Here is a 45,724-nt window from a genome sequence, read left to right on the forward strand (position 1 = left end):
AAATGAGAACATGAAAATTGGGTCCTTGTATGTTTCTTTAGATAGGTTTTATGAAATTGATTCACATATTTAAAAAAGGTAAAATGCATATTAAACAGTCACAACTTTATACCTAACTAATATAACAGAAAATACTCTATTTTTTTACTTTTCATCATAAAGATTACTGATTCAAAAATAGGGAATAAAATTGATATACGTTTTTTATTATTACATATGGACATTCATTATAGATTGAGGTTTTAAAGGAGTGCTTTATAGATGACAGTTGAACAAATACCTTGCAGTGTATCAAGAGTTGTAAAATCACAGCATATCTTCCCTAATGATTTAAATAATCACTATACGTTATTTGGAGGGAAAATTGTAGCCGATATGGACATGATTGCATCATTATCTGCTACAAAACATTCAAGAAAACCGTGTGTTACAGCATCGATTGATCACGTCGATTTTATTGAACCTGTGACGGAAGAAGATTTCATATCATATGAGTCTTTTGTTGTACTAACTGGCAAAAGCTCAATGATTATCTTTGTAAAAGTAATCGCTGAGAATTTAATTACAGGTGTTAAACGAATTGCAGCGACTTCTTTCTTAACGTTTGTTGCTTTAGAAGATGGAAAGCCTGCTACTGTACCAAAGGTTGTAGCGCAAACAGAAGAAGAAAAAAGCCTACAAGCGATTGCATTAGAACGCAAAAATAATAAACGTACACAAATTGAACAAAGTAAATCCGTAGCAAAAATTCTATCAAAAACATTGCGCAGTAGTAATTGAAAAGAGTCCCCATTTGGATGGGGACTCTTTTCAATTACTATGTTCAAAATCATGAATAACTTCTCTTATTGCTTTTCCTCGTTTAACAAACTATCAGCGAATACCCCCATAGCTTCTTTTAAAAATTCAGCTAAACCTTCTCCGAATTGGTCAATGTTCTTTTGAAAGCGTTCATCTTGAATATATAATTCTCCTAACCCTTTAAATGCTTCTGGGGAATACGTCGTAAAATTACGATTCAAGAAGTGAAACCATTCTTGTATAGCTTTTTGAACCGATTCTGATGATGGTGATTGATTCATCAGCTTAGCTATCTTTTTATAAATCTCATTTGCTTCTGCTGCTAAATCCGCTTGTTCGCCTTTCGTCATACCTCTAACTTTTTTATTCGCTTCGTTTACTTTTTCGTTTCCCCATCGCTTTTTAGCTTCTTCTTCATAAGGATTTTCACTAAAATCAAACCCTTCGAATCTTTGCTTATTAGTCATTGATTTTTCTCCTTTCATTGACTTAATCGTTTGTTCAGTCATGGCAATCATACGATTAAGTCGATTCCTTTTTTCAATTAGAAGCTGTTGATGCAACTCTAACGCTTCTTGTTTATTAAAGGAAGGATCATAAATGACTGCTTTAATTTCTTTTAACGAAAGCCCTAGTTCTTTAAATAATAAAATTTGTTGCAGCATCTCTAAATCATCTTCAACATATAGCCGGTATCCTGATTCAGTTACCTCAGTAGGCTTCAATAAATCAATATCATCATAATGATGAAGGGTGCGTATACTAATACCCGCTAAGCTAGCTACTTCCTTTACCTGCATAGCCATTTTCAATCCCTCCTCTTAATTAGTAACGATAAAGTATGACGTAGCGTGAGAGTCAATATTTTTCATCATTACTATTCATTGCCTTCCCCTTTTTATGACTGAATTCAAAATAAAAAGCACTTTTATCAAGTGCTTCTACTTCTTATTATAATAGATTTTTAAATTCTCTAGCTCGTTAGCAGATTTAAATTTTTTATTCGTCGAAATTTGATGGTTTGAAAACAGCTTTTTTATTTCTTCACTATTTTTCCCAAGTAGTGTTGTCAGATTAGTCATCATTTGAAGATATTGTTCATCGGTTATTTGCTGAGTTGCATGGAGGCAGCTTCCTACTAAATAAGCTAGAGCTGAATTATCTATATTAATGGTAATATCTACTTTTGCGTTTCCACTATCACTTACTAAGCTTTTCATGATAAACCTCCCCGTACTAACCGCTATTCACTCTTCATTAACCTAAGCGAATTTTCACTAAATTCGCTTACTAAAGAGTCCCCCTTAGATTAAAAGATTAGGCCGCTATCAGACTGATCTAGGCTCTGCGACTGTTTTGATCTTTTTCCTTGCCCTAGGTTAATATTAACGTTGGAGTTTCCACTGTTGCTAATGATATTTTTGTTTCCATCCTCATTATTTGTGCCCCCACTTGGACGAAAATTTGGATTTATTTGTGGCCTTCTGCGCTGGTTATTCATCATAACATCCCCTTCCTAATTATGTTTAATACTTATGTTCTACTATATGTAATGGGAATTTATCATGTATAGGTGTTTGTCTTAGGACAATCGTGGAGTTTTGTCCTAAAGTTTCTAGATACAAGCCTGTTTTCTATCAAGAAAAAGAGACAGCCCTACCTGGCTGCCTCTTTATACTACCGTTCGACGCTCTAAATTAAATACGTTCACTCGCTCATCGTCGAATCGGCTTAGCAGAGAGTCCACTCCATATTCTAATGCAAAAGCTCGCTCATTTTCAGAGATTGGGACTGCTTGTAAAAACGCAACCTTTTTATCTGATAGCTCAATCGTAGAAAATGTATCCCATAAAAATGGCGGAATCAATAAAATATGCTGCATATGAAGGCTATGATCGAAAGAAGTAATAATATCTTTATAAATTGCCCCTGGAAAGATTGAAACATGTGACTTCATCATATGAAATACACACTTGCTTAAAATTTGTGGGAAGGGTGCAAATGAAGAATGACATGCTCCTACAATTTCAATGCGAAGTGGAATACCGCCCACCGTGTATCCTGTTGGACAATGATACCCTCCCAACGTTGCATATGCTGTTAAGTCTGAACGGGGGTGATTGCCTGTTGCTAAAACATGTACGCTGTGTTTTTTTCTCTCATCCTCAAATTCGTCAATACGATCTTTCCCTCCAAAAACTTCAACTGCTTTATGTATAATTTGTTCATCATCTTTTGAGTAATTAGTCATCAAAAAGCCTCCTTGCTATCAAGCTTACAAAGCCTCTACTGTACAGGATATACTACCAAACGAAAAATCGATAGCGATGCGATAATTTGTGAACAAAATGTTATCTGTTCGTAATATATCTCTTGGAAATGATTTTCACAATCGCTATTTCATACTCCTTCTAAACTATAGGCAAGTTCCCAATCAAAAGAAACTGAATATACTGTGCTAGATAAATCGAGAATTGAACATGTGATATTATTTCCCGTTGCCTTTACACACTGGTCATGTCTCAGATATTTGTGGAATATAGATAAAAACTCACTCTTATTCTTTCAGGAGGATTATTTCATGACTGAACATTTATTACTAGCCTTTGGTTTAACATTAATGGCAGGTCTCGCAACAGGAATAGGAAGTATTTTAGCTTTTTTTGTATCTACAACGAATACAAAATTTCTATCAATTGCACTCGGTTTTTCAGCTGGCGTTATGATCTACGTATCCATGATTGAAATTTTTGTAAAAGCACAGGATTCCCTTGTAGGAGCACTTGGTAAAGTATCTGGAAATTGGGTAACGGTTGGTGGTTTTTTTGCTGGAATGCTCTTGATTGCAATGATTGATAAATTTGTCCCAAAACAAGGAAACCCACATGAATTAAAGACCGTAGAAGACATGAAACAACCAAGAGTGAAAGACACTGCTCTTTTAAAAATGGGAACATTTACTGCTTTAGCAATTGCCATTCATAATTTCCCTGAAGGAATTGCTACGTTTACGTCGACTCTTCAAGATCCTTCTTTAGGAATTGCTATTGCAGTAGCAATTGCTATTCATAACATCCCTGAAGGAATTGCTGTTTCGGTACCCGTTTATTTTGCAACAGGTGATAAGAAGAAAGCATTTAAACTCTCTTTTTTATCAGGTCTTTCAGAGCCTCTAGGAGCTATTGCTGCATATTTTTTACTCATGCCTTTTTTAAATGACGTTATGTTCGGGGTTATCTTTGCCGCAGTGGCAGGAATTATGGTCTTTATTTCTTTGGATGAACTTTTACCTGCTGCTCAGCGATATGATGAGGCTCACCTTTCTATTTATGGACTTATCGGCGGAATGGCTATCATGGCCATTAGTCTTCTTCTATTCATATAGAAAAAGAGTTTGGGACATAACAAAATGATTGCTTCTAAAAGACGAACACTCGCTGTTCCCATCTCTTTAGTTTGTCTCAACACGTTCGTTCCATTGCGCTACGGCCACTCGCTTTCCGCGGGGAGGAACCTGAGCTTCCTCGCTGCGCTGCGGGATCTCCGTTTTCCCTCTCTTTCCCGCAGGAGTCGAGTGTCCTATGCTCCATTCCACCCTGTTTTCACAATCAACCAAAAAACCTGAACGATTAAAAGTGAGGAACTCTCAATCGTTCAGGTATAGTAGAGGCTGAACTACTTATGTCTCAGTCTCTTTTTCTTACGGTTGAATAATTTGTAACTTCTTAGGATACTTCGTTAACGTTTTATTTCCATCTTTCGTAATAACTACATCATCTTCAATACGTACTCCACCAATGTTAGGGATATAAACGCCTGGCTCAATGGTATAAACCATGCCTTCTTTTAGTATGTCATCATTCGTACGGTTCATAGAAGGAAATTCGTGTACACTAATTCCTAATCCGTGACCTAGTCGATGTGGAAAGTATTCTCCGTATCCCGCTTCCGAAATAAGGTTACGCGCAATCATGTCTAAGTCCCCAATTCTTGTACCGGGCTTTGATGCAGATAAAGCAGCTTCTAACGCCTTATTAACCGTCTCATACATATGCTGTTGTTTTTCAGTAATTTCGCCAAATGCCACTGTTCGCGTAATATCCGAACAATATCCATCTAACACAACGCCTAAGTCAAATAAGACCATGTCACCTTTTTTTAGTGTACGTAGCCCAGGATTACCATGAGGATCACCCGTTTTTTCTCCAAATAACACCATCGTAGAAAACGACATCTCGCGAATACCTTTTCGCTTTAATTCATATTCAATTTTAGCAAGAACGTCCATTTCCGTAACGCCTTCTTTTAAAGCAGATACACCTACTTCAACACCATAATCAGCGAGAGCTGCTGCTTCTTGTAAAATGTCAATTTCAGCTTGCGTTTTCACTACCCTTAATTCGTTCATTTTTTCTTCTACGCTTTCAAATACAACATCTTGATACAATGTTTTTAACTCTTCACTTCGCAGGAAAGATAGCTGCTCTTTTTCCACTGCTAAACGACCAATATTATTAATTTCTCTTTTATGTAATGCGGCACGAATTAGCTCCCAAGGGTTTTCATGATCTTCATATCCAACAACATCATATTTCCACCCTGCACTTTTTGCTTGATTAACTTCCATAAAAGGACAAACAAGTACAGGTTCAGTATTTGGAAATACAAATAGGCCTAAAAGTCGTTCATGCGGATCCGTATAAAAATTTGTTAAATAAAATACATTTTCTGTTGAAGAAATAAATGCAGCATCATAGCTTTTTTCAGAAAGCCAAGAAGCCACGTTGCTTAAGCGTTCATTCATCGCATATAACTTCCTTTCTTAATCTTTTAAAGTTATTATACCATAATTTCACTACTTTCTCGACTAGTGAAACAACGTCTTTAGGCACAAAAGAAATTCTAGTTTATATACTATTTTGTACTGATTCGCTAGGTTGAATAATTACTTTTTTAAGCCATTGATTATTATACTGATAAATAAGATGGTAATCCCCTCCGGTAAAATATTGCTCCTGGAACATCTCTTGGTTTTTTAAAAATCCAGGGTCACCAATAAAATAATGTCCTTCGTTTAACCTAAATGTTTGAATAAACGAACTTATTCCTTCTTCATCTACATCATCATCAATGACTATTTCAACCGAGTTGCCATTGCTATGAAAATCAAATTCACCTGTTTGATTAAGCCGTACGACTGGTACATTAAACTCGCCTACTGTCAAAAATTGTTTCATTCCCTTCAAAACTTCAGATTCATGATCATCAAATAACAGGTAGTAGTTAAACTTATCCCCATCTGCCTGAAGTATGTTTGCAATTAGCTCAAAATGCTCTTTGCTTTGCTCATCATCAAACATGACAACGAATGACTCGTGATAAGATACCATTTGAAAAGGCGTCATTATCTTCTCTTTAAATCGTAGCATCAATTGTTCACAGCGCTTTCCCGTCACTTTTGCTCCTTTAATTGTTCCCACTCCATATGTTTTCCAGTGTGAAACAGCTTTTTGTGGAATAACGACTATATTTGAAGATGATACGTATAAGCTCATTTCCCCATCTCCTTTGCCATTCTGCATTTTTTCACCTTTTACTAATTAGAGACTTTTGGCTCATTCACCTGCAAAAAACGTATAAATTCATTAAAACCTTTTTGTTTGCTTTAATCTTATAGAATAAATACCTAGATACACACCTAGCTTTTACGATTAAAATGGCTAATACTTGCTAATCATACAATGTGATGGTAATTTTATATAAGAATATAATTGCTATACTTTTCAATTACTTTAAAATGATAGGTGAGAATATTGGAACAACGTGAACATCGCAAACGACATAAACAGAGAAAGAAAAAGCGAATGAGAAGATTTTTTCTTTTTTGCTCTGTAGTACTGATTACTTTAGCTGGATATGTTTTTTATCAATATCAACAAGGGTTGGCTGAAGCAGACGGCGACTTTCAAAAAGATGGACAATTTGAATTTAACGGTAAAAGCGCCAATTTAGATACTATGAACGTTCTTCTTTTAGGGATTGATTCGCGCGGGGAAGAACATTCACGTGCTGATACAATTATGATTGCGCACTATGACAAGGATAATAACCAGCCAAAGATTGTATCTCTTATGCGAGATAGTTATGTAGATATCCCCGGGTATGGAAAAAATAAAATCAATGCAGCATATGCATTTGGGGGACCTGAGCTTTTGCGCAAAACAATAAAGGAAAATTTCGGTATCGATGTGAATTACTATGCGGTAGTAGATTTTAAAGGCTTCTCAAAAGTTGTAGATACAATTGCTCCAAATGGTATTGAAGTTGATATTAACCAAAGAATGTCCCATGGTATCGGGATGACCTTAGAACCGGGAAAGCAGACGCTTCACGGTGAAGAACTATTAGGCTATGTGCGATTTAGACATGATAGTCAAAGTGACTTTGGACGGGTTCAAAGGCAGCAAGAAGTTTTAGGTAAACTTACAGAAGAAGCATTATCGCTTCAAACAATAGCTAAAGCACCTAAGTTATGGGGAATTATTGATCCCTATGTGGATACAAATGTACCTCCAAAGACCTTCGTATCTATAGGAAAAGATTTCTTACTTGGAAGCTCAAATGAACTTGATTCGCTTCGCATCCCTGTTGACGGTGCATTTACCAATGAACGTGTTTCAGGAGCAGGCGCTGTACTACGATTAGATCTAGAAAAGAACAGGCAGGAAATTCAAACATTCTTAGATTAAAAAGACCCAAAAAGCAGACAGTTTTCTGCTTTTTGGGTCTTTTTTTTATGTTCATACATATATTAGTTACGCTACGGAAACACGACAACGAAATCCGTGTCTACTGGAGGGACCAATGTGAAACTATATCAATATGCTCAGCGTAAAACTGATTCTATGCTTTATCAGTCTTATCATTTCAACACCATTCTTTCTCAGACGGGAGATGTAAAAATAAATTACATTTCATTAGCACCTTATGATTACGCGCCTAAAACTGAAGCCACGATTCCCAAACTACTCTTAATTATAAGCGGAGAAGGATGGATTGCTAACAGTGAAGGTCGAATTTATGTTAATTTCGGAGAAGCTGTATTTTGGAAAGCCGGTGAATACGTTGAATTTGGTAGCGCGGATGGAATGACCTGTATTAGTATTGAAGGCTTTGAGCTTTCTCCAGACACGTGGCTACAAGTACTACATAAAGGTACGACCTCATCATAAAGAAAGCCGAGTCATTGCTCGGCTTTCAATTAATTTCAGTCTGATACTAACCCCTTTTTAACCAAGAACTTGCGGGCTACCTCTTCTGCTGTTTTCCCTTCAGCATTGACTTCATAATTCATTTTACGCATTTCTTCATCATTGATTTTCCCTGCTAGCTTATTGAGAATCTCCTTTAACTCAGGATGCTCTTTTAACGTTTCTGCTCTTAAGACAGGCGCACCTTGATAAGGGGGAAAGAACTTTTCATCATCTTCTAGAACTGCTAAATCATACTGTTCAATTTCTGGGTCTGTTGCATATGCATCCAATAAATTAATATCACCTGTTTGAACTGCATTATAGCGAAGCTTTGGTTCCATCGTTTTAACATTGTTTAACGCTAAGCCATACTCTTTTTGAAGACCTGCATATCCATCTTCTCGATCCTTAAATTCAAGGGTAAAGCCAGCCTTTACGCCGATAATAGGCTCAGCAATTCGCTCATGCCTGGTTAAGTACAGGCCAAGAGGTACGGAAATTAATACTGCAATTAATAGCGCTAGTACGGAAATTTGAACATGTTCAAGCAGTGCTTGAACATGCGCATCTCCCCTTTGTTCTAACAAAGTAGTTAAGCCATTCATTATACCACCGCTCCTTCTTTTGATCTATTAGTAGACAAGAAGGCAAGGATGTTTTTGCTCGTTACAATACCAATTTTTTTCGAACCTTTATAAACACCAACACAATCGTGCTTTTGTAAAAGCTCTACAGCTTCGCCAATAGATGCAGATGATTTTAAATGTACAGGAGCTTCAATCTTTTCAAAATCTTGCTGATTTGTTTCATTAACAAATACTTCTAATGGTTGAAGCAATACGCTTCCCTGATTACCGATAAATGATTTTACGAAATCATTTTTAGGGTTTTGAACAAACTCTTTTGGTGTGCCAATTTGAACTACTTCCCCATCTTTCATTAAACAGATACGATTTCCAAGAGTCATGGCTTCGCTAATATCATGCGTAACAAAGACGAATGTCTTTTTTATCTTTTCTTTTAAAGCTAAAACGTCCTGCTGCAGCTGATCACGACTTAGCGGGTCTAGTGCACTGAAAGGTTCGTCCATAAGAATAACAGGAGGATCGGCTGCGAGAGCTCTAGCTACACCAATGCGCTGCTGTTGCCCACCTGAGAGCTCAAAAGGCTTGCGGTTTCGGTATTGCTTCGGGTCCAGTCCAACCAGTTCCAAGAGTTCATCTACACGCTTTTTGATTTTATTCTTTTTCCACCCCTTCATCTCAGGTACTACCGCGATGTTTTCCGCAATGGTCATATGAGGAAATAAAGCAATTTGCTGGAGGACATACCCAATTTCCCAGCGCAGCTCATTAATGTTGTAATCCGTTACTTTTTTATCCGCTATGTATAAATCACCACTAGTCACATCATGAAGACGATTAATCATTTTAAGCGTCGTTGTTTTCCCACATCCACTAGGACCAATAAGAACAAAAAACTCCCCTTGCCTTATTTCTAAATTAATGTCTTTGACAGCTGTGGTGCCATCTTCATACTGCTTTGAAACATTTTTAAATGTGATCAAATTTAGATGCACTCCTCGTTCAGTTTTTATCGATAACCTCTTTTACCCTAGTTTTCTTCCCATTAAACATTTTTACATTTTATCTATTTTTAGGAAAATAAATACTTTGATGAGTACAAAAAAACGAGACCCTTAAAAGGTCCTCGTTTTACTACACGTATTATGCTAGCGACAGGGATTGAACCTGCGACCTCTTGCTTACCATGCAAGTGCTCTACCTACTGAGCTACGCCAGCGTCAATCGTAATTATATCATATTTTTCTATTCTTTGAAACATTTTATTTCATTTATTATCCAAAATGTATCTATCTGATTCACTATAATCTACAAAAATTCAAATGAATGTAAGAATATCTAACAATAAAAATGAGAATTTTCTAAAAATGAGTTACACTGGTAAAACATTCAAGAAACTAGAAAGGAAGAAGATAAATGGACCAACAACAAACGCTTAAAAAATCTCCCCCAAAAACACCTTATCCGCGTAACTGTACGTTTAGCAAGGAGGATTGGACGACTCTTTCGACCTATTGGTATCCCATCGCACAAGCAGCTGAGGTAAACGAAAAGCCGCTTAGCGTTAAGCTATTAGATGTCAATTTAGTTGTATATCGCACTAAAAAACAAGTTGTCGTAGCTCGAGACCTCTGCGTTCATCGTGGCACTCCCCTTAGTATGGGTTGGGTAGAAGAGGAGGAAATTGTATGTCCTTATCACGGATTTCGCTATAACACAGAAGGAGCTTGTACATCGATACCAGCGCATCCTGATGCAAATATATCTCCTCGCCTCTGCATGACGGTTTACCCTGTTATCGAGCAATTTGGACTCATTTGGACATCGTTAACAGGCGAAATGGATAACATTCCACAGTTTCAGGCTTGGGATGACCCTGACTTTCAACAAATTGTTTGTCCTAGCTTTGATATAGGGGGTTCGGCAGGTCGACAGATGGAAGGCTTTTTGGATGTTGCACATTTTGCCTGGGTTCATACGGATACATTTGGCGATCGAAACAATGCCTTTGTTCCCAGATATAAGGTTGATAAAACAGACTATGGTTTAAACGTGGAATACTTAAGCACTGTAAGCAATTACTCTAAAGAACAAGCACACTTAAATCCAGAAAACTTTAAATGGCTGCGGGTATTTGACGTGTACCCACCTTTCACTGCTACACTAAAAGTTTATTTTCCTGAAGGTGGCCAGCTTTGGATTATGAATGCGGTTTGTCCAGTTTCCGCTCGTGAAACGCGCTTATTTGTACCTATTGCTCGCAACTTTGACAAAGATTCTCCTGTTGAAGGTGTTTATGACTTTAACCTTCGGGTATTCGATGAAGATCGCGAAATGGTTGAAAACCAAAAGCCCGAAGATCTCCCTCTTGATTTACAAATGGAAGCTCATATCGCAGCTGACCAAACATCCATTGCTTATCGAAAGCTACTAAAATCAATGGGGCTAAGCTTTATTTATACAAGTTAATTAAAAACGCGTCAGGCTAAAACTTGACGCGTTTTTATTACTCATATTTAATTCGAGCATACATGCATAAATCAACAAACATCCCTTTTGACTTTTCAACTTTTCGCAGAGTTCCCTCATACTGAAAATGATTTTTCTCTAGTAAATGAATGGACGCCTTGTTTGCTGGCTCTACTTTAGCCGATACCCTAACCATATCAAGGCTCACAAAACCATAATGAACCAATTGTTGAACTACCTCTGAACCATATCCTTGTCCCCAAAATACTTCGTCTATTTCATAGCCAATTTCTACATGCTGGTTATGAGTATCTATTTGATTAAATCCGCATGAACCAATAATCTTTGCTTGCTCTTTATGAAAGATTGTGTAGCGTAGTGCTTTTTGTTCCTTCGCTAGATTCTGTAGAAAAGCAATCATTTCCCTTGCTTGCTTTTCATCACAAAAAGAATCAATATTCATGAATTCAGTAACTTTTTGATTAGACCAAATTTTAAAAAGCTCCGGTGCGTGCTCAAGTTGGATTGGGGTTAGACAAATACGTTCACCTTGAAGAGATTGCCACATAACTCCTCATTCTCCTTTCAAGACTCATCATACTTTTTCACTATACAACGAACATATTCATAAAAAAAGGTAGAGTTTGGGACATAACAAAATGATTGCTTCTAAGAGACGAACAATAGCTGTTCCAATCTTTTTGGTTTGTCTGAACACGTTCGTTCCATTGCGCTACGGCCACTCGCTTTCCGCGGGGAGGAACCTGAGCTTCCTCGCTGCGCTGCGGGATCTCAGTTTTCCCTCTCTTTCCCGCAGGATTCGAGTGACCTACGCTCCATTCCACCCTGTTTCCAACATTGTTTTCACAATCAACCAAAAAACCTGAACGATTAAAAGTGAGAAACTCTCAATCGTTCAGGTTTATCATTGGCTGAATTACTTATGTCCCAGCCTCTACCTTTTTTATTTTATTTAGCAAACTGTTCTCTTTTAACAGCTTGTTGGTCTTGTGTAACTCCGCTAACTGTTACTCGCTTCATAAAGAGCGATAAGACTAATGCCACCACTATAAGTATCGATGAAATTAAAAATGAATCATTGATCCCTTCAACCATGGCCTGCAGTCCAATTTGCTGTTGCAAATCAGCCGTTGGTGCAACGGCTCCATTACTCATTGCCTCTTTTGCTAATTCTTCTGCATGAAATTCTGTGCGGTTAGACATAACCGTTACAAGTAAAGCTGAACCAATAGCTCCTGACACTTGTTGTAACGTATTATTCATCGCTGTGCCGTGCGGATTAAATTGCTGTGGAAGCTGATTTAATCCGTTTGTCATAATCGGCATCATAACCATTGACATACCAAACATACGAGCCGTGTATAGGATAATTAGCTCCGTATATGTAGTTGTCAATGATAATTGACTAAACATATACGTCGTAACACCTGTGATAGCTAACCCAATTACAGCTAGCACGCGTGCGCCAAATTTATCAAACAGCTTGCCTGTAATTGGAGACATAATCCCCATCACTAAGGCTCCCGGTAATAACAATAATCCTGAATCTAAGGGCGAAATCCCTCGAGCACTCTGTACGTACATTGGTAGCAATAGCATTGCAGAGAATAATGCCATCGTAATAACAATTGAGATGGCAGATGACAATGCAAACATTGGATATTTAAAGATACGAAACTCTAGCATTGGTTTTTCAAGCTTAAACTGGCGAGTAATAAATAAAACCAACCCAATTACTCCAACGATAATCGTTCCGTATACTTCTAGTGATCCCCAGCCTTTATCTCCAGCTGAACTAAACCCGTACAGTAAACCACCAAATCCAAATACAGAAAGAATTAAAGAAAGCTTATCTAACTGAATATCTACCTTTTCTTTTTGATCTTTCAACAAGAAAAATGCTAATACAAGAACAACAAATGCAATTGGCGTCACAACGTGAAACAGCATTCTCCAGTCATAATGCTCAATTAACCATCCTGAAAGAGTTGGGCCAATTGCAGGTGCAAAAATCATCACCAATCCAAAAATACCCATTGCTCCCCCGCGCTTTTCAATTGGAAAGCTCGTTAACAGCACATTCATTAATAGCGGCATCATAATAGCTGCTCCTGATGCTTGAATAACACGTGCAGCTAACAATACTCCAAATTCCGGCGCTACTCCAGCTACTACTGTACCCGTTGTAAAAAGAGCCATCGCTGTTAAAAACAAGCCACGGACCGAGTATCGTTGAATTAAAAAAGCAGTGGTTGGAATCATGATACCATTGACAAGCATATAACCTGTCGTTAACCACTGAACGGTTGATGTTGTTACTCCTAACTCATTTTTTATAGATGGTAAAGCAATGTTTAATAATGTCTCATTAAGTAATGAAATAAATGCTCCTATAAGTAAAATACCAATAATTCCATATGGTGGTTTTTTTGTAGTTTGCATAAAATTCCTCCTCTCACTAAACCGTAAGTATATTTTTTTATACTATAAGTTCACATATTGTATATTATACCTTCAGTTCATTTTTTGCAACAAAAAAAAGCTGTGATTTTAAAAGAGTTTGTGTAAACGTTTTTTCTCTTGTATCATAAATAAATAGACAGCTAGTACACTTTTATTGCAGGTGATGAAATGAATAAAAAACAAGAATTGATGCTAAAGAGCGCTCATAAGCTCTTTGTTGAAAAAGGATTCCAAGCAACATCTATACAAGATATCGTTGAAGATAGCGGCATTTCAAAAGGTACGTTTTATAATTACTTTTCGTCTAAGAATGAGTTAGTCATTAAAATTTTCGAGTCGGTTTATGATGAGTTAGAAACCAAAAGAAATGAATTTTTAATTGGCCAAAACCGTTCAGACTTAGATATATTCATTAAGCAAATTGAACTTCAGGTACAAATGCACCATCAAAATCAATTGTTTACACTATTTGAAGAGATTTTCTTTTCGAATAACGCTGAGCTAAAGGAGCATTTTAAACAAGCTCAGCTTTACGAATTACACTGGCTTTACAATCGATTAATTGACTTATTTGGCTCAGATAAAAAAGCTTACTTACTGGACTGCGCCATTATGTTTTTAGGCATTCTACACCGCAACTTTCACTACAGCGTCATGGCACACCATAACCAAATTGACGCACCTAAAATCATTCGTTATACCGTCGACCGATTAGTTCATCTAGTGAAAAATGTCTCTACTAGCCAAGAAATGCTTTTTGATCCTGACTTGCTAACACAGTGGATTCCTTTTCACAATCATTCTCCTCAAACAACAGAACAAAAAATTCGAGCCTCTATCTTATTAGTAACAAAAGAAGCGGAAGATGCTGATGATGTAGACAAGCCAAAAATTATTGAATTACTAACATTCTTACAAGAAGAGCTTATTCGTCAGCCTCAAATACGCTCGTTTGTCATTAGCAGTACTTTGCATGCTTTAAGCGAAACAGTAGTCGGTACATCAGAGGAGTTTAAACAGTTAAAAAACCTTATTCAACTCTTAATTGAAGAACAAAAAGAGCCACCTATGTAGGTAGCTCTTTTGTTTATTTTAAAGGCTTATTATTTTTAATATTTAATCCTAAGCCAAACGGGTATAGCGTTTCGCCTTTATTTGTGACAGAAGGAATAGCTACGGGAAGCTTTCCTTTTGGATCAGAAGCTCCAAAAATGGTTTTAACACCCGCTGGAATATTTGGCTGACGATAGCGTCCATTCGTGTATCCTTTAAAACCGTACACCGCCAAAACAGCATTAGCTTCTTCAAAATTTGCTATGTCATAAGGATTTCGCACACTCATTAATACAAACTTTTTACTCTGTGATTGACTGTAATTCATAACGGCTCTTGGGAAAGCTGTTGCCCATTTGGATGAATCTTGAATTGTGTCATCAATTACCCCATCGTTCACTGCCGGGTCATTTTTCACTATATATGAACCTGTGATAACATAATCAGCTTCATTTATCTTCTCTTTAGTTTCCTCTGTAAACGTCTTATTTTCAAATTCTAAACGTTCTACATCTACTGACTTAATCCTTTTTTTATCTATTAGCTCTTGAATTGTGCGCGCCATTGCATCCGTCTGGTCTTTGAAAGGGGCAACCACCAATACTTTTTCATGTTTTTTAGGTTTAAATGGCAAAGTACGCTTTTCATTTTTTAGTAATGTCACCGCTTCTTCTGCCATTTTTTCTTCTGCTTTTACATGCTCCTTGTTTCCTACTACCCTTAGAGCATTTTTCACTTTTTTATCTACATTTTGATCAGTTGCTTCGTAAATGCCTCTCTTTATTTTCAAATCAATAATTCGTTCGGCAGAGTCATTGATCTCAGCCATTGGAATTTCTCCACTATGGACTGCGTTTATTACTCCGCTATAAACATCCTCTAAATTCTTTTCCATTTCAATAGAGTTGACTTGAGCGGGCATAAGTGCAATATCTACGCCAGCATTAATAGCCATAATAACAGCCTCTTCTTGGCCGAAATTATCCGAAATAGCTTTCATATTTAATGCATCTGTAACTACAATTCCATTGTATCCAAGCTCTTTTCGTAAAAGATCGGTTATAATCCCTCTCGATAATGTAGCTGGAACCGTAATTTGTTGACCATCCTTTTTACTTGTATACGTTGTGTCATCGAGGGCTGGAAATTGTAGATGCGCCGTCATAATCATGTCTACACCTGCATCCATCGCTTGTTTAAAAGGATAAAGTTCCACTTCATCTAAGCGCTTTTTATCATGTGATACAACAGGTAAACCGTAATGGCTATCTACCGCGGTATCTCCATGTCCTGGGAAATGCTTGGCTGCCGTTGCAATATTTTGTTTTTGTAATCCTTTAATTGTTTGAACACCTAATTTTGCTACTAACTTTGGGTCTGAGCTAAATGACCGGACACCAATCACCGGGTTTCCTGGGTTATTATTCACATCAATCGTCGGAGAAAAATTTACGTTAATGCCCAAAGAGGACAGCTCTTTACCGATAATCTCTCCAGTTTTATATGCATTTCGTTCTCTTCTAGTAGCACCAAGCGCCATATTTCCTGGCAGATTGGTTCCCGACTGTAGCCTTGTAACAATTCCACCTTCTTGATCGATTGTAACAAGAAGAGGAATATCTTCACTGGCACTTTGCAAACCATTAACCAATCGAACTGTTTGTTCAGTATCTACCACGTTTTCAGCGAACAAGATTACGCCGCCAATATGGTATTTTTTTATAATACTTCCTACTTCATCATTCATTTCAGTAAATCCAACAGCCATTTTATCCCCTTGCTTCTTCCAGTTACGAAAATCTGGCATCAGCATTTGACCAACTTTTTCTTCTAGCGTCATTTCTGAAACAATGCTTTTAGCATCAAGCGTTTCTTCTGCTGATACTAAAGGAGTCTTAAATGGGATAAGGATTGAGGTAGCTAAAGCTGCTACAAGCCCTACAGACATCACTTTTTTCATAAAATCCCTCTCCTTTTCATTTTATTTATAAAGTAAATATCCTTTTCGTAACTTTTGAAATTCGTTTATCTCCGGCTTCCACTCTGCGACAATTTCTTGAATTGACTTTCCACTTTCAATGCTTTCCCTAACTGAATTATTGCCCGCTAGCAAATCAAAGAATGGTTTATTTCCAGCGTTAAACGCAAAGTGGTTTGGGTATAAATCATGAATAGTTTTTACAATTGCTACCCCTGTTTTAACAGGTTCATATGTTGATTCATTAATTACGTGAATTTCAATTCCTCCTGAAAGTTTGCCACTATGCTTAGAGAAAGAAGGAGTGAAATAGGATGGACGAAACGTCACGCCTGGAAGTGCAAGTTTATTGAGCTCTTCAGCTAAATTACCTCCGTTAATAAAAGGTGCTCCAATGGTTTCAAATGGCTTAGTTGTTCCTCTTCCCTCTGAAACATTTGTACCCTCAATTAACGAAGCTCCCGGATATACAAGCGCTGTATCTGCTGTTGGCATGTTTGGTGAGGGAGCAACCCATTCTGTAGGCAAATCTTTTGCTGTCATTGATCGTTTCCAGCCTTTCATTTTGACTACGTTTAAATCAGCTCCAATATTAAACTCTTGATTAAATAATTGTGCTAATTCACCTACTGTCATACCGTGACGAATTGGAATAGGATACATGCCAACAAATGAAGTATACTCCTCTTGTAAAACCGGTCCTTCTATCTTCTGACCACCTAAGGGATTCGGTCGATCTAGAACAACGATAGGAATGTTATTTTCTTTTGCAGCTTCCATTGCGTAGGCCATTGTATAAATATAAGTGTAAAAGCGAGTTCCTACATCTTGAATATCAAAAACCAGCACTTCAACACCCTTTAGCATTTCAGGCGTTGGCTTTTTAGTTGGACCATACAAACTGTACACAGGAAGCCCCGTTTTTTGATCAATATAGAACTCTACGTGCTGACCAGCTTGAGCATCTCCTCTCACTCCATGTTCTGGTCCGTATAGTGAGACAAGATCAAAAGCTTTATGTTCATTAAAAATATCAACAATACTTTTAAGCTCTTGATTAACACCTGTTGGGTTTGTAATGAGTCCTACTTTTTTTCCTTCTAAAAGTTGTAACTCATCTTCTAAAAGAACTTCAACACCTAACTTAAAACTCTGTTTCTTCCCAGGTCCCTTTGCTTCACTGGGTGAAGTGAAAAAAGGTACTGCTATACTAACTAAAAGAACAGCTATTAAAACTCCCATTGACCATCTCTTCATTTATAATCCGCTCCATTTCGTTTATAGTTTGAAATGGTTCCTTCTCATGCTGCAGAGTATAAAATGTCTAAAAAGGATACCTATTAGGTTTTGCAAATAAAAATCTTTTATTCTCTTATTAACCTGAGACTATAGGCTTGCCGAGCAAGTTCTAATAACTCTATATCTTCTGGATGAATATGTCCTATTACGTTAACTCGCTCATCAGCCGGCAAGTCATTCAAACCAATGTGAACTTCACCTTGGTATCTTCCATACCGCTCATTGTCCATCGTAATGGTTCCTCGCGGTCGCCTAATTGTTTGACTTGGCTTTATGCTCTGACTTGTACGCGTTCCTTGTAATCGCACAACGTCTCGTGAGCGATCAGGACGTAGTTGGTATGTACATGCTGGCAGCGTTTCCGTCACCATACGAAGAGTTAATATCCTATGCTTATTCCAATCGGCTAACGCATTTACTATCTCTTCATTGAATTCAGGATCTCCAATATAAATACTGCTAATCCCTTCTTCGACTAGACAGACTGCTGCTAACAGCGTGTTTGTGGTACGATGCTGTTCTAAAGTAGGTAACCCTTCAAACAAAGGTCCTCGTTTTTCTTTTTGCCCTGCCACAAACGCAATGACTGGAATCTGCTGTTGAAAAAACATGTGATTTTGCTGTCGAAAAAACACTTCATCCAATCCTGTTTCACGTCTTGGATAAAAGTTGTGCCATCCAACTAACTGATTTGCTTCTATGCCTGCTGTAACCAACGCAGTAAGAAAGCTTTCTGACACTGTACTGGCATTAACAGCTAACTTAAAAAACTGAGAAAGGTAAATAATATCTTCTACTTCAAACCCATCGTCTAACCGAATACCCGTTACGCCTAAGGTGACTAAATCTTCTAATTGAGGAATCTGCAGATGAATAGGTGTATGTTTAGAAACATCAGCATAAACTTCCATTTCATGCTGTTTTGCTACTTGCAGTAAATGTTTAGCTTTTTGAGCAAGATGGCCTGTTTCTTCAGGAATGTGAAGCGAGGTAAACGCTCGCTTCACACCTTTTTTACTTGCTTCCATAATTCTTTGTTCAGCGAACTGATCGTTTAAATAAAAAGAAATACCTATCAATCGAACTCTCCTGCCATTTCATCTTTAAATCCAAATCCGTATGTGAATAAAAATCCTGCTATATATGCAATCAATAATCCAACTAGATATAAAATAATTTGATGTGCATGAACAAGGAACGTTAACGGTAACCCTGAAACCCCTACCGCAACAGTTGCAATATTAAAATATGCTTGGAAAGCACCTCCAACTCCAGCACCTAAACAAGCCGTTAAGAACGGTCGTCCTAGTGGCAGTGTTACTCCAAAGATAAGTGGTTCACCAATTCCTAACATTCCTGAAGGTAACGCTCCACCAATTGCTCGTTTTAAACGTTTTTTCTTTGTCTTTGCATAAATAGCAAAAGCGGCTCCTACTTGACCAGCTCCGCCCATCGCAAGAATAGGTAATAAAGGGTCATCCCCGATTGAATTGATGAGTTCTAAGTGGACAGGCGTTAACCCTTGATGTAGTCCCGTTACAACAAGCGGTAAGAATGCTGCCCCTAGTACAAAGCCAGCCACAATCCCTCCTAAGTCAAGCACGCTCAGTAACCCTTTTGTAATTAAATCTGAAATGAATCCTCCAAGAGGCATAAAGACGATATACGTAACAATTCCAGTAACAAGAAGAGCTACAGTAGGTGTTACAATAACATCCAAAGATTGAGGTACAAACGGTCGAACTTTTTTCTCAACAATGGCAATAAAAATAGCGGCAAATAATACGCCAATTAAACCGCCTCGACCAGGCAATAACGCTTCTCCAAAAAGCTGAATGTCTCCCACCGCTGGATTTATAACTAAAATACCAGCCAGACCTCCTAAAGCTGGTGATCCACCAAACTCTTTTGCTGCGTTAATCCCAACTAAGATACCTAGATAAGCAAATAAACCGCTTCCAATAGCTGTTAGAATTAAAGCCAGCTGTGAATCTGCTGCTAACCACTCTGCCTGCACAACTGACTTTGTAATTCCTGTAATTAATCCAGAGGCTACAAGAGCTGGAATTAATGGAATAAAAATACTTGCGATTCTTCGTAAAAACAGCTTAAACGGTGTTTGATTTTTTGCTTTTAGTTCACTCTTCTTTTGAGCAGCTCGTTCGCTTAAATCAAGACCACTAGCTTCATCTATCAGCTGACCAAATGCTTCTGTTACCACCGTAACTTTACCCGGTCCCAAAATAATTTGAAGCGTCTCTTCTTCTACGACTCCTAATACACCTTCCGTACGCTTAATAGTGTCTAAGTTTACTAGACTGGCATCTATTACTTTTACTCTTAAACGCGTCATACAATGAGTATATTCGTTAATATTACTAGCGCCTCCGAGATTTTCTAATATTGATTTTGCTAACACTTTATTTTCTGTTGACATGCTAGCTCCCCCTTTGTTTTACTGTTTCTCCAAAGTTTTGATGTATAGAACCTTACTTTTGTTTATCTTTTAAGAATTGAATTGCTTCTCTTGTACGATCTATATATCCAACAGTTTCATCATATTTCGTACTTGCCATGGCCAAAAACAGTGTATCAATGACGTAAAGCTGAGCCAACCTTGATGAAGTAGCTGCACTTCGAAACGGCGCTTCTCTTGTATAGGAAGTATGAAGTGAAATATCTGTTAGAGCTGATACTGACGATAACCCTTGCTTTGTTAAGCTAATGGTTGTTAAACCTCGCTTTTTTGCTAAGGATAAAATATTAATAACCTCAGATGTTTCTCCTGAAAAAGAAATCCCTACGACAACATCATCAGCTCCTGCATTTGCAATTAAAGTCGCTACCATATGCACATCAGTAAAGGCTGTCGCTCCCTTATTCACTCGTAAAAACTTCTGCTGCGCATCCATGGCAATGATGTGAGAAGCTCCAACACCAAAAAAGTGTATGGTTCTTGCCTTGCTTAAAGCGCTAACGGCTCTTTCAATTTCTTCGTGCTGTAATAGCTCAGAAGTATCACTAATGCTTTGAACGCTATTAATTGTTGTTTTTTTTACAATAGATTGTATCGTATCGTGAGGTGTAATATCACGATATCCTTGCTCCACTTTTGTGCTTAAATCTCCTGCTATCCGAACCTTTAAATCTTGAAACCCCTTTACACCCAACGATTTACAAAGGCGAATAACAGCAGCTCCGCTAGCACCTGCTAATGAACCTAATTCACCAGCTGTGTAATCCATCACGGCTTCAGGTTGAGCTAAAATATATTCTGCGATTTTCTTCTCAGAAGCAGGTAGCTGTGGAAGTAGAGCGTGAATGATTCTTAATCCGCCTGTCGCCATTTTTCTCTCTCCTTTTCACTTGCTGTGCTCGATTGCTTTTCTAACGTACCCATCATTTTTTTCTAGGAGAGTTCGTGCTTCTTCAACTGTTGTTTGCGTTTTAATCATAACAATAGCTGTCTTCACTTCATTATTAGCCTCTTCTAGCGCTTTTTTCGCTTCTTCATATGGTGCTGCTGTTACTTTTTCGATAATTCCAACTGCTCGTTCTTTTAACTTGTAATTACTTACATTTACGTCAACCATTAAATTTCCATATGCTTTTCCGAGTTTAATCATAGAAGCCGTTGAAATCATATTTAAAATCATTTTATGAGCTGTTGCAGACTTTAAACGTGTTGATCCTGTTAAAATTTCAGGGCCTACAATTACTTCTATTGCTCGATCCGCCACTTGCGAAATAGCTGCATTTTCATTACACGATAAGGCAATGGCTTTCGCTCCAATGCTTTTCGCATACCGCAAAGCTCCAATTACATACGGGGTTCTTCCACTAGCAGCGATTCCAATAACCGTATCAGCGCTTGTTAATTCAATTCTTTGTAGATCCTGCACACCGCCTTCTTCACTATCTTCTGCTCCTTCAGCCGCTTTTGTAAATGCACCTGCTCCTCCAGCCATAATTCCTTGTACAGCGGATGGATGCGTACTAAAAGTAGGAGGACACTCAACAGCATCTAGAACACCTAATCGACCACTTGTACCAGCGCCGATATAAATGAGTCTACCACCGGCTTTTAAAGACTGGACGACATATTCAACGGTTGCTTCGATATCTGGTAAAACTGCATTAACAGCTACAGCTACTTTTTGATCTTCTTCGTTCATAATACGTAAAATATCAGCTGTATTTTCAGCATCGATATTCATTGTGCGTTCGTTGCGAGATTCTGTTGTTAGTATTGTTAGGTTTCTGTCCATGACTTTTCCTCCTGTAAAACAGTTAAATTTACATTCATTATAATTTCATTAAAATAAAATTTCAATAACTAATTAAACTTATTAAAATAAAATTTCAAATAGAACTTTTTCTTTTCTACGTGAAAAAAAACATGCGCTGATTAACAATCTGCACATGCTTCTAAGCACCGATTTATTTTCCCCCTGTATATGAACTGTAATCTTGAAATCTACACGCTTTGGAAAGTAGTTTTTGAGCTTAATTGTTTCATATAAAACCCCGTCATAAATAAAGCGTTCACGTAAAATTTCAATTGATTCACGCCATAAGATAAGGTTTTCTTCATTTTCTATATGGGGATTGGTTAATCGAATAGTTGCCATATAATTTTCATCAGCATCTGAAGCTAATAGAATTGGATCCTCACCATTTATCTTTATGTTAAGTCCACTCAAAAAGCGAGTGTCCTTCGTATACAAACCTAAACCGTACTGATGGTTTTTAGTTATATTTCCCATTTGGTCTGTTAACAGAAATAAATCATTTTCTTTAATTACACGATAATCCATTACTACTCCTCCTATTTACCAAAACGTTTTGGATTTACTTCACAAGGAAAATCCGAAACGTTTCGGATTTTCCCTGTATTAAAAACCACTTATTCGTGGCTTTTAGCTGTCGTTTCTCTAATAATAAGTTCTGTTTCTAAATATCGCTCCATATTTGTAGAACGATTCTCTAATATCTCAATCAATAAATCTGCGGCTTCATATCCTATCTGATACACTTCTTGCCCTACTGTTGTAAGTTGAGGTGATGAGTAAGCAGCAAGCACAATATTATCGTAGCCCACGATAGAAATCTGATCAGGTACACTTCGCCCTAAACGCTTACAAGCCTTTAATGCACCTAATGCCATCAAATCACTTGCACAAAAAAGAGATGTGATTTCTTCGTTAGTTTTTAATAGCTCATACGCTTGTTGTTCTGCAACAGCTTCTTCAAACTCCCCGTTTACAACCCAATTTTCACGTATATCAATACCATGCTCTTCCAACGTGTCTAGATACCCTCTAAGCCTTTCTTGACTCACAAACGCATCCTCACTTCCGTTTACCATTCCGATGTGCACATGTCCTAATTGCACTAAATGTTCAACTGCTTTCTTAGCCCCTAGCTTGTTATCTGTTGTCACATAACCAACTAAATTGGAACGAATCGGGATATCGACAAGGACACAGGGAATGTTGCTTTCAAGCACTTCCGTTAGATACGGATCATCCTTTTTAATTCCTTGAATGATTGCCCCATCCACTCTTCTTTCTTTGCAAAGCTGCGTATACGTTTTTTCGCGTTGTTTTGTTGTATTGGTATTAAATAAAATTAAATCATAGCCTAAAAGAGAGGCTCTTTCATTTACTCCACATAAAACTTCAAACGTAAAATTATCTTTGACACTTTCTCGACTAATTCCTGAAACAAGTAGACCGATTGTCTTCGACTTTTGCATGACCAAACCACGAGCTAAAGTGTTTGGGCTATAATTCAGCTTCTTAGCTACATTTATAATCTTTTGCCTAGTCTTTTCATTCACATCGGAATACCCATTTAATGCACGAGATACCGTCGTAATAGAGACGCCTGCAACTTTCGCAATATCTTTTATAGTTGTCAATTACACTTCCTCCAAAACGTTTCGGATAACTTATGAAAATATTGTAACGCTTTCAAAATGATTTTTCAAGACAAAAAAACACCTAAATCAAATTAATCTATTTTAGGTGCTGTTTTTGTACAAAGTGGTAGCTCAATTGAAAAGCATGTTCCTTTTCCTTTTTCACTCTTCACGTGAACCTTCCCCTGCATATAGTGAATAATGCGGAAAGAAACCATTGTTCCTAGGCCCGTTCCTTTTTCCTTGGTTGTAAAATAAGGTTCGCCTAACCGGCTAATCTGCTCACTCGTCATTCCACACCCCGTATCATGAATCTCTACCGTAACTGTTTCTCCGCTTTTTTTCAGCTTTACTTCGAGCTTCCCTCCATTAGGCATTGCTTCAATACTATTTTTGACTAAGTTAATAAAACACTGCTGAAGCTTCTTTCGTTCTCCACACACCTTAGCTTGCCCATGCAAAAGAGAGGGAGGCGGTAAAACGACACCGTTCATATTTGCAAGTGGTTTCATAATTTGTAAAACATGTTGAATTTCTACTCCTACATCTACTTGTTCCGGTCGCTCAGGGGCTGAATTTGCAAAGAGTAAGTAATCATCAATAATATCCTTCGCACGATCAAGTTCATCAATTGCAATTGATAAATACCGCTTTTTTATGGGATTTTGTTCATCTTCCCCTAGCATTTGCATAAAACCTCGACTAGCAGTTAATGGATTGCGCACTTCATGTGAAATACTTGCAGCTAGGTGACTGACGACTTCTAGTTTTTCAGCTTTCACCAATCGTTTAAGAATTGATAGATTGGTTCGAATAGCTTCCCATAGAACCGTAATAACTAGCGTACCAATTACATCTAAGCAAACAAATTCAATCCACAAAAAAGTTGGCAGCGCAATATCAAAAACAAAAATCGAGACTCCCATAGCCAAAAGTGCACCTACGAAACTTATTAATGTACTTGCTATGATTCTTTGTTGCAAAGACATGGCTAAATATTTCTTCGCAATTATGAATAATGGGATACTTAAAATTGGTAAAGATATTAACGTAACGTAAAATCCTACTCCGCCTATTAAAAAACGTATGGTTAAAATCAATACCAAAAGAAAGGTTCCAAATCCCGCTCCCCCATACAGTGTTCCTAAGATATATGGGATACGTCGAAGGTCAATATTATATCTATCAGGGACAATAACGGCATCAACAGGAAAAAGCATGCATAACAAGATAGAAAGGATTGGAAATATTGCTATCGTCCAATTTTTCAACCAATCTATTTGTTTTGCATACTTTAATAAATAGTACATTTGAACTAAAAATAATGGTAATAATATAAATAAAAAGTTAATTAACAAATCTTTTGTGAAAAAGCTCATTCATTCACCGGTCTTTCAACATATTCTTCAACTAGCTCTGCTTATCTACTTGTTAGAATACTGCATTCTCACCTTTTTTTAAATAGCTTTTTCACAATTTGTTACAAATTTGGTTGAATTATTGCGATATTTGATTCACTCTATGGCGAGCGGTTTCATATTCCTCTATCATTTGATTAAAAAGTTCTTGTACAGTTGGAATAGTTGAAATTAAGCCAATAACTTGTCCGGCCCAGCCGAATCCTTCTTTTTCATTGTTTTCGTATATATAACGGCAGTTAGCTTTTCCACTAATTACGTCTTGTAATTCTTCGTACCGATCTCCCATATGTTCACGTTCTACAATAGAAAGCGTATAATCTGACTTTAATACGCGCCCGGGTGCACCCAAAGAACGCTTGATAACAATCGTGTCTCTTTCGGTCCCTTCAACAATTGCTTGTTTGTAACGTTCGCCTGCGTGTACACATTCCTTTGTAGCAATAAATCTTGTTCCCATTTCAATTCCCTCTGCTCCGAGAGCAAATGCTGCTAAAAGACCTTGGCCGTTTCCTATTCCCCCACTGGCTAATACAGGAATGGACACTGCTTGAGCTACTCTAGGAATCAGTACCATCGTTCCTAAATCATCTCTTCCAATATGCCCACCAGCTTCTTGACCAACAGCCATAACCGCATCTGCACCTAGCTCTTCTGCTTTTTGTGCTTGCCTTACGTTAGAGACAAGCACCAACGTTTTAATACTAGTGCCCTTTAACTTTTCAATAATTGGCGCTGGATTCGCTCCTGTAATAGAAACAACCGGTACTTGTTCAGTAATTGCTACTTCTAAAAGTTCTTCATAAGAAGTGCCGGTTTGCCCTCCAACAGCAAAGTTAACACCAATAGGAAAAGAAGTAAGCGCCTTAACCTTATGAATTTCACGGGTAAGGTTTTCTTTTGTCTTTAAAGTCATAGCCGTAATTTGTCCAAGTCCACCTGCGTTTGATACAGCTGCGGCTAGCTCACTATAAGCTAGATAAGCAAGGCCGCCTTGAACGATTGGATAGCGAATTCCTAGTAACTCCGTAACACGTGTTTTCATTAATTGTTCTCCCCTTTCACACCAAACCTATCTTTCATTATGCCAAAAAGTTCCTAGTACCTCTACTATATTCTCCCTTTCTTCTATGTCTTTCGTGAAGCTAAATATATATTAGAATAAAAGTGGAAATCAACATGGAAAGAAGGCATACTTCAAATGCATATTTCAATTATTTTAACAATGCTAGCTGTTGGGCTTATTCTAGGCTTTGTAGGAGCAGGAGGTTCTGGATCTATTATCTCTCTTTTAACATTATTTTTTAATGTTCCCGTTCATATCGCTTTAGCCACTGCTCTAGCAGCAATGATTTTCTCTTCTCTTTCAATTGCTATCAGCCACTATCGTGAAGGAAACGTTTCACTTAAATCAGGCATTATTGTTGGGATTGTAGGGGCTTTAGGAGCATGGCTCGGCTCGCACTTTTCAAGCTTTATACCAGAGGAACAGGTTATTATCAACAGGGCTTCTTAGATATTCAATTATTATTTGAGGTAGTTGTAGGAACAATGGTAGGTTCATATATCGGTGCCAAGTTTACAAAACGCGTACCAACACCCGTGTTAAAAACATCTCTTGTTGCTTTACCTATTTTTTCAGGCTTTTTGCTTATTATATAAAAAAGCGCATTCCCATGCGCTTTTTTAGTTTATTGAACAACTAGCTTTATTTGATTTTGTGAAGGATCTTTTGTAAAGATAGCTTGATCTTCTTTACTAATTACTGCGCCTATGTGTTTCAAACGATCCACCACTACCTCTCGCTTTTCTTCATCTGGAAACTCAATTGTAAAATACTTCATTCCAGGACTTTTTTCAGACGGTGCATTCGCGCCTCTTCCGTTCCAAATATTCACTCCAATATGGTGATGATATCGTCCTGTAGACATAAACAATGCTTGGTTAGGGAAACTGCTAACGACATCAAACCCTAACTTTTCATAAAACGCTCTCGTTTCTTCTAAGTCAGCGACGTGCAAATGAATATGCCCCATTACTGTATGAGCCGGTAACCCTTCCCACTTTTCATTTGTTGCTTCTGCTAAAACAGCTTGAGCATCAAGGGGAAGCGTAGCCATTTTAACTTCATCATCATTCCACTCCCAATTAGCATCAGATCGATCTCGATATATTTCAATTCCGTTCCCATCAGGATCAGCTAAGTATATCGCTTCACTAACTAAGTGATCCGAAGCCCCCTGCACTGGATACCCTGTTTTAACTAAATGACGAATAATCTCACCTAAGGCTGCACGTGATGGTAATAATAAGGCAAAATGATAAAGACCGGTTTTACGTTCCTGCTTTGGTTCTGGACTAGAAAGCTGCTCTAATGTAACGAGAGGTGTTTTTCCGTCTGCTGTTAATACGGCTTTCATACTGGATTTTGTTAGAACTTGAAAACCTAGCACTTCTTCATAGAAACGCAGCGATTTTAAAATATTATTTACACGAAGCGCAACCTGACTAACGAATGTATGAGGCTTTTGATGAAATGACATTTCTTTCTCTCCTTCTTTTTCATATAAAATGGAATCCCAAATATTTATTTTATATAATTAACTTACTTTATGTAAGTAAATTATATTTATATCAGACAAATTCGTCAAGTCGTTTTATTCCTTTACTTTAGTAATAAACTACTTTATTACTTCATTAGCACAGACTCTTGAGAATCGTCATAAAGACATGATTTAATCAATGTCAGGAGGGGTGACTATGACATTATCTTGGATTTTATCTTACATAGTTGTTTCATTAACAATTGTATTAATTCCCGGTCAAGACATGCTATTTGTTTTGACTCAAAGCTTAACCTCAGGTGTTAAAGCAGGAATGAAAACAGTACTAGGTTCCATTACCGGTACTTTCATTCATACGCTCTTGGCAGCTGGAGGGCTATCTATTATTTTTCAGCAGTCCGTATTAGCATTTAATATTTTAAAAATTGTTGGCGTGCTTTATCTTTTATTTTTAGCTATTCAGTCATTTCGTTCTAAAACTGAGCCTTTATCTTTAACTTCCACTCAGATGAATACAGCGCAATTTTTCAAAAAAGGTTTTTTTACCAATCTGTCTAATCCAAAGGTAGCTATATTCTTCATTACATTTCTACCTCAGTTTGTGAACCCATCATTAGGTCATGTAGGCCTACAGATGTTCTCTTTCGGCATGATTTTCATTTTAGAAACGTTAGTTGTCTTTTCTCTTGTAGTACTTTTCGCTTCTTACCTTGGAAAGCGTGCAAAAAACAACCGTCACGTGCAGTTATCACTAAAGTATATACAAGGTACAGTATTTGGCATTTTAGGTTTGAAATTATTATTTACAGATCACTAATGGAAGCCTGTTTATACAGAGCTTCTTTTTTCATTCATATTAACTCTTTTTTTATACATACTAAGTGAAAAGCCTAAGAAAGTAAGGAGTTTTACAATGGATTTATTAAAAGATTCCCTCATTCTATTGACTAGAATTGTTACTATTTTACCTCTCGTGCTTATTATGACGCTGTTTATGGGCAGACGCTCAATCGGCGAGCTTCCCATCTTTGACTTTCTTATTTTAATGTCTCTTGGCGCTGTTGTAGGAGCAGATATTGCTGACCCAAAAGTTGAACATATCCATACAGCGATCGCAATTGTTATGATTGCCATTTTCCAGAAAATTATTGCTTACTTTAAGATTCACTCGCGCTCATTTGGAAAAATATTACATTTGAACCAATTGTTGTCATTAAAGATGGTGCATTTTTAATTGAGAATCTTAAGCGCATTCGATACTCAATTGATAATATTTTATATATGCTTCGCCAAAGTAACGTCTTTGATATCAGTGTTGTTAAAATCGCTGTTATTGAATCCAACGGGCAATTAACCGTTCAAAAAAAAGCGTCCAAAGAATTTTTGACGCGTGATGATTTGCAAATTGCAAATAACCAATTAGATCTTGCTTATCCCTTAATTATTGAAGGAAAGATATACGAGGAAGTATTAACTTACTGCAACCAGACAAAAGAATGGTTATTAAGCGAGTTAAAAACACGAGATATTGAAAATCTCTCTGATATTTTCTTTGCTTCACTGACTGATGAGGGTAAACTACATGTATCACTATATTCACCAATAAATCCGGCCCCGCCGCTACATCATTAAAAGATTTGCTTATTTTATTTACTAAAATAAGTACATAGTAAAGTCCTTCATGATAAGCTTTATTTAAAAATATTTCTGAATAAATGTACAGCATGGACTTTTATAGCTTTAACCGTGAAGTTATGCTATTTTAGTAGATACAAGATTGTTTGCGTATTAGGAGGTTTATATGGACTTTGTTGACTCACTATCATCTGTTGATGGTTGGAAAAATATTGGTTTAGCAGTTGGGATTTTTTTAATTTTCCTTGTGCTGCGTAAACTGTTTACAACTTATTTATTTAAATTTATTATCGGGTTTGTTAAGAATAAAAAAATTGACCTTATCACAAGTATTTTAGAAGCATTTGAAAAGCCAATGAGGTGGATTTTTGTAATCATTGGTATTCAGCTTGCGCTCCCTTATCTACCGTTTGAACTTTTAACGGCTGAGCGTGAAAGCCAGATTATACGTTCTGCTTTTATTATTCTCGCAGGGTGGGGACTTTACAACCTAGCGGATTCAACGGCTCTCTTTTTCTCAACTTTCTCCAAAAATTTTGATGTTCAAGTAGACCGTATTGTTATTCCATTTGTTGAGAAATTTATTCGCATTATCGTTGTCGTTTTATCTGCTTCCATTATTGGTGAAGAATGGGGCTTCAACGTTAATGGATTCGTAGCCGGCTTAGGACTCGGAGGGCTAGCCTTTGCCCTTGCAGCTAAAGATACGGTTAGCAACCTTTTTGGCGGAGTTGTTATTATTACAGAAAAGCCTTTTACAATTGGAGATTGGATTAAAACACCAAGCGTTGAAGGCGTGGTTGAAGATATTACATTTCGAAGCACAAAGGTGCGAACGTTTGCTCAAGCGCTTGTAACAGTTCCCAATGCAACCCTATCAAATGAGCCTATTGTAAACTGGGCTAAAATGGGGAAACGTCAAATATCATTTCATTTAGGATTGAATTATAATACACCTAAAGAAAAGCTGGAAACCTCAGTTGAGCGGATTAAGCAAATGCTGATGGAAGATGAAGATATTCATAAGGAAACGATTATTGTTAATTTTGAAACCTTTAACGAATCGAGCCTTGATGTTCTGCTATACTTCTTTTCTAACACAACGGCTTATGCTGACTATTTAGAGGTAAAAGAAAAAATAAACTTTAAAATTATGGACATTTTACAAGAAGAAGGAGTTGACTTTGCTTTTCCAACTCGTGCTCTTGTAGTGCAACAATCTGAAGATATCATTAAACAAGATACAAATATATTAGAAAGATCTCGCGGATAAAAAAGAGTTTGGGACATAACAAAATGATTGCTTCCAAGAGACGAACAATAGCTGTTCCAATCTTTTTGGTTTGTCTGAACACGTTCGTTCCATTGCGCTACGGCCACTCGCTTTCCGCGGGGAGGAACCTGAGCTTCCTCGCTGCGCTGCGGGATCTCCGTTTTCCCTCTCTTTCCCGCAGGAGTCGAGTGTCCTACGCTCCATTCCACCCTGTTTCCAACATTGTTTTCACAATCAACCAAAAAACCTGAACGATTAAAAGTGAGAAACTCTCAATCGTTCAGGTTTATCATTGGCTGAATTACTTATGTCCCAGCCTCTTTCTCCTTTCTATTTTATTTTGAGATAAACATTTGTGTCCAATAATGTCCGTAGCTTCCGCCTTTAACATAACCTACTCCAATTTCTGTAAAGCTACTGGATAAAATATTTTTTCTGTGCCCTTCGCTGTTCATCCATGACTTCACAACGGCTTCTGGTGTCGCTGGTCCAGCAGCAATGTTTTCACCTGCTGTTTTATAGGAAATACCAAAGTTTTTCAGCATAGTAAAAGGACTTCCGTATGTAGGAGAAGTATGGCTAAAGTAGTTTTTATCAATCATATCTTGAGATTTATAGCGAGCTACTCGCGCTACTTCCCAATTAGATTTCAACGGTTTTACCCCTACTTTTGCGCGCTCTTCGTTCACAAGTTTTACAACCTGCTCTTCAAATGATTGAACCGTAGTATTTACGCTTGGCACATTGATTTTTTGACCAGGATAGATTACATTGTGGTTCGAAATACTTGGGTTTGCATCAATAATTTCTTGAACACCTACCTGGTATTTCACTGCAATTTTCCACATAGTATCTCCTGATTGAACAGTATGTACTGTAGATGCTTGAGCAGTATGATCTAATCCAAAAACAAGAGTGACAGACAACATTGTAATTGATGAGAATTTTAATAAAGTTTTCATAATCATATTAAAGCAAATTTTTTGACAGATTAATAGCGGTAATAATCACCTATACTACTAATTTTAGAGAATAGTTTATACTAAAAAAGTTTGGGACATAACAAAATGATTGCTTCTAAGAGACGAACAATAGCTGTTCCAATCTTTTTGGTTTGTCTGAACGCTTCCTCGCTGCGCTGCGGGATCTCCGTTTTCCCTCTCTTTCCCGCAGGAGTCGAGTGTCCTACGCTCCATTCCACCCTGTCTCCAACATTGTTTTCACAATCAACCAAAAAACCTGAACGATTAAAAGTGAGAAACTCTCAATCGGTCAGGTTTATCATTGGCTGAATTACTTATGTCCCAGCCTCTTTATGAAGATAGCGCCTGTGAAGGATCGACTTCAGGGATTGGCATTGGTTCTGAAACAACTTCGGTTACCTGACGTCGCTTGATGACTTCCACGTATTGAATATGATGATTTTCCATTGCCTTCACTTTAAAATCATACTGTTCAAACGCAATAATATCCTGTTGCTTTACATCATATTTTTCTGTTAATACCCAGCCACCGATCGTATCGATTTCTGTATCATCAATTTGAATGCCAAGCAGCTCATTAATTTGACTTACAAGCACTTTACCATCCACAATGTAATGATACTCTTTCACCTTTTGAATGAGAGGCTTTTCATCCGTATCAAATTCATCACGAATTTCACCAACGATTTCTTCTAAAATATCTTCAATTGTTACAATACCAGCTGTACCACCATATTCATCAACTAAAATCGCCATTTGAATGCGTTCACGCTGCATTTTTAGCAGTAGATCGTGAATAGAGACCGTTTCAACCACTTGAATAATTGGACGAATATAATCTTTTAAATGAATTGACTGCACATCTTTCATAACAAGCTCAGTTAAGATTTCCTTCATGTTTAGCAAACCAACAATATGGTCTTTATCGCCATCAATAATAGGATAGCGAGTGAATCGCTCTTCTTTTGCCATATCTAAAATATATTCAATCGTATCTTCTTGATCAATTGAGACCACTTCTGTTCGTGGTACCATAATCTCTTTTGCCACTCGGTCATCAAAGTCAAAGATTTTACTGACATATTTAAATTCTGATTGATTAATTTCACCGCTTTTATAGCTTTCTGATAATAAGATGCGAAGCTCTTCTTGACTATGTGCTAATTCATGCTCTGATGCTAATTTTAGTCCAAATAAACCTGTTAGCAAGCGAGCTGAGCCATTAAGTACCCAGATGAAAGGATACATGATTTTATAAAAGAATATTAGCGGCTTTACAAATAATAGAGTCACCGCTTCAGCTTTTTGAATAGCAAACGTTTTAGGAGCTAGCTCTCCAACTACCACATGTAGAAACGTAACGACAGCAAACGCGATAGCAACTGAAATGATGGTAGATAACCCTCCTTCAATACCAAGTTGCTCAAAAAGTGGTTCAAGCATATGAGCTACAGTAGGCTCACCTAACCACCCAAGGCCTAATGCTGTAATTGTAATTCCCAGCTGGCAAGCGGATAAATATTCATCTAGGTTGGTAATAACTTGCTTCGCAGCTTTTGCATTTTTGCTCCCTTCCACCACTAATTGATCGATTCTAGAGCTACGAATTCGAATAATTGCAAATTCTGTAGCAACGAAAAAGGCAGTTAATGCAATCAGTACCGCTAATAAAATCAAGTTAAATATGTCCAATCAAGTTCCTTAGCTCGTAATAGTACGAGTAAGGAGTCACCTCCTAAGTGATTAAAAGTTTAAAACATTTTTTATTGCTAAATAGTTATTTCTTTTTATTTTAAATGTAAAAAACTGTGTCGTCAAACCTTTTAGCCAGTGTTCTAACACGAATCTTAAGTATAAATACTTTACACCTTTTATAAAAGACACTTCTATTTTTTACTTTTCACAGGCATATAAAAGCTTACAATAACACATATCACGCCTATCAAAAAGAGAAAAATAGGCATCTCACTTAAAAATACTGTTAGGTAATCACCTGCGTTTCTTGCGTGAATGGGAACTAAACTCAATTCCATGATAAGACTAACGAATGCAATTGCGTTTAAACAAATGCCTAACAAAAACAACCCTAGTCTACTCCTGATTCCCAATAAGAACATTCCTTTCACATATTCAGCTTTTACATTTCGATAATGACAGAATTTTCACTTATTATTACAGTATGAGTTCCTTAAACTACTTATCACTGATTATTTTTATTATATGAAGAAATAAACTATTCGACATTTGGTGTGTATACAATACCTTTAAGGCAATTGCGAGTCAACTCTGAAACTTAAGCATTCTGCAAGATAAATACATCTATCAAGAATCTTTCGTTTCTTTAGCGTGACAGTTCGCTATCTTACCCAATAAATATTATGTTACCTGTAGATAATTTGCAGTTACGCTATCAATACACAAAAAAAGCTGCATCATTTATAAACGCAGCTTTTTCCAATTTTACTACAACGAAAAGAAAGATCTAATTGGATTCTTATGTAAAATTAAGAAACAACTCTTATTCTTCAGTTAGCGCCCCAAATATCTTGAGCAATTTTAATGACGTGACTAATTTTATTCCATTGCTCTTCTTCTGTTAGTTCGTTTCCTTCTTCCGTACTTGCAAACCCGCATTGTGGACTCAGTGACAAGTTTTCTAGAGGAATAGATGCACTCGCTTCTTTAACTCTTTGTTTAATGACCTCTGCATCTTCTAATGTAGGAAATTTAGATGTTACTAGTCCTAATACAACTGTTTGGTTGTTACGTGTAAAACTTTTTAATGGCTCAAAATCTCCTGAACGATTATCATCATATTCAAGGAAAAGCCCATCTACATGCAAGTTAGCAAAAATTGCGTCTGAAATAGTATCGTAGCCACCACTGGTAATATACGTAGATCTAAAGTTTCCACGACAAATGTGCATCGTAATGACCATATCCTCCGGCTTTTTAGAAATCGCATCGTTTAAGCAGTTGACTCTCGTATCAATAATATCTTTTACATCCATACCCAGCTTCTCAACAACTGCATCTATACGTTCTTCAGAAACAAAATCAATCCATGAAGTATCATCTAACTGTAAGTAGCGGCAGCCTGCATCATAAAAAGCTTGAATTGCTTTTTGATAAGCAACTACCGTGTCATGATAAAACTGTTCTCTATCCCCATTGTAGTAAGTATCCTCTTGAATTCGAGTGAATAACATGTTGGGACTTGGAATAGCAAACTTAGCAACTTGGCTTCCATCACCATATTGTTCAACAGCTTCTTTTAAAAATGTAAAATGTTCCAGCATATAATGATGGTTGAAATCTACTTTACCAACTACCTTGATTGCTTTATTTTTTGTTTTGGCACCTTTAAATTGACTAATATACTCCGTTTCAAACTCTTCTACACCATCTAGACCTGATAAGAAATCTAAGTGCCACCATGCACGTCTAAATTCTCCGTCAGTGATAGATTTAAGTCCCACTTCGATTTGTTTTTGGACAAGCTTTTCAATCTCCTGGTCCTCTACAGATTTTAAAGTCGTTTTACTGATCTGACCATTTGTATAGGCTTCTCTTGCTTCTTTGAGAGGAGTTGTTCTTAAAAAGCTCCCTACATGATCAGCTTTAAATGGAGCTTTCACTAATGTCTTTGTCATGGTTCTATTCCCTCTTTCTGTTCAAAATAAAAAACCTCTTCTTAAAGATAAGAAGAGGTTAATAGTCGTTATTGGTTCTTCTCCTATCTTCAAGCAAATTGCTACTGGAATTGGCACAGTACTTTAACAGTCTGTTGCCGAGGCTTCACAGGGCCAGTCCCTCCGCCTCTCGAGATAAGAATATTCAATTAATTAACTAGGGAAAATATTACACCTACTTTCTTAGTCTGTCAACAAGGAATTTGAAAAATCAGAAATAAAAAATTTTTTATTCAGTATTCAGAAGTGGTTCATATCCTTTTGAGTTCATGAAAGATAGACCGTGGTCAAACATATCGCGTCACTTTAGTTGTCTACATCTATATAATATATGTTATAATCATGTGACCTAGGTTTTAAATAAGGAGGAACCTCACAAAGATGTTAGTTAAAGGATTACAACTATTAAAATATGCCTTTTTAATCGGAGCTGTGGTATACGGAATAATCGCTTTTCAGAACAGTGATTCTACCAACTATATTGCTTATTTACCATACATTCAATTAATGCTAAGTTTATTTTTATTTATTGAAGCTGTTTTGACGTTTAAAGAAAGCAAGTTGCATTCAGCGTTTTTTCTGGTCATTTCTGTGTTCTGCTTCGCTATCTATTTTGAAGTTTAAAAAAAGCACGCTGCCCGTAGCGTGCTTTTTCACTTCCCACTCTTTAAAGCCGTTACAACTTCACCGATTGGGAGGTGTATTTGATTATCAAACACATAATCATAGTAAGTTGGCTCTTTATTAATAATGACCATTGGTACCTGACCATGTTTTCTAACTAATAAAGGAATTTGATTAATGGGTGTTACCTGCAAAGATGAACCCATGACAATAAATAAATCACTTTGTAAAGCTGCCTCTACAGCTTCTTCAAACCAGTGAATTGAATCTCCAAATAAAACTACATTGGGCTTTAGTGCCTCTTCACACGACGTACAGCTCGGTAATTCAACTTTGGTTAGAAAATTTAACCCAAACTCACTTCCACATTTTTGACAATGTGCTCGCTTAATTGTTCCGTGAATTTCATATACATTCGTGCTTCCTGCTTTCTGATGCAAGCCGTCAATATTTTGTGTAATCACATGCACGGTCTTTTCTTCTTCTAATTCTGCTATAAAGTAATGACCTAAGTTAGGTTCATATTCATCAAGCAGCTTCACACGAAAAATCTCTTTAAATAGCTCCCAAAAAAGTACCGGATTGTTCTGATAAAAAGAAGTGGAAATCACATCTGAAAATTCTAGGTTTTTTCGATACAATCCGTTTTGCGAGCGAAAATCAGGTATGCCCGACTCTGTACTTATTCCAGCTCCCGTAAAGACACAAATCCGACTTGCCTCTCCAATTCGTTTCTTTAACTCTTCAACTTGCATATTCATTGGCGCTCTCTCCTACTTTACAATCAATACGGGTATCTTCACATGTTGAGCAATTTTATGGCTCACGCTCCCCAAAAACATTTCTTTTACTGGATTTAAGCCTCGGCTTCCAACTACTACAACATCAAAGCGATTGTTGTTAGCAAATTGAATAATTGTTTTAGCAGCATCTCCATGAATAAACGTAATTTCATACTCTATATCAGATTTCTCTAAAACTTCTTGTGTTGTTTGGATACGCTTTTCTCTTGCTTCATCTTTTCCAAGCGTGTTTAACCTACTATCTCCTTCTACTGCATATATCACTTGAACAAAGCTTCGATCAGTTAATCTTGCTAAAGCAACCGCTTTTTCAGCTGCTCTAGCAGCGTGTTCAGACCCATCTGAAGCTAATAAAATTCGCTTAAACATGTCCTTCACTCCTTTTCTATCAATTATAACAGCTCTACTATTTTTTATTCCATTGAAGAAAGCGATATAAAAATTAAATTTTCTAAAAATATTTACGCTTTTGTGTTATACTAATAAACAGAAATGCTATACTAAATAAAAGGAATGATGGCATTATGGGGTTTGAGCTGATATGTACCTTTTGCAAAGGGCTTGGGAAAGTAATGATTATTCCTGGCATATTCTACACAAAAAAGTGTAAGCATTGTGAAGGTACTGGTTTGAAACTAAAAAAAGACGAAACTCCTCTATAAGAAGTCTCGCCTTTATATCGTTTAGATTGATAATTCTTTTGATAGTTGATACATACGCTCATCAATATGATGAGGTTCACCTAGGATTTCCATAATATTATAATCAACAATTTCATTTTTACGGATACCGATTGCACGCCCGCCTTTACCTTCCATTAATAACTCAACGGCGCGGCCACCAAAACGACTTCCTAACACGCGATCTTGTGCTGTTGGTGATCCACCACGCTGAATGTGCCCTAGAACCGTAACGCGAGTTTCAATTCCAGCAGCTTCTTCAAGCTGTTTTGCTACTTCGTTTCCTGTAGCTACACCTTCAGCAACAACGATAATACTATGTTTCTTACCACGCTCTTGGCCTTTCTTTAAACGATCTACCATCTCTTGGAACTCATCTTTCGCTTCAGGAATTAAGATTGTTTCAGCTCCTCCAGCTAGCCCTGACCATAGAGCAATATCTCCAGCATTACGTCCCATTACTTCAATAATAAAAGAACGTTCATGTGAAGTAGCCGTATCGCGAATTTTATCAATTGCATCGATAACAGTATGTAAAGCTGTATCGAAACCTAGAGTAAAGTCTGTTCCTGGAATGTCATTATCGATTGTTCCTGGAATACCTACACATGGAAAACCAAGCTCAGTTAGCTTAACAGCTCCCATATAAGATCCATCTCCACCGATTACAACCAAACCTTCAATACCATGCTTCTTTAGGTTTTCAATACCTTTACGGCGTCCCTCTTCTGTTTTAAACTCTGGACATCTTGCAGAATATAACATTGTTCCACCGCGTTGAATGATATCACCAACATCACCAACTTCAAGCTTTCGAATATTCCCTTCAATTAACCCTTGATATCCTTGATAAATACCGTAAACTTCCATTCCTTCATGAATCGCTTTACGCACAACAGCACGAACCGCAGGATTCATTCCTGGAGAATCACCGCCGCTTGTTAATACACCTATTCTTTTCATTACTTTTCACCTCATCAAAAGTCAAATCAATTGACACTGTATTCTATTTTTACATTCTACATGACTACAAAGTATTTGTGTAGTAATTCACAACAGATTTCTATTATTATTTTTAAATGTCCTTACATTTTCATATGTTTTAGTTATTAACAGCTAAATATTCAATTTTTTTCTATTTCTCAAAATCAAAACACATCATTCTGCTCACTCTAATTTTCATTTTTTTCATATTTTGTAATGAAAATGTAACGTTTCCATCTGTCGAAAGGTGTTATGATTATTTTACGAAAATTGACGAAAAATTGATGGAGGCCCATTATGAAGAAATTTGTGGCGGTTTTTACCCTCGCTAGCTTTTTATTTGCTAGCCCTTTAGTCAGCCAAGCTGCGCTAGGTGATCAAACATTAAAGCAAGGAATGAGAAATCAGGATGTTCAGCAATTACAGCAGCTTTTAAAGAAAAAAGGTTATTTCACTGGCAATACAACAACTTATTTTGGACCAGCTACATCAAATGCAGTTAAATCATTTCAGCGTAAAAATGGATTGTCTGCCGATGGAGTTGTTGGAAAAAGCACATATGCAAAGCTTGGAGTAAAAACTTCTTCACAGACTTCTACATTTAATGCTTCAAAAGTTATTAATAAAGGAAAGCAGTATGTAGGGGTACCATATCGCTGGGGTGGAACAACTCCTAGAGGATTTGATTGCAGTGGCTTTATTGGTTATACATTCAAGCAGGGCGCTGGCATTACTTTACCTCGAACTGTAGCAGAGATTTATAAAAAAGGGACACGAGTTACAAGCTTACAGCCTGGGGACATTGTATTTTTCCAAACATACCAAAAAGGCGCTTCCCATGCCGGTATCTACATGGGAAACAATCAATTTTTACATAGCTCATCTTCAAAAGGTGTTTCAGTTGCTTCATTAAAAGATAGCTATTGGAGCAAGCGTTATATTGGTGCAAAAAGAATTCGTTAAATAACAAAAAGCCAACTTGCGTTGGCTTTTTTAACGGCAAAAACTATAGTATTCATTAATAATATCTAATACTGTTGGATATTCATCTACCCACGTAAAGTTTGTCTTTTCATTTTGTTCTTGTTCTGTTTCTTGTTTAATTGTAATTTGCTCCACACAAGATTTCTCCCTTTTTCTGTTATATAACATATATATTATCTATCTTTTGTTTTATAACAAAAAATCAAAAAAAGAAGACATGCTAAAAGAAGAGGGTTGAACATAACAAAACAAATTTTCAAAAAGAGGAACACTCCCTTTTCTCACCTCTTTACGTTGTCAGAACACGTTCGTTCCATTGCGCTACGGCCACTCGCTTTCCGCCCTGTTTCCAACATTGTTTTCACAATCAACAAAAAAACCTGGACGATTAAAGATGAGGAACTCTCAATCGTTCAGGTTTATCATTGGCTGAATTACTTATATCCCAGCCTCTTCTTTTAATCTGCTTGAATTTTAATATACCATGTACGGTTTCTAGGGCCATCAAATTCACAAAAATAAACCCCTTGCCACGTTCCTAATAATAAATTTCCATTCTCAATAATAAGTTGTTGCGAAGAACCAACTGTACTTGCCTTTAGATGGGCAGCTGTATTCCCTTCAAAATGCTGATCTTTTTCATCAATCCAAGGATATACCTCGTCAAATCTTCTAATCATGTCACGTTTTACATCTGGATCTGCATTTTCATTAATTGTAATACCAGCGGTCGTATGTGGACAATATACGGTGACTACTCCGCTTTTCACTTGATGCTTTTTAATTTCTGTTTCCACTTGACTTGTCAAATCAATCATCTCATCGCGATTACTCGTTTGAAGTTTAAATGAATGTAGCATGTTTTCACGTCCTTTTTCGATTAGTTAGCATAACACCTATTGAACTCGTAAAGACTAATATATATTCTTTTTTATCGTACTGTTTTTTACTACTGAACTCAATATATTACTAATAATGTAAAGGTGATGAAGACTTGCTCAATTCAACGTTTCAACGAGATACAGAGTACGTTGTTAAGACATTTCTAGAATTAGCAGGTGGTAGCAGTGACATAGCTTCAAAAAAGCTATGGATTTCATCTACTGATTTTGTTTATATTCTTTATCTACAAGGGCTTGTAGACAGCGAAAAGCTGAATCAATTAACAGAAAAAATGATTCAAACAAAAACCTCATCACCAGCCAACACGCTAGATCGTTGGGATTCCTTTATCTCAACTGTTGAAAGCAGTGAAGTTTATACGTACAAGCAAGCTCTCACTGCTTTTTTAAAGGAGAACCTTTATTATTTATTCATAATCGTACAACGGCTTTTTCTTTAAATATGACAATAGCTAAACAGCGTACGTGGAGTGAACCAACGACCGAAAAAGTTGTGCGTGGTCCAAAGGTTGCGTTAATTGAAAACTTAGAAGAAAATATCGGCATATTAAGGCAAAGAGCAAGTGATGCAAACTTAACAGTCGAAGATGTTTTCATTGGAGAAGAACGGCTTCATCGAACATCAATTGTTTTTCATAAAAAGCAATGTCAACCTCATATCGTTAATCAAGTTCGCCAAAAACTTCAAAACATTAATCTTAATAATGTTCAAGGTTCTGGAATGATTGAAGAATTTCTCGAAGAAGCTTCTTATTCTCCTTTTCCACAGGTCCAAAATACAGAAAGACCTGACCGCGTCTTAGCTGCTATTAATGAAGGCAGAGTTGCAATTTTTGTAGACGGTTCACCTTTTGCTCTATTAGTACCAACAACAATTGACATGATTATGAAATCGCCCGATGACTATTACGAAAGATGGTTGGCAGGTTCTCTCTTACGCCTTCTTCGCTATATTTCAATTTTCATTACGCTCTTTTTTCTCACCCATTTATATTAGCCTTGTTTCTTTTCATCAAGGCCTGCTTCCCGCTGAGCTTGCCATTACCATTGCAGCCACGCGAGAAGACCCACCATTTTCACCTTTTATTGAAGCGATGGTACTGGAAGTGACCATCGAATTGTTAAGAGAAGCCGGACTTCGCCTCCCAACACCTGTTGGGCAGACTGTTGGATTAGTAGGAGGGGTTGTTATTGTAGTAGGGTCACTCCTCCCTAAAACGGCTGGAGACGTTATTGCTTTTGCTGACCTTTTAAGCTGGGTTTTTTTAATTATATTTCTTGCAGTTCCATTTTTTTAGGATCAACTATGCTAATTAAGAAACGAGTGAGGAGAATATAAATAAATATTTAGCTGTCATCATGATGATAATCATATTAGCGGGTTGATCTCGACACCGAAACATTGAACAACTCTTACTCGTCATTGGCATTGGCATGGATTCCTTAGACACGGTGAAAGAAAAGACGTCTCAGCATAACCTTATGCTCACTCATCAAACTCTTATATCTCCAGACCGTGGTGGGGTATCTTCTTCCTCATCTTCACCGTATAAAAACATTGTAACAAAAGGACCCACAGTACATGAAATTACAAAGAACATTGCATTGAAGCAAGACCCTTTATTCAGTCAGCATCAGCGTATTTTAGTATTTGGTGAAACAGCTGGGAAGACCTTCAAAGTTAGACTCTCTAATGGATCAGCTTGCTAGGGATAATGAAATTCGCAGAAGCTGCCTTGTTTTTGTTACGAATAGCCAAGCAAAGGCTATTTTAACGATTAAAGGAATGGATACTCCACCGGTCAATGTCATTTATGATTTAGTTGAAAATAGGTATCGGACCAATAAAATTCTTCCCACCTTATCATTGGGAGAAATATGAGCTAAGTTAAAAACGGACCAAAGCTTTTTAGTACAACGTGTTTCAAAATTAGAAAAAGACATCAGGACGGTTATCTGAAGATTGGGATGCTACTGACCAAAAGCTATCTCCTTCTTTTATTAACCATATTGAAAAAAATGTAGAGAACATTATCCAATCAGATACAAACAAAATACTTAACAAGCTCCAATCTGATTATGAAGCAGATGCACCTGAATTTAGAGAGTATGTACGAATCAACCACCCTGCATTTTGGAAGAAACATCGAAAAGAATGGGATACTATTTTTTCAAACTCTACTATTGATTATCATGTTGACGTTACAATTGAAGATTTTGGAGCAAAAACAGACAGCGGCTAATTAGTCGCTGTCTTACTTTAGTTCCATAATCATGTAGCGATTGGTGTATGATTTTCGTTCAAAAGAAGCTCGCTTTTCTTCTCGATCAAAATAAAATAATTCATCTTCCTGGTATTGAAACGTATCACCTTTTTTATCCATTTCTTTAATAAACGATAGGTAATCATCGGAGTGAATTAAATACTTCTCTGGTTTATCTGAAACTTGAACTACCTTTTCATTTCCTGTTTTCATTTTTGCCATCCCCACTGCTAAGGGTATCGGATTTCCTTCTTGAAAAATAGTCTTATAAAAAATTAGCACAAATAATAAACACGTAACGCCTACGACTAGCAAAATCTGTTTTTTTATCATCCTCACCTACTTTTCATATGGTTAGCTCTATTATCAAGTGAAATTCTGCGTGAGCAAAAACGTTCTGCTATGTCATTTTTATTCAGAGTGATTGACATAGAGATATGTACGTTACTAATACGACAAATTTGTAAAAAACACCTTTCTTTTATAAGAATTTGAATGGAAATATAACAGTTGTATTACCTTTCCGTTAAATCAGGTTTGCACTTCACATTTTCAATCGACTTCATGCTACACTTGAGTCAATAAAAGGTAAAAACTTTACGAATAGATAGGGTGTTGCGTATGAACAATCTTACTTTACAATCATATTTATCTCACTTATTTCCTGATATCCAAATGAGAAAACCGCTTTTTTACAATGCACCAATAGGCATCCGATTCAAGCTAACAAACCAAAAGCGCGTGTGGGAACAAGGGTATATGAAAAATGTTTATAAACGCACATACCAAATTTTTAAAGCACTTCATGATGAAAACGATGAGCTCATCGTTGTATTTCGTTCGCCATCTTCAAAAGCTGAACTATCCTTTCTAAAGCGCACTGATATATTAATGAAAAAATTCATTCGCTCTCGCTTAAGAAAGACAAGCGTACAGCTATTATCAACTAAAAATGAGTATGCAATTGCCTGCAGGCCAACTGACTTAAAGCAAAAGCAACTACTACAATCTATTGCGAATCGCGATTTACATATCCAACCTGCGATTGAAGAGGAATGTTACATTATCAACGTAAGCAAAGGAACAATTTTTCATCTCTATGATGATCGAGCGTTGGATGTCGTATCTAATAATCAACGTTCGCTTGGTTTACTACAAGAAAAGTTTAACGAATGGATTTTAGATATGGATGCTACTGAACATTCGCCAATAAGCTAACAAAGAGTTTGGGACATAACAAAATGATTGCTTCTAAAAGACGAACACTAGCTGTTCTCATCTCTTTGGTTTGTCTCAACACGTTCGTTCCATTGCGCTACGGTCCATTCCACCCTGTTTCCAACATTGTTTTCACAATTAACAAAAAACCTGAACGATTAAAAGTTATGAACTCTCAATCGTTCAAGTATAGTAAGGACTGAACTACTTATGTCTCAGTCTCTTTATTTTATTTGCTCATTAAGCCGTTGAACCATTTGCTTTTGTTGTTCTTCAGGAGAAATAGTCGCTTTATTGTCCCCAATTTGTTCACCATATAGACCAAATTGGGCATTATTTGCTCCTTTTAACTTTACTATTTTTGTATTTTTTGATAATAAATGCTTCGTTTCAGAAATCTTATTAGGCGTTGATAAACCATCTTTGTCACCTGTTAATGATAAAATTGGATAATTTGTGTTTGAAAAGTCATTTTTGTTCATTAGATAGGCAGCCAATAAAATGAGTCCCTTTACCTTACTTTGGTGATTGTACGCATAAGAACTCGCTACAACTCCTCCTAAAGAGTGTCCTCCGATAAACCAATTATTAATAGTAGGGTGTTCCTTCATGATTTCTTCTGCCTTGTTACTTGAGAAGAAACTAACATTAAAAGGCGCATCTACTATCCCTACTAGATATCCTTGCTTTGCGATTTCCTGTTGCATAATAACCGTATGCCATTGCTTCTACTTTTGCACCTTGGTAAATAATAGAGCCACCTTTTATATCAGTATTATCATCTGGCTGAAAAAACAGGTAACCATCTCATTGTATCGCTTGCTTTGGGACACCTAAATTTTCAACTTCTTGAGAAGGCTTGTAATCAAACTGTATCCAAATGACAGAGAATGCTACCACGACAGCAAATAAAACCAAAACTCCTACCGCTAGTACTTTAAGTAATCGCTTAAACATAAAATTCCTCTTTTCTTTATACTATCGAATGGAACATGCACATACTTTACATTATCTTGTAGCAAAAATGCATCTTTATGAATGAAAATAATGGTTCTACGGAACAATAAAACAAATTAACCAGCAAAGGAATTCTGTATGAAGCATATTACTTACCAAACGCACAAGCGACATAAAGCCTATGTTAGCTTGTTTGGCATAACTCAGCTCCACCTTCGAAATCCGTATATCATTGCTTGGTGGTCGGCGGCTTTTCCTGGCTTCGGTCATCTTTTGTTATCTAAAAACATTACAGGGCTGCTCTTATTCATTTGGGAGGTTTATACAAATATTCATGCCAACATTAATGTTGCAATGGTATATTCTTTTACTGGTAGGCTAGAAGAAGCCAGAAGCATATTGGATACTCGATGGGCGCTTTTATATATCCCTGTTTATCTATTTGCCGTTTGGGATAGCTATCGCACAACCATCGACATAAACAAAGTGTACGTGCTGGCTGAACATCAAAATGAACCTTTTGATATCTTTAAAATGGGCGCTTTAGAAGTCAACTACCTTGATAAACGAAGCCCCCTAGTAGCCGTCATGTGGTCCATACTCATGCCGGGATCTGGTCAGCTTTATATTCACCGAATTATCATAGGTTTCTTCTCTTTAATTTGGGTAGTCGTATTTTTTTATCAATCACAATTTCTTCCTGCGATTCATTTTCTATTTTTAGGAGACATCCCAAGTTCAACAAGCGTTTTAAATATAGAATGGCTTTTATTTCTTCCTTCTATATATGGTTTTAGCGCCTATGATGCCTATGTTAACACCATTGAGAACACGAGTGTTGATTATCCAAAATTAGACAGACTTATCCCTTGGAATGTGACGTAGTTTTTCAAAAAAGT

The 45,724-nt window shown here is 36.9% G+C and carries 53 protein-coding genes, 1 tRNA gene, 3 pseudogenes and 1 riboswitch; of the genes and pseudogenes, 21 read left to right on the forward strand and 36 right to left on the reverse strand.

All coding sequences use genetic code 11. The annotated features are described in order from the left end of the window. Positions 1–261: 261 nt before the first annotated feature. Positions 262–780, forward strand: coding sequence for an acyl-CoA thioesterase (locus AC1UFB_RS11375; RefSeq protein WP_025910803.1), 519 nt, complete (start codon positions 262–264; stop codon positions 778–780). A 65-nt stretch (positions 781–845) separates the two neighbouring features. On the opposite strand, the gene AC1UFB_RS11380 is transcribed toward AC1UFB_RS11375, so the two are convergent. The 4 genes from AC1UFB_RS11380 to AC1UFB_RS11395 form a co-directional block, all read right to left on the reverse strand. Continuing rightward, positions 846–1,607, reverse strand: coding sequence for a MerR family transcriptional regulator (locus AC1UFB_RS11380; protein WP_100347077.1), 762 nt, complete (start codon positions 1,605–1,607; stop codon positions 846–848). Between the two features lie 135 nt (positions 1,608–1,742). Then, complete coding sequence (locus AC1UFB_RS11385) at positions 1,743–2,021, reverse strand: hypothetical protein (RefSeq protein ID WP_025910801.1); 279 nt, start codon at positions 2,019–2,021, stop codon at positions 1,743–1,745. Positions 2,022–2,110: 89 nt separating this feature from the next. Continuing rightward, positions 2,111–2,302: a hypothetical protein gene (locus AC1UFB_RS11390; protein ID WP_100347076.1), complete on the reverse strand. Its 192-nt coding sequence runs from the start codon at positions 2,300–2,302 to the stop codon at positions 2,111–2,113. A 171-nt stretch (positions 2,303–2,473) separates the two neighbouring features. Next, positions 2,474–3,052, reverse strand: a complete 579-nt coding sequence (locus AC1UFB_RS11395) for a suppressor of fused domain protein (RefSeq protein ID WP_061786026.1) — start codon at positions 3,050–3,052, stop codon at positions 2,474–2,476. 330 nt (positions 3,053–3,382) lie between these two features. Here AC1UFB_RS11395 and zupT point away from each other — a divergent pair, with 330 nt between their 5' ends. Beyond that, positions 3,383–4,186 (forward strand): zinc transporter ZupT, encoded by an 804-nt coding sequence (gene zupT, locus AC1UFB_RS11400; protein ID WP_025910798.1) that lies wholly within the window; start codon positions 3,383–3,385, stop codon positions 4,184–4,186. A gap of 66 nt (positions 4,187–4,252) precedes the next feature. On the opposite strand, the gene AC1UFB_RS11405 is transcribed toward zupT, so the two are convergent. The 3 genes from AC1UFB_RS11405 to AC1UFB_RS11415 all read right to left on the reverse strand — a co-directional run bounded on the left by AC1UFB_RS11405 (position 4,253) and on the right by AC1UFB_RS11415 (position 6,356). After that, a complete protein-coding gene (locus tag AC1UFB_RS11405) occupies positions 4,253–4,396 on the reverse strand; it encodes a hypothetical protein (RefSeq protein ID WP_482589243.1) in 144 nt (47 codons plus the stop codon). Between the two features lie 105 nt (positions 4,397–4,501). Next, positions 4,502–5,605: a M24 family metallopeptidase gene (locus tag AC1UFB_RS11410; RefSeq protein WP_076512762.1), complete on the reverse strand. Its 1,104-nt coding sequence runs from the start codon at positions 5,603–5,605 to the stop codon at positions 4,502–4,504. 103 nt (positions 5,606–5,708) lie between these two features. Further along, positions 5,709–6,356 (reverse strand): hypothetical protein, encoded by a 648-nt coding sequence (locus tag AC1UFB_RS11415; RefSeq protein ID WP_025910796.1) that lies wholly within the window; start codon positions 6,354–6,356, stop codon positions 5,709–5,711. A gap of 309 nt (positions 6,357–6,665) precedes the next feature. Between AC1UFB_RS11415 and AC1UFB_RS11420 the strand changes: the two genes are divergently transcribed. Both AC1UFB_RS11420 and AC1UFB_RS11425 read left to right on the forward strand, forming a co-directional pair. After that, a complete protein-coding gene (locus tag AC1UFB_RS11420) occupies positions 6,666–7,550 on the forward strand; it encodes an LCP family protein (RefSeq protein WP_482589275.1) in 885 nt (294 codons plus the stop codon). Positions 7,551–7,667: 117 nt separating this feature from the next. Beyond that, a complete protein-coding gene (locus AC1UFB_RS11425) occupies positions 7,668–8,033 on the forward strand; it encodes a cupin (RefSeq protein ID WP_100347074.1) in 366 nt (121 codons plus the stop codon). A 35-nt stretch (positions 8,034–8,068) separates the two neighbouring features. On the opposite strand, the pseudogene AC1UFB_RS11430 reads toward AC1UFB_RS11425, so the two are convergent. From AC1UFB_RS11430 to AC1UFB_RS11440, 3 genes and pseudogenes are all read right to left on the reverse strand, one after another. Beyond that, positions 8,069–8,488: pseudogene (locus tag AC1UFB_RS11430) on the reverse strand (glycine betaine ABC transporter substrate-binding protein); the annotation flags it as partial. A 170-nt stretch (positions 8,489–8,658) separates the two neighbouring features. Beyond that, positions 8,659–9,621, reverse strand: a complete 963-nt coding sequence (locus tag AC1UFB_RS11435) for an ABC transporter ATP-binding protein (RefSeq protein ID WP_482589245.1) — start codon at positions 9,619–9,621, stop codon at positions 8,659–8,661. Positions 9,622–9,784: 163 nt separating this feature from the next. Continuing rightward, a tRNA-Thr gene (locus AC1UFB_RS11440) sits at positions 9,785–9,857 on the reverse strand. A 197-nt stretch (positions 9,858–10,054) separates the two neighbouring features. Here AC1UFB_RS11440 and AC1UFB_RS11445 point away from each other — a divergent pair. Next, positions 10,055–11,107, forward strand: a complete 1,053-nt coding sequence (locus AC1UFB_RS11445; protein WP_328101865.1) for an aromatic ring-hydroxylating dioxygenase subunit alpha — start codon at positions 10,055–10,057, stop codon at positions 11,105–11,107. Positions 11,108–11,144: 37 nt separating this feature from the next. Here AC1UFB_RS11445 and AC1UFB_RS11450 read toward each other — a convergent pair whose 3' ends face one another. The 3 genes from AC1UFB_RS11450 to AC1UFB_RS11460 all read right to left on the reverse strand — a co-directional run bounded on the left by AC1UFB_RS11450 (position 11,145) and on the right by AC1UFB_RS11460 (position 13,570). Further along, on the reverse strand, positions 11,145–11,675 hold the full coding sequence (locus tag AC1UFB_RS11450) for a GNAT family N-acetyltransferase (protein WP_025911376.1): 531 nt from the start codon (positions 11,673–11,675) through the stop codon (positions 11,145–11,147). A 40-nt stretch (positions 11,676–11,715) separates the two neighbouring features. After that, positions 11,716–11,952, reverse strand: a complete 237-nt coding sequence (locus tag AC1UFB_RS11455; protein WP_482589248.1) for a hypothetical protein — start codon at positions 11,950–11,952, stop codon at positions 11,716–11,718. Positions 11,953–12,076: 124 nt separating this feature from the next. Beyond that, on the reverse strand, positions 12,077–13,570 hold the full coding sequence (locus tag AC1UFB_RS11460) for a DHA2 family efflux MFS transporter permease subunit (RefSeq protein ID WP_062686964.1): 1,494 nt from the start codon (positions 13,568–13,570) through the stop codon (positions 12,077–12,079). A 189-nt stretch (positions 13,571–13,759) separates the two neighbouring features. Here AC1UFB_RS11460 and AC1UFB_RS11465 point away from each other — a divergent pair, with 189 nt between their 5' ends. After that, positions 13,760–14,665 (forward strand): TetR/AcrR family transcriptional regulator, encoded by a 906-nt coding sequence (locus AC1UFB_RS11465; RefSeq protein ID WP_025911378.1) that lies wholly within the window; start codon positions 13,760–13,762, stop codon positions 14,663–14,665. Positions 14,666–14,678: 13 nt separating this feature from the next. On the opposite strand, the gene AC1UFB_RS11470 is transcribed toward AC1UFB_RS11465, so the two are convergent. From AC1UFB_RS11470 to AC1UFB_RS11515, 10 genes and pseudogenes are all read right to left on the reverse strand, one after another. After that, positions 14,679–16,604 carry a glycoside hydrolase family 3 protein gene (locus AC1UFB_RS11470; RefSeq protein WP_025911379.1) on the reverse strand — a complete coding sequence of 642 codons (1,926 nt, stop codon included), beginning with the start codon at positions 16,602–16,604 and terminating at the stop codon, positions 14,679–14,681. A gap of 21 nt (positions 16,605–16,625) precedes the next feature. After that, positions 16,626–17,879 carry an exo-beta-N-acetylmuramidase NamZ family protein gene (locus tag AC1UFB_RS11475; RefSeq protein WP_025911380.1) on the reverse strand — a complete coding sequence of 418 codons (1,254 nt, stop codon included), beginning with the start codon at positions 17,877–17,879 and terminating at the stop codon, positions 16,626–16,628. A gap of 107 nt (positions 17,880–17,986) precedes the next feature. Beyond that, positions 17,987–19,000: a MupG family TIM beta-alpha barrel fold protein gene (locus AC1UFB_RS11480; RefSeq protein ID WP_100347068.1), complete on the reverse strand. Its 1,014-nt coding sequence runs from the start codon at positions 18,998–19,000 to the stop codon at positions 17,987–17,989. Beyond that, positions 18,997–20,358 (reverse strand): PTS transporter subunit EIIC, encoded by a 1,362-nt coding sequence (locus tag AC1UFB_RS11485; protein WP_100347067.1) that lies wholly within the window; start codon positions 20,356–20,358, stop codon positions 18,997–18,999. Before AC1UFB_RS11485 ends, AC1UFB_RS11480 begins: the two co-directional genes overlap by 4 nt. 52 nt (positions 20,359–20,410) lie before the next feature. Next, positions 20,411–21,268 carry a MurR/RpiR family transcriptional regulator gene (locus tag AC1UFB_RS11490; RefSeq protein WP_100347066.1) on the reverse strand — a complete coding sequence of 286 codons (858 nt, stop codon included), beginning with the start codon at positions 21,266–21,268 and terminating at the stop codon, positions 20,411–20,413. Positions 21,269–21,283: 15 nt separating this feature from the next. Beyond that, a complete protein-coding gene (gene murQ, locus AC1UFB_RS11495) occupies positions 21,284–22,189 on the reverse strand; it encodes an N-acetylmuramic acid 6-phosphate etherase (RefSeq protein WP_076512757.1) in 906 nt (301 codons plus the stop codon). 177 nt (positions 22,190–22,366) lie between these two features. After that, positions 22,367–22,738 (reverse strand): annotated as a pseudogene (locus AC1UFB_RS11500) (glycogen debranching N-terminal domain-containing protein); the annotation flags it as partial. Positions 22,739–22,827: 89 nt separating this feature from the next. Continuing rightward, complete coding sequence (locus AC1UFB_RS11505; RefSeq protein WP_100347064.1) at positions 22,828–23,844, reverse strand: LacI family DNA-binding transcriptional regulator; 1,017 nt, start codon at positions 23,842–23,844, stop codon at positions 22,828–22,830. Positions 23,845–23,936: 92 nt separating this feature from the next. Beyond that, positions 23,937–25,223 carry an ATP-binding protein gene (locus tag AC1UFB_RS11510; protein WP_482589253.1) on the reverse strand — a complete coding sequence of 429 codons (1,287 nt, stop codon included), beginning with the start codon at positions 25,221–25,223 and terminating at the stop codon, positions 23,937–23,939. A 118-nt stretch (positions 25,224–25,341) separates the two neighbouring features. Beyond that, positions 25,342–26,307 (reverse strand): NAD(P)H-dependent flavin oxidoreductase, encoded by a 966-nt coding sequence (locus AC1UFB_RS11515; protein WP_482589255.1) that lies wholly within the window; start codon positions 26,305–26,307, stop codon positions 25,342–25,344. 156 nt (positions 26,308–26,463) lie between these two features. Between AC1UFB_RS11515 and AC1UFB_RS11520 the strand changes: the two are divergent. Then, a pseudogene (locus AC1UFB_RS11520) lies at positions 26,464–26,924 on the forward strand (TSUP family transporter). Positions 26,925–26,953: 29 nt separating this feature from the next. Here AC1UFB_RS11520 and AC1UFB_RS11525 read toward each other — a convergent pair. Beyond that, positions 26,954–27,805, reverse strand: coding sequence for a VOC family protein (locus AC1UFB_RS11525; protein WP_482589257.1), 852 nt, complete (start codon positions 27,803–27,805; stop codon positions 26,954–26,956). A gap of 217 nt (positions 27,806–28,022) precedes the next feature. Between AC1UFB_RS11525 and AC1UFB_RS11530 the strand changes: the two genes are divergently transcribed. The 4 genes from AC1UFB_RS11530 to AC1UFB_RS11545 all read left to right on the forward strand — a co-directional run bounded on the left by AC1UFB_RS11530 (position 28,023) and on the right by AC1UFB_RS11545 (position 30,734). Further along, positions 28,023–28,643, forward strand: a complete 621-nt coding sequence (locus tag AC1UFB_RS11530) for a LysE family translocator (RefSeq protein ID WP_061785269.1) — start codon at positions 28,023–28,025, stop codon at positions 28,641–28,643. Positions 28,644–28,739: 96 nt separating this feature from the next. Continuing rightward, complete coding sequence (locus tag AC1UFB_RS11535; protein WP_326046656.1) at positions 28,740–29,060, forward strand: DUF421 domain-containing protein; 321 nt, start codon at positions 28,740–28,742, stop codon at positions 29,058–29,060. Beyond that, the gene (locus AC1UFB_RS11540; RefSeq protein ID WP_482589277.1) at positions 29,060–29,458 is read left to right on the forward strand and encodes a DUF421 domain-containing protein; all 399 of its coding nucleotides are present in this window, start codon (positions 29,060–29,062) and stop codon (positions 29,456–29,458) included. Before AC1UFB_RS11535 ends, AC1UFB_RS11540 begins: the two co-directional genes overlap by 1 nt. 169 nt (positions 29,459–29,627) lie before the next feature. Continuing rightward, positions 29,628–30,734 (forward strand): mechanosensitive ion channel family protein, encoded by a 1,107-nt coding sequence (locus tag AC1UFB_RS11545; protein WP_025911397.1) that lies wholly within the window; start codon positions 29,628–29,630, stop codon positions 30,732–30,734. Between the two features lie 335 nt (positions 30,735–31,069). On the opposite strand, the gene safA is transcribed toward AC1UFB_RS11545, so the two are convergent. From safA to AC1UFB_RS11565, 4 genes are all read right to left on the reverse strand, one after another. Beyond that, positions 31,070–31,696: a SafA/ExsA family spore coat assembly protein gene (safA, locus tag AC1UFB_RS11550; RefSeq protein WP_482589261.1), complete on the reverse strand. Its 627-nt coding sequence runs from the start codon at positions 31,694–31,696 to the stop codon at positions 31,070–31,072. 80 nt (positions 31,697–31,776) lie between these two features. Beyond that, complete coding sequence (locus AC1UFB_RS11555; protein WP_482589262.1) at positions 31,777–31,935, reverse strand: hypothetical protein; 159 nt, start codon at positions 31,933–31,935, stop codon at positions 31,777–31,779. A 112-nt stretch (positions 31,936–32,047) separates the two neighbouring features. Beyond that, positions 32,048–33,394 (reverse strand): hemolysin family protein, encoded by a 1,347-nt coding sequence (locus AC1UFB_RS11560; protein WP_326046471.1) that lies wholly within the window; start codon positions 33,392–33,394, stop codon positions 32,048–32,050. 848 nt (positions 33,395–34,242) lie between these two features. After that, complete coding sequence (locus AC1UFB_RS11565) at positions 34,243–35,370, reverse strand: 5-methyltetrahydropteroyltriglutamate--homocysteine S-methyltransferase (RefSeq protein ID WP_025911406.1); 1,128 nt, start codon at positions 35,368–35,370, stop codon at positions 34,243–34,245. Positions 35,371–35,450: 80 nt separating this feature from the next. Continuing rightward, positions 35,451–35,551, reverse strand: a riboswitch (SAM riboswitch). A 239-nt stretch (positions 35,552–35,790) separates the two neighbouring features. Here AC1UFB_RS11565 and AC1UFB_RS11570 point away from each other — a divergent pair. Further along, entirely contained in the window at positions 35,791–36,033 is a 243-nt protein-coding gene (locus tag AC1UFB_RS11570; protein ID WP_025911407.1) for a hypothetical protein, read from the forward strand. Between the two features lie 29 nt (positions 36,034–36,062). Here AC1UFB_RS11570 and AC1UFB_RS11575 read toward each other — a convergent pair whose 3' ends face one another. From AC1UFB_RS11575 to pfkA, 3 genes are all read right to left on the reverse strand, one after another. Next, positions 36,063–36,794, reverse strand: coding sequence for an NAD-dependent protein deacylase (locus tag AC1UFB_RS11575; protein WP_328100627.1), 732 nt, complete (start codon positions 36,792–36,794; stop codon positions 36,063–36,065). A gap of 12 nt (positions 36,795–36,806) precedes the next feature. Continuing rightward, positions 36,807–37,205 (reverse strand): universal stress protein, encoded by a 399-nt coding sequence (locus tag AC1UFB_RS11580; RefSeq protein ID WP_025911410.1) that lies wholly within the window; start codon positions 37,203–37,205, stop codon positions 36,807–36,809. Positions 37,206–37,519: 314 nt separating this feature from the next. Beyond that, the gene (pfkA, locus tag AC1UFB_RS11585) at positions 37,520–38,479 is read right to left on the reverse strand and encodes a 6-phosphofructokinase (RefSeq protein WP_025911412.1); all 960 of its coding nucleotides are present in this window, start codon (positions 38,477–38,479) and stop codon (positions 37,520–37,522) included. Between the two features lie 318 nt (positions 38,480–38,797). Between pfkA and AC1UFB_RS11590 the strand changes: the two genes are divergently transcribed. Then, positions 38,798–39,463 carry a C40 family peptidase gene (locus AC1UFB_RS11590; RefSeq protein WP_061785273.1) on the forward strand — a complete coding sequence of 222 codons (666 nt, stop codon included), beginning with the start codon at positions 38,798–38,800 and terminating at the stop codon, positions 39,461–39,463. Positions 39,464–39,493: 30 nt separating this feature from the next. On the opposite strand, the gene AC1UFB_RS11595 is transcribed toward AC1UFB_RS11590, so the two are convergent. Both AC1UFB_RS11595 and AC1UFB_RS11600 read right to left on the reverse strand, forming a co-directional pair. Further along, positions 39,494–39,619: a hypothetical protein gene (locus AC1UFB_RS11595; RefSeq protein WP_257788896.1), complete on the reverse strand. Its 126-nt coding sequence runs from the start codon at positions 39,617–39,619 to the stop codon at positions 39,494–39,496. A gap of 323 nt (positions 39,620–39,942) precedes the next feature. Next, complete coding sequence (locus AC1UFB_RS11600; protein WP_061786667.1) at positions 39,943–40,344, reverse strand: secondary thiamine-phosphate synthase enzyme YjbQ; 402 nt, start codon at positions 40,342–40,344, stop codon at positions 39,943–39,945. A 134-nt stretch (positions 40,345–40,478) separates the two neighbouring features. On the opposite strand from AC1UFB_RS11600, the gene AC1UFB_RS11605 reads away from it, so the two are divergent. The 6 genes from AC1UFB_RS11605 to AC1UFB_RS11630 all read left to right on the forward strand — a co-directional run bounded on the left by AC1UFB_RS11605 (position 40,479) and on the right by AC1UFB_RS11630 (position 42,629). Then, on the forward strand, positions 40,479–40,826 hold the full coding sequence (locus tag AC1UFB_RS11605) for a spore germination protein (protein ID WP_235859267.1): 348 nt from the start codon (positions 40,479–40,481) through the stop codon (positions 40,824–40,826). Between the two features lie 2 nt (positions 40,827–40,828). Next, on the forward strand, positions 40,829–41,383 hold the full coding sequence (locus AC1UFB_RS11610; RefSeq protein ID WP_482589268.1) for a spore germination protein: 555 nt from the start codon (positions 40,829–40,831) through the stop codon (positions 41,381–41,383). After that, complete coding sequence (locus tag AC1UFB_RS11615; RefSeq protein WP_482589269.1) at positions 41,286–41,684, forward strand: spore germination protein; 399 nt, start codon at positions 41,286–41,288, stop codon at positions 41,682–41,684. Before AC1UFB_RS11610 ends, AC1UFB_RS11615 begins: the two co-directional genes overlap by 98 nt. A 136-nt stretch (positions 41,685–41,820) precedes the next feature. After that, entirely contained in the window at positions 41,821–42,096 is a 276-nt protein-coding gene (locus tag AC1UFB_RS11620) for a hypothetical protein (protein WP_328101931.1), read from the forward strand. Further along, positions 42,080–42,268 (forward strand): Ger(x)C family spore germination protein, encoded by a 189-nt coding sequence (locus AC1UFB_RS11625; RefSeq protein WP_459558989.1) that lies wholly within the window; start codon positions 42,080–42,082, stop codon positions 42,266–42,268. Before AC1UFB_RS11620 ends, AC1UFB_RS11625 begins: the two co-directional genes overlap by 17 nt. 118 nt (positions 42,269–42,386) lie before the next feature. Beyond that, entirely contained in the window at positions 42,387–42,629 is a 243-nt protein-coding gene (locus tag AC1UFB_RS11630) for a Ger(x)C family spore germination C-terminal domain-containing protein (protein WP_225002399.1), read from the forward strand. Between the two features lie 12 nt (positions 42,630–42,641). Here AC1UFB_RS11630 and AC1UFB_RS11635 read toward each other — a convergent pair whose 3' ends face one another. Beyond that, positions 42,642–42,983, reverse strand: coding sequence for a hypothetical protein (locus tag AC1UFB_RS11635; protein WP_225002392.1), 342 nt, complete (start codon positions 42,981–42,983; stop codon positions 42,642–42,644). A gap of 288 nt (positions 42,984–43,271) precedes the next feature. Here AC1UFB_RS11635 and AC1UFB_RS11640 point away from each other — a divergent pair, with 288 nt between their 5' ends. Then, the gene (locus AC1UFB_RS11640) at positions 43,272–43,868 is read left to right on the forward strand and encodes a DUF3885 domain-containing protein (RefSeq protein ID WP_025911418.1); all 597 of its coding nucleotides are present in this window, start codon (positions 43,272–43,274) and stop codon (positions 43,866–43,868) included. Between the two features lie 224 nt (positions 43,869–44,092). Here AC1UFB_RS11640 and AC1UFB_RS11645 read toward each other — a convergent pair whose 3' ends face one another. Both AC1UFB_RS11645 and AC1UFB_RS11650 read right to left on the reverse strand, forming a co-directional pair. Continuing rightward, positions 44,093–44,575 (reverse strand): alpha/beta fold hydrolase, encoded by a 483-nt coding sequence (locus AC1UFB_RS11645; RefSeq protein ID WP_226372984.1) that lies wholly within the window; start codon positions 44,573–44,575, stop codon positions 44,093–44,095. Between the two features lie 100 nt (positions 44,576–44,675). Beyond that, positions 44,676–44,825, reverse strand: a complete 150-nt coding sequence (locus AC1UFB_RS11650; protein WP_326046560.1) for a hypothetical protein — start codon at positions 44,823–44,825, stop codon at positions 44,676–44,678. Positions 44,826–44,963: 138 nt separating this feature from the next. On the opposite strand from AC1UFB_RS11650, the gene AC1UFB_RS11655 reads away from it, so the two are divergent. Next, positions 44,964–45,710 (forward strand): hypothetical protein, encoded by a 747-nt coding sequence (locus AC1UFB_RS11655; protein ID WP_482589273.1) that lies wholly within the window; start codon positions 44,964–44,966, stop codon positions 45,708–45,710. Positions 45,711–45,724: the final 14 nt, after the last annotated feature.

The organism is Priestia sp. KCTC 13724 (genome assembly GCF_056820425.1).

Excerpts from the sequence above, each read along its gene's own strand:
- AC1UFB_RS11375 (WP_025910803.1), top strand. The coding sequence starts at position 262 with ATGACAGTTGAACAAATACCTTGCAGTGTATCAAGAGTTGTAAAATCA.
- AC1UFB_RS11380 (WP_100347077.1), bottom strand. The coding sequence starts at position 1,607 with ATGGCTATGCAGGTAAAGGAAGTAGCTAGCTTAGCGGGTATTAGTATA.
- AC1UFB_RS11385 (WP_025910801.1), bottom strand. The coding sequence starts at position 2,021 with ATGAAAAGCTTAGTAAGTGATAGTGGAAACGCAAAAGTAGATATTACC.
- AC1UFB_RS11390 (WP_100347076.1), bottom strand. The coding sequence starts at position 2,302 with ATGAATAACCAGCGCAGAAGGCCACAAATAAATCCAAATTTTCGTCCA.
- AC1UFB_RS11395 (WP_061786026.1), bottom strand. The coding sequence starts at position 3,052 with ATGACTAATTACTCAAAAGATGATGAACAAATTATACATAAAGCAGTT.
- zupT (WP_025910798.1), top strand. The coding sequence starts at position 3,383 with ATGACTGAACATTTATTACTAGCCTTTGGTTTAACATTAATGGCAGGT.
- AC1UFB_RS11410 (WP_076512762.1), bottom strand. The coding sequence starts at position 5,605 with ATGAATGAACGCTTAAGCAACGTGGCTTCTTGGCTTTCTGAAAAAAGC.
- AC1UFB_RS11415 (WP_025910796.1), bottom strand. The coding sequence starts at position 6,356 with ATGAGCTTATACGTATCATCTTCAAATATAGTCGTTATTCCACAAAAA.
- AC1UFB_RS11420 (WP_482589275.1), top strand. The coding sequence starts at position 6,666 with ATGAGAAGATTTTTTCTTTTTTGCTCTGTAGTACTGATTACTTTAGCT.
- AC1UFB_RS11445 (WP_328101865.1), top strand. The coding sequence starts at position 10,055 with ATGGACCAACAACAAACGCTTAAAAAATCTCCCCCAAAAACACCTTAT.
- AC1UFB_RS11450 (WP_025911376.1), bottom strand. The coding sequence starts at position 11,675 with ATGTGGCAATCTCTTCAAGGTGAACGTATTTGTCTAACCCCAATCCAA.
- AC1UFB_RS11460 (WP_062686964.1), bottom strand. The coding sequence starts at position 13,570 with ATGCAAACTACAAAAAAACCACCATATGGAATTATTGGTATTTTACTT.
- AC1UFB_RS11465 (WP_025911378.1), top strand. The coding sequence starts at position 13,760 with ATGAATAAAAAACAAGAATTGATGCTAAAGAGCGCTCATAAGCTCTTT.
- AC1UFB_RS11470 (WP_025911379.1), bottom strand. The coding sequence starts at position 16,604 with ATGAAAAAAGTGATGTCTGTAGGGCTTGTAGCAGCTTTAGCTACCTCA.
- AC1UFB_RS11475 (WP_025911380.1), bottom strand. The coding sequence starts at position 17,879 with ATGAAGAGATGGTCAATGGGAGTTTTAATAGCTGTTCTTTTAGTTAGT.
- AC1UFB_RS11485 (WP_100347067.1), bottom strand. The coding sequence starts at position 20,358 with ATGTCAACAGAAAATAAAGTGTTAGCAAAATCAATATTAGAAAATCTC.
- AC1UFB_RS11490 (WP_100347066.1), bottom strand. The coding sequence starts at position 21,268 with ATGGCGACAGGCGGATTAAGAATCATTCACGCTCTACTTCCACAGCTA.
- murQ (WP_076512757.1), bottom strand. The coding sequence starts at position 22,189 with ATGGACAGAAACCTAACAATACTAACAACAGAATCTCGCAACGAACGC.
- AC1UFB_RS11510 (WP_482589253.1), bottom strand. The coding sequence starts at position 25,223 with ATGAGCTTTTTCACAAAAGATTTGTTAATTAACTTTTTATTTATATTA.
- AC1UFB_RS11515 (WP_482589255.1), bottom strand. The coding sequence starts at position 26,307 with ATGAAAACACGTGTTACGGAGTTACTAGGAATTCGCTATCCAATCGTT.
- AC1UFB_RS11525 (WP_482589257.1), bottom strand. The coding sequence starts at position 27,805 with ATGTCATTTCATCAAAAGCCTCATACATTCGTTAGTCAGGTTGCGCTT.
- AC1UFB_RS11530 (WP_061785269.1), top strand. The coding sequence starts at position 28,023 with ATGACATTATCTTGGATTTTATCTTACATAGTTGTTTCATTAACAATT.
- AC1UFB_RS11535 (WP_326046656.1), top strand. The coding sequence starts at position 28,740 with ATGGATTTATTAAAAGATTCCCTCATTCTATTGACTAGAATTGTTACT.
- AC1UFB_RS11545 (WP_025911397.1), top strand. The coding sequence starts at position 29,628 with ATGGACTTTGTTGACTCACTATCATCTGTTGATGGTTGGAAAAATATT.
- safA (WP_482589261.1), bottom strand. The coding sequence starts at position 31,696 with ATGAAAACTTTATTAAAATTCTCATCAATTACAATGTTGTCTGTCACT.
- AC1UFB_RS11565 (WP_025911406.1), bottom strand. The coding sequence starts at position 35,370 with ATGACAAAGACATTAGTGAAAGCTCCATTTAAAGCTGATCATGTAGGG.
- AC1UFB_RS11570 (WP_025911407.1), top strand. The coding sequence starts at position 35,791 with ATGTTAGTTAAAGGATTACAACTATTAAAATATGCCTTTTTAATCGGA.
- AC1UFB_RS11575 (WP_328100627.1), bottom strand. The coding sequence starts at position 36,794 with ATGAATATGCAAGTTGAAGAGTTAAAGAAACGAATTGGAGAGGCAAGT.
- AC1UFB_RS11580 (WP_025911410.1), bottom strand. The coding sequence starts at position 37,205 with ATGTTTAAGCGAATTTTATTAGCTTCAGATGGGTCTGAACACGCTGCT.
- pfkA (WP_025911412.1), bottom strand. The coding sequence starts at position 38,479 with ATGAAAAGAATAGGTGTATTAACAAGCGGCGGTGATTCTCCAGGAATG.
- AC1UFB_RS11590 (WP_061785273.1), top strand. The coding sequence starts at position 38,798 with ATGAAGAAATTTGTGGCGGTTTTTACCCTCGCTAGCTTTTTATTTGCT.
- AC1UFB_RS11600 (WP_061786667.1), bottom strand. The coding sequence starts at position 40,344 with ATGCTACATTCATTTAAACTTCAAACGAGTAATCGCGATGAGATGATT.
- AC1UFB_RS11610 (WP_482589268.1), top strand. The coding sequence starts at position 40,829 with ATGACAATAGCTAAACAGCGTACGTGGAGTGAACCAACGACCGAAAAA.
- AC1UFB_RS11615 (WP_482589269.1), top strand. The coding sequence starts at position 41,286 with ATGACTATTACGAAAGATGGTTGGCAGGTTCTCTCTTACGCCTTCTTC.
- AC1UFB_RS11620 (WP_328101931.1), top strand. The coding sequence starts at position 41,821 with ATGGATTCCTTAGACACGGTGAAAGAAAAGACGTCTCAGCATAACCTT.
- AC1UFB_RS11625 (WP_459558989.1), top strand. The coding sequence starts at position 42,080 with ATGGATCAGCTTGCTAGGGATAATGAAATTCGCAGAAGCTGCCTTGTT.
- AC1UFB_RS11635 (WP_225002392.1), bottom strand. The coding sequence starts at position 42,983 with ATGATAAAAAAACAGATTTTGCTAGTCGTAGGCGTTACGTGTTTATTA.
- AC1UFB_RS11640 (WP_025911418.1), top strand. The coding sequence starts at position 43,272 with ATGAACAATCTTACTTTACAATCATATTTATCTCACTTATTTCCTGAT.
- AC1UFB_RS11645 (WP_226372984.1), bottom strand. The coding sequence starts at position 44,575 with ATGCAACAGGAAATCGCAAAGCAAGGATATCTAGTAGGGATAGTAGAT.
- AC1UFB_RS11650 (WP_326046560.1), bottom strand. The coding sequence starts at position 44,825 with ATGTTTAAGCGATTACTTAAAGTACTAGCGGTAGGAGTTTTGGTTTTA.
- AC1UFB_RS11655 (WP_482589273.1), top strand. The coding sequence starts at position 44,964 with ATGAAGCATATTACTTACCAAACGCACAAGCGACATAAAGCCTATGTT.